Source organism: Streptomyces sp. NPDC060049 (assembly GCF_042736715.1).
Taxonomy (GTDB): Bacteria; Actinomycetota; Actinomycetes; order Streptomycetales; family Streptomycetaceae; genus Streptomyces.
In genome coordinates this window covers 1-55,304 of the sequence record NZ_JBHWVV010000005.1, presented here as the reverse complement: position 1 = coordinate 55,304, position 55,304 = coordinate 1, and the positions used below count along the sequence as shown (strand labels likewise).

51 protein-coding genes and 8 pseudogenes are annotated in these 55,304 nt (G+C 68.7%); 31 read left to right on the top strand and 28 right to left on the bottom strand.

Features of this window, described 5'->3' with window-relative positions; genetic code table 11:
* Positions 1-225: 225 nt before the first annotated feature.
* Positions 226-2,091, bottom strand: a complete 1,866-nt coding sequence (locus ACFWBY_RS10415; RefSeq protein ID WP_385332014.1) for a hypothetical protein — start codon at positions 2,089-2,091, stop codon at positions 226-228.
* A gap of 339 nt (positions 2,092-2,430) precedes the next feature.
* Between ACFWBY_RS10415 and ACFWBY_RS10410 the strand changes: the two genes are divergently transcribed.
* From ACFWBY_RS10410 to ACFWBY_RS10390, 5 genes and pseudogenes are all read left to right on the top strand, one after another.
* Positions 2,431-3,138, top strand: a complete 708-nt coding sequence (locus ACFWBY_RS10410; RefSeq protein WP_385332017.1) for a hypothetical protein — start codon at positions 2,431-2,433, stop codon at positions 3,136-3,138.
* A gap of 241 nt (positions 3,139-3,379) precedes the next feature.
* On the top strand, positions 3,380-5,389 hold the full coding sequence (locus ACFWBY_RS10405; RefSeq protein ID WP_385332020.1) for a hypothetical protein: 2,010 nt from the start codon (positions 3,380-3,382) through the stop codon (positions 5,387-5,389).
* A gap of 371 nt (positions 5,390-5,760) precedes the next feature.
* Positions 5,761-5,916 (top strand): hypothetical protein, encoded by a 156-nt coding sequence (locus tag ACFWBY_RS10400; RefSeq protein WP_385332023.1) that lies wholly within the window; start codon positions 5,761-5,763, stop codon positions 5,914-5,916.
* Between the two features lie 120 nt (positions 5,917-6,036).
* A complete protein-coding gene (locus tag ACFWBY_RS10395) occupies positions 6,037-6,681 on the top strand; it encodes a TSUP family transporter (RefSeq protein ID WP_385332026.1) in 645 nt (214 codons plus the stop codon).
* A gap of 74 nt (positions 6,682-6,755) precedes the next feature.
* Positions 6,756-7,876: pseudogene (locus ACFWBY_RS10390) on the top strand (IS630 family transposase).
* Positions 7,877-7,882: 6 nt separating this feature from the next.
* On the opposite strand, the pseudogene ACFWBY_RS10385 reads toward ACFWBY_RS10390, so the two are convergent.
* A pseudogene (locus ACFWBY_RS10385) lies at positions 7,883-8,353 on the bottom strand (GNAT family N-acetyltransferase).
* A gap of 192 nt (positions 8,354-8,545) precedes the next feature.
* Here ACFWBY_RS10385 and ACFWBY_RS10380 point away from each other — a divergent pair.
* A protein-coding gene (locus ACFWBY_RS10380; protein WP_385332029.1) for an IS5 family transposase occupies positions 8,546-9,363 on the top strand; the annotation gives its coding sequence in 2 pieces (ribosomal slippage) (positions 8,546-8,897 and positions 8,897-9,363; 819 coding nt in all).
* Here ACFWBY_RS10380 and ACFWBY_RS10375 read toward each other — a convergent pair.
* Together ACFWBY_RS10375 and ACFWBY_RS10370 are read right to left on the bottom strand one after the other, a co-directional pair.
* Positions 9,360-9,560 (bottom strand): hypothetical protein, encoded by a 201-nt coding sequence (locus tag ACFWBY_RS10375; RefSeq protein WP_385332171.1) that lies wholly within the window; start codon positions 9,558-9,560, stop codon positions 9,360-9,362. The genes ACFWBY_RS10380 and ACFWBY_RS10375 overlap by 4 nt on opposite strands.
* Positions 9,561-9,633: 73 nt before the next feature.
* Positions 9,634-9,987 (bottom strand): annotated as a pseudogene (locus ACFWBY_RS10370) (nitrilase-related carbon-nitrogen hydrolase); the annotation flags it as partial.
* On the opposite strand from ACFWBY_RS10370, the gene ACFWBY_RS10365 reads away from it, so the two are divergent.
* Positions 9,971-10,096, top strand: coding sequence for a hypothetical protein (locus ACFWBY_RS10365; RefSeq protein WP_385332173.1), 126 nt, complete (start codon positions 9,971-9,973; stop codon positions 10,094-10,096). The pseudogene ACFWBY_RS10370 and the gene ACFWBY_RS10365 sit on opposite strands and share 17 nt — an antisense overlap.
* Positions 10,097-10,314: 218 nt before the next feature.
* Positions 10,315-14,022 (top strand): hypothetical protein, encoded by a 3,708-nt coding sequence (locus ACFWBY_RS10360; RefSeq protein ID WP_385332032.1) that lies wholly within the window; start codon positions 10,315-10,317, stop codon positions 14,020-14,022.
* Between the two features lie 83 nt (positions 14,023-14,105).
* Here ACFWBY_RS10360 and ACFWBY_RS10355 read toward each other — a convergent pair whose 3' ends face one another.
* From ACFWBY_RS10355 to ACFWBY_RS10335, 5 genes are all read right to left on the bottom strand, one after another.
* Positions 14,106-14,549: an NUDIX domain-containing protein gene (locus ACFWBY_RS10355; RefSeq protein ID WP_385332034.1), complete on the bottom strand. Its 444-nt coding sequence runs from the start codon at positions 14,547-14,549 to the stop codon at positions 14,106-14,108.
* An 83-nt stretch (positions 14,550-14,632) separates the two neighbouring features.
* Positions 14,633-15,049: an ATP-binding protein gene (locus tag ACFWBY_RS10350; protein ID WP_385332037.1), complete on the bottom strand. Its 417-nt coding sequence runs from the start codon at positions 15,047-15,049 to the stop codon at positions 14,633-14,635.
* Positions 15,050-15,324: 275 nt separating this feature from the next.
* Positions 15,325-15,714, bottom strand: a complete 390-nt coding sequence (locus ACFWBY_RS10345; RefSeq protein WP_385332040.1) for a hypothetical protein — start codon at positions 15,712-15,714, stop codon at positions 15,325-15,327.
* A gap of 121 nt (positions 15,715-15,835) precedes the next feature.
* Positions 15,836-16,795, bottom strand: coding sequence for a hydroxymethylbilane synthase (hemC, locus tag ACFWBY_RS10340; protein ID WP_385332042.1), 960 nt, complete (start codon positions 16,793-16,795; stop codon positions 15,836-15,838).
* Positions 16,792-17,001: a hypothetical protein gene (locus ACFWBY_RS10335; RefSeq protein WP_385332045.1), complete on the bottom strand. Its 210-nt coding sequence runs from the start codon at positions 16,999-17,001 to the stop codon at positions 16,792-16,794. The genes hemC and ACFWBY_RS10335 overlap by 4 nt, the downstream gene beginning before the upstream one ends.
* Before the next feature lie 140 nt (positions 17,002-17,141).
* Here ACFWBY_RS10335 and ACFWBY_RS10330 point away from each other — a divergent pair, with 140 nt between their 5' ends.
* Both ACFWBY_RS10330 and ACFWBY_RS10325 read left to right on the top strand, forming a co-directional pair.
* Positions 17,142-17,453 (top strand): DUF6087 family protein, encoded by a 312-nt coding sequence (locus tag ACFWBY_RS10330; RefSeq protein ID WP_385332048.1) that lies wholly within the window; start codon positions 17,142-17,144, stop codon positions 17,451-17,453.
* A 15-nt stretch (positions 17,454-17,468) separates the two neighbouring features.
* Positions 17,469-18,158, top strand: coding sequence for a hypothetical protein (locus ACFWBY_RS10325; protein WP_385332051.1), 690 nt, complete (start codon positions 17,469-17,471; stop codon positions 18,156-18,158).
* A 255-nt stretch (positions 18,159-18,413) separates the two neighbouring features.
* On the opposite strand, the gene ACFWBY_RS10320 is transcribed toward ACFWBY_RS10325, so the two are convergent.
* Positions 18,414-18,545: a hypothetical protein gene (locus ACFWBY_RS10320; protein ID WP_385332176.1), complete on the bottom strand. Its 132-nt coding sequence runs from the start codon at positions 18,543-18,545 to the stop codon at positions 18,414-18,416.
* Positions 18,546-18,990: 445 nt separating this feature from the next.
* On the opposite strand from ACFWBY_RS10320, the pseudogene ACFWBY_RS10315 reads away from it, so the two are divergent.
* The 3 pseudogenes from ACFWBY_RS10315 to ACFWBY_RS10305 form a co-directional block, all read left to right on the top strand.
* Positions 18,991-19,474 (top strand): annotated as a pseudogene (locus ACFWBY_RS10315) (dihydrofolate reductase family protein); the annotation flags it as partial.
* A gap of 3 nt (positions 19,475-19,477) precedes the next feature.
* Positions 19,478-19,660: pseudogene (locus tag ACFWBY_RS10310) on the top strand (DUF998 domain-containing protein); the annotation flags it as partial.
* Between the two features lie 21 nt (positions 19,661-19,681).
* Positions 19,682-19,966 (top strand): annotated as a pseudogene (locus tag ACFWBY_RS10305) (hypothetical protein); the annotation flags it as partial.
* A gap of 188 nt (positions 19,967-20,154) precedes the next feature.
* On the opposite strand, the gene ACFWBY_RS10300 reads toward ACFWBY_RS10305, so the two are convergent.
* Complete coding sequence (locus tag ACFWBY_RS10300) at positions 20,155-20,595, bottom strand: hypothetical protein (RefSeq protein ID WP_267003006.1); 441 nt, start codon at positions 20,593-20,595, stop codon at positions 20,155-20,157.
* 482 nt (positions 20,596-21,077) lie between these two features.
* Positions 21,078-21,884, bottom strand: a complete 807-nt coding sequence (locus ACFWBY_RS10295; RefSeq protein ID WP_385332054.1) for a hypothetical protein — start codon at positions 21,882-21,884, stop codon at positions 21,078-21,080.
* A 597-nt stretch (positions 21,885-22,481) separates the two neighbouring features.
* On the opposite strand from ACFWBY_RS10295, the gene ACFWBY_RS10290 reads away from it, so the two are divergent.
* The 4 genes from ACFWBY_RS10290 (at position 22,482) to ACFWBY_RS10275 (ending at position 24,442) form a co-directional block, all read left to right on the top strand.
* Complete coding sequence (locus tag ACFWBY_RS10290) at positions 22,482-22,643, top strand: hypothetical protein (RefSeq protein ID WP_385332057.1); 162 nt, start codon at positions 22,482-22,484, stop codon at positions 22,641-22,643.
* Positions 22,644-22,848: 205 nt separating this feature from the next.
* Complete coding sequence (locus ACFWBY_RS10285; RefSeq protein ID WP_385332060.1) at positions 22,849-23,022, top strand: hypothetical protein; 174 nt, start codon at positions 22,849-22,851, stop codon at positions 23,020-23,022.
* Positions 23,023-23,498: 476 nt separating this feature from the next.
* Positions 23,499-23,744, top strand: coding sequence for a hypothetical protein (locus ACFWBY_RS10280; RefSeq protein ID WP_385332063.1), 246 nt, complete (start codon positions 23,499-23,501; stop codon positions 23,742-23,744).
* Between the two features lie 200 nt (positions 23,745-23,944).
* Positions 23,945-24,442: a hypothetical protein gene (locus tag ACFWBY_RS10275; RefSeq protein WP_385332065.1), complete on the top strand. Its 498-nt coding sequence runs from the start codon at positions 23,945-23,947 to the stop codon at positions 24,440-24,442.
* A 131-nt stretch (positions 24,443-24,573) separates the two neighbouring features.
* Here ACFWBY_RS10275 and ACFWBY_RS10270 read toward each other — a convergent pair whose 3' ends face one another.
* From ACFWBY_RS10270 to ACFWBY_RS10255, 4 genes are all read right to left on the bottom strand, one after another.
* Entirely contained in the window at positions 24,574-24,993 is a 420-nt protein-coding gene (locus ACFWBY_RS10270) for a hypothetical protein (protein ID WP_385332068.1), read from the bottom strand.
* Between the two features lie 333 nt (positions 24,994-25,326).
* Complete coding sequence (locus ACFWBY_RS10265; protein WP_385332071.1) at positions 25,327-25,584, bottom strand: DUF4158 domain-containing protein; 258 nt, start codon at positions 25,582-25,584, stop codon at positions 25,327-25,329.
* A gap of 101 nt (positions 25,585-25,685) precedes the next feature.
* Positions 25,686-25,991 carry a LexA family protein gene (locus tag ACFWBY_RS10260; RefSeq protein WP_385332074.1) on the bottom strand — a complete coding sequence of 102 codons (306 nt, stop codon included), beginning with the start codon at positions 25,989-25,991 and terminating at the stop codon, positions 25,686-25,688.
* A complete protein-coding gene (locus ACFWBY_RS10255; RefSeq protein WP_385332076.1) occupies positions 25,988-26,224 on the bottom strand; it encodes a hypothetical protein in 237 nt (78 codons plus the stop codon). The genes ACFWBY_RS10260 and ACFWBY_RS10255 overlap by 4 nt, the downstream gene beginning before the upstream one ends.
* Positions 26,225-26,579: 355 nt before the next feature.
* Here ACFWBY_RS10255 and ACFWBY_RS10250 point away from each other — a divergent pair, with 355 nt between their 5' ends.
* Both ACFWBY_RS10250 and ACFWBY_RS10245 read left to right on the top strand, forming a co-directional pair.
* Positions 26,580-27,170, top strand: coding sequence for a hypothetical protein (locus ACFWBY_RS10250; RefSeq protein WP_385332079.1), 591 nt, complete (start codon positions 26,580-26,582; stop codon positions 27,168-27,170).
* Between the two features lie 10 nt (positions 27,171-27,180).
* Positions 27,181-28,365 carry a hypothetical protein gene (locus ACFWBY_RS10245; RefSeq protein ID WP_385332082.1) on the top strand — a complete coding sequence of 395 codons (1,185 nt, stop codon included), beginning with the start codon at positions 27,181-27,183 and terminating at the stop codon, positions 28,363-28,365.
* 139 nt (positions 28,366-28,504) lie between these two features.
* Here ACFWBY_RS10245 and ACFWBY_RS10240 read toward each other — a convergent pair whose 3' ends face one another.
* Both ACFWBY_RS10240 and ACFWBY_RS10235 read right to left on the bottom strand, forming a co-directional pair.
* Positions 28,505-28,708 (bottom strand): hypothetical protein, encoded by a 204-nt coding sequence (locus ACFWBY_RS10240; protein WP_385332085.1) that lies wholly within the window; start codon positions 28,706-28,708, stop codon positions 28,505-28,507.
* 1,234 nt (positions 28,709-29,942) lie between these two features.
* Positions 29,943-30,599: a hypothetical protein gene (locus ACFWBY_RS10235; protein WP_385332088.1), complete on the bottom strand. Its 657-nt coding sequence runs from the start codon at positions 30,597-30,599 to the stop codon at positions 29,943-29,945.
* Positions 30,600-31,729: 1,130 nt separating this feature from the next.
* Between ACFWBY_RS10235 and ACFWBY_RS10230 the strand changes: the two genes are divergently transcribed.
* The gene (locus tag ACFWBY_RS10230; RefSeq protein WP_385332091.1) at positions 31,730-32,089 is read left to right on the top strand and encodes a hypothetical protein; all 360 of its coding nucleotides are present in this window, start codon (positions 31,730-31,732) and stop codon (positions 32,087-32,089) included.
* Between the two features lie 388 nt (positions 32,090-32,477).
* Here ACFWBY_RS10230 and ACFWBY_RS10225 read toward each other — a convergent pair whose 3' ends face one another.
* The 3 genes and pseudogenes from ACFWBY_RS10225 to ACFWBY_RS10215 all read right to left on the bottom strand — a co-directional run.
* Complete coding sequence (locus ACFWBY_RS10225) at positions 32,478-34,559, bottom strand: hypothetical protein (RefSeq protein ID WP_385332094.1); 2,082 nt, start codon at positions 34,557-34,559, stop codon at positions 32,478-32,480.
* 3 nt (positions 34,560-34,562) lie between these two features.
* A complete protein-coding gene (locus ACFWBY_RS10220) occupies positions 34,563-35,312 on the bottom strand; it encodes an AAA family ATPase (protein ID WP_385332096.1) in 750 nt (249 codons plus the stop codon).
* Positions 35,313-35,584: 272 nt separating this feature from the next.
* A pseudogene (locus tag ACFWBY_RS10215) lies at positions 35,585-35,991 on the bottom strand (helicase); the annotation flags it as partial.
* 1,367 nt (positions 35,992-37,358) lie between these two features.
* Here ACFWBY_RS10215 and ACFWBY_RS10210 point away from each other — a divergent pair.
* The 4 genes and pseudogenes from ACFWBY_RS10210 to ACFWBY_RS10195 all read left to right on the top strand — a co-directional run.
* Positions 37,359-38,384, top strand: a complete 1,026-nt coding sequence (locus ACFWBY_RS10210) for an ATP-dependent DNA ligase (protein WP_385332099.1) — start codon at positions 37,359-37,361, stop codon at positions 38,382-38,384.
* A 374-nt stretch (positions 38,385-38,758) separates the two neighbouring features.
* Positions 38,759-39,715, top strand: a complete 957-nt coding sequence (locus ACFWBY_RS10205) for an SDR family oxidoreductase (protein ID WP_385332102.1) — start codon at positions 38,759-38,761, stop codon at positions 39,713-39,715.
* Complete coding sequence (locus ACFWBY_RS10200; protein ID WP_385332105.1) at positions 39,712-40,725, top strand: 3-oxoacyl-ACP synthase III family protein; 1,014 nt, start codon at positions 39,712-39,714, stop codon at positions 40,723-40,725. The genes ACFWBY_RS10205 and ACFWBY_RS10200 overlap by 4 nt, the downstream gene beginning before the upstream one ends.
* Before the next feature lie 362 nt (positions 40,726-41,087).
* Positions 41,088-41,186, top strand: a pseudogene (locus ACFWBY_RS10195) (IS5/IS1182 family transposase); the annotation flags it as partial.
* A gap of 101 nt (positions 41,187-41,287) precedes the next feature.
* Here the strand turns inward: ACFWBY_RS10195 and ACFWBY_RS10190 are convergent.
* Together ACFWBY_RS10190 and ACFWBY_RS10185 are read right to left on the bottom strand one after the other, a co-directional pair.
* Positions 41,288-42,514, bottom strand: a complete 1,227-nt coding sequence (locus ACFWBY_RS10190; protein WP_385332108.1) for a beta-ketoacyl-[acyl-carrier-protein] synthase family protein — start codon at positions 42,512-42,514, stop codon at positions 41,288-41,290.
* Positions 42,515-42,527: 13 nt separating this feature from the next.
* On the bottom strand, positions 42,528-42,809 hold the full coding sequence (locus ACFWBY_RS10185; RefSeq protein ID WP_385332111.1) for a phosphopantetheine-binding protein: 282 nt from the start codon (positions 42,807-42,809) through the stop codon (positions 42,528-42,530).
* Between the two features lie 297 nt (positions 42,810-43,106).
* Between ACFWBY_RS10185 and ACFWBY_RS10180 the strand changes: the two genes are divergently transcribed.
* The gene (locus ACFWBY_RS10180) at positions 43,107-44,042 is read left to right on the top strand and encodes an acyl-ACP desaturase (RefSeq protein WP_385332113.1); all 936 of its coding nucleotides are present in this window, start codon (positions 43,107-43,109) and stop codon (positions 44,040-44,042) included.
* 163 nt (positions 44,043-44,205) lie between these two features.
* On the opposite strand, the gene ACFWBY_RS10175 is transcribed toward ACFWBY_RS10180, so the two are convergent.
* Together ACFWBY_RS10175 and ACFWBY_RS10170 are read right to left on the bottom strand one after the other, a co-directional pair.
* A complete protein-coding gene (locus ACFWBY_RS10175; RefSeq protein WP_385409642.1) occupies positions 44,206-44,679 on the bottom strand; it encodes a DUF6233 domain-containing protein in 474 nt (157 codons plus the stop codon).
* Between the two features lie 83 nt (positions 44,680-44,762).
* Entirely contained in the window at positions 44,763-45,158 is a 396-nt protein-coding gene (locus ACFWBY_RS10170) for a hypothetical protein (RefSeq protein ID WP_385332119.1), read from the bottom strand.
* A gap of 790 nt (positions 45,159-45,948) precedes the next feature.
* Between ACFWBY_RS10170 and ACFWBY_RS10165 the strand changes: the two genes are divergently transcribed.
* Both ACFWBY_RS10165 and ACFWBY_RS10160 read left to right on the top strand, forming a co-directional pair.
* On the top strand, positions 45,949-46,914 hold the full coding sequence (locus ACFWBY_RS10165; protein ID WP_385332122.1) for a terpene cyclase: 966 nt from the start codon (positions 45,949-45,951) through the stop codon (positions 46,912-46,914).
* A 177-nt stretch (positions 46,915-47,091) separates the two neighbouring features.
* On the top strand, positions 47,092-48,444 hold the full coding sequence (locus ACFWBY_RS10160; protein ID WP_385332125.1) for a cytochrome P450: 1,353 nt from the start codon (positions 47,092-47,094) through the stop codon (positions 48,442-48,444).
* Between the two features lie 1,152 nt (positions 48,445-49,596).
* Here ACFWBY_RS10160 and ACFWBY_RS10155 read toward each other — a convergent pair.
* The 3 genes from ACFWBY_RS10155 to ACFWBY_RS10145 all read right to left on the bottom strand — a co-directional run bounded on the left by ACFWBY_RS10155 (position 49,597) and on the right by ACFWBY_RS10145 (position 51,314).
* On the bottom strand, positions 49,597-49,944 hold the full coding sequence (locus tag ACFWBY_RS10155; protein ID WP_385332128.1) for a hypothetical protein: 348 nt from the start codon (positions 49,942-49,944) through the stop codon (positions 49,597-49,599).
* Between the two features lie 295 nt (positions 49,945-50,239).
* Entirely contained in the window at positions 50,240-50,581 is a 342-nt protein-coding gene (locus tag ACFWBY_RS10150) for a hypothetical protein (protein WP_385332130.1), read from the bottom strand.
* A gap of 202 nt (positions 50,582-50,783) precedes the next feature.
* Positions 50,784-51,314: a helicase associated domain-containing protein gene (locus tag ACFWBY_RS10145; RefSeq protein WP_385332133.1), complete on the bottom strand. Its 531-nt coding sequence runs from the start codon at positions 51,312-51,314 to the stop codon at positions 50,784-50,786.
* A gap of 190 nt (positions 51,315-51,504) precedes the next feature.
* On the opposite strand from ACFWBY_RS10145, the gene ACFWBY_RS10140 reads away from it, so the two are divergent.
* The 4 genes from ACFWBY_RS10140 (at position 51,505) to ACFWBY_RS10125 (ending at position 54,038) form a co-directional block, all read left to right on the top strand.
* A complete protein-coding gene (locus ACFWBY_RS10140) occupies positions 51,505-51,930 on the top strand; it encodes a hypothetical protein (RefSeq protein WP_385332136.1) in 426 nt (141 codons plus the stop codon).
* Positions 51,931-52,241: 311 nt separating this feature from the next.
* Positions 52,242-52,649, top strand: coding sequence for a M36 family metallopeptidase (locus ACFWBY_RS10135; RefSeq protein WP_385332138.1), 408 nt, complete (start codon positions 52,242-52,244; stop codon positions 52,647-52,649).
* A gap of 470 nt (positions 52,650-53,119) precedes the next feature.
* Entirely contained in the window at positions 53,120-53,248 is a 129-nt protein-coding gene (locus ACFWBY_RS10130; protein ID WP_385332141.1) for a hypothetical protein, read from the top strand.
* A 388-nt stretch (positions 53,249-53,636) separates the two neighbouring features.
* A complete protein-coding gene (locus ACFWBY_RS10125) occupies positions 53,637-54,038 on the top strand; it encodes a hypothetical protein (protein WP_385332143.1) in 402 nt (133 codons plus the stop codon).
* Positions 54,039-55,304: the final 1,266 nt, after the last annotated feature.

Sequence of the window (55,304 nt, the reverse complement as noted above, 5' to 3'; positions counted from 1 at the left end):
GACTCTTGCAGGTGTCTCATCTGAGTATCGGCATGAGTCGCCCTACGAGGGGTTCGGGGTGGTCGCTTCTGCGGATACGAGGAAGGCCTGGCGAGTCGGCGAGGAGCCGCGTTGAGGGTGGGCGGTTACTGCCGGACGGCGGCGGGGTCCTCGGGCTTCGCGCCGAAGGACTGGGCAGCGTTCCGCGGCGCCGCCGGAGTGGCGCCGCCACGGAACGGCTGGTGGTCAGAGTCCGGGTGTGGCGGTGGCGTAGGCGACGTACAGGGTTCCGCCGTGGGTGGCGAGGCCGGCTGCGGTGACGCTGTTGGCGGTGCCGGGGAGTTGTGCGAAGGCGTCCCAGCCGCCGCCGTTCTGGCGGTTGATCCACAGGTTTTCGTCGGAGCCCAGGACGACGCAGTGCAGGAGGTTCGCGCAAACCACCAGTGCCGGGGCGGCCATGGAGTACTGGCCCACGAGGGTCTCGCCGGACCATGCGTAGTTGTTGTGGGACTTGAGGTAGACCTGCCCGTTGAGGGCGGTGCGGGTCATGTGCATTCCGTTCCCGTTGGACAGCATGCTCGTCGCGAAGTACGAGCCACCTGCACCGTGCTGATCGAATGCCCTCCAGGTGTTGTTGCTCTCCATGAGGGCGAAGTACGACTTGTGGTCCTGGGCGCCGCGGACCACGCAGTACAGGTTCCCGTCCGACGTGGCCAGGGCCGGGCCGTTGGTGGTCGTCCCGGGCAGCACGACGGCGAAGGTCCAGGTGACGCCGTTGGCGGTGGAGGTGACGATCACCCGGTTGTCGAGGTCGCGGTGGGCGAGGTAGAGGCGGCCGGCGTGGACGGCCAGCGCGGGGGCGGAGAGGATGCCGGTGGTGGGCACCACCGCGTGGCCGCTCCATGAGGTGCCGTCGAAGCGGGTGATGTACACCTTCTTGTCGATGCCGGCGTGGGCGCTGTAAAGGTGATTGCCGAAGCTCGCGAGGGCGGGCGCGTGGTGGCTGACGCCACCGGGCTGGACGGGGCTGTGCCAGCCGCCCCCGTTGTGGGCGCGCAGGCCGATGACGGGGAGCTTGCTGACGCGCGTACGGATGGCCATGTAGATCGTGCCGTTGCCCAGGAACCCGCCGCCGTCGAAGCGGTGGTCCTCCTCGTGGAAGGGCTTGGCGGCGATGGCGTTGAGCGCGGCGCGGTCGAAGGCGAAGACCCGCTGCTGGATCAGGTCGTCGGCGAAGAACGACACGAACAGCTTGATGAGGTTGGCGATCCCCGAGGCGAAGGCGAGGAGCTCGCTCGAGCCGGCGCTGAATTTGCCCTCGGGCAGGGCGTCGGCGAGCTCCCACGCCGTCTTCGAGATCGACTCCAGCGTTTCCAGCAGTTTCGTCGCCTGGCCGTGGTCCTCCTCCCAGCACTGGACATTGAAGATCACGCCCCGGTCGACGCTCCCGTGATAGATCACCGTGTTCGGGCCGAACGGATGGCTCTCGCCGGTATTGACGCCCTCGATGACGTGGCTGCGCATCCACTGGCGGGTGCCGCCGTCCGCCGCGGCGGAGGTGGCGGCGTAGATCTCCTCGGAGCCGAACTCGTCGGACCCCACGTACATGTAGAGGCGGTCCAGCCACACCTTGGTCATCACCGGGGCCGCAGTCAGCTCGACCTGATCCCAGGCGGTGGCCGAGGTCATCACCGTGGCACCGTAGCCGTAGGCGCCCACCGCCCGCCCGTACTCCTCGGCCTCGGGCCCCCGCGGGTCTGCGGCCGGGGCGTCCACGTCGATCACGTTCGCGTTCGGCTGCGCGCCGATCTCCTCGCCGGCCGCCGTTAGGTCCGCGGCCAGGTCCAGGGCGGTGTAGCCGGTGTCGGTGGAGCGGGTGGCGAGACTGTCGGGGAACACCCCGGCACGGCCGGACGCCTCCTCGAGGTAGACGCGCCCGAAGTCGCCCAGCTCCTCCTCGTCGAGCAGCCCCGTGACCGACTGGAGCAGGCGGGCCTCCAGGTCCGTTGGCTCCAGACCGGCCTGCACGCGGGCCGCGCCGTGCAGCAGGATCCCCAGGAGCAGGTTCGCCGCCCGTGGCGGCGGCGTCAGCGCCTCGAATTTCTTCGCCACCGGCTCCCCGCGCAAATGGGCACGCAACCGGTCCAGACGATCAACACGTGAAACCACGATCTCGGACGACACAGGCAAATCCCAACGGGAGAGGGGCAGGGCGCGCGGCACACGTCCGCGTGTTGAATCCTTCCTCTTTGGTAACAGTGAGCGACAGATCATTTGCAGACAGTCGTTTCGGATTGGGCTCGAACCAGTCGGCACCCCGTCAGGGTGCGGGAAAACGCCGGTCCGGGCGGGGTGCTGCGCGGCCGCGGCCGCTTCCGGCACGCCCCGGCCCGTTTCCGACGCATCCGCCACGACCTGCGTATCGCCTGGCCGGCTCTCACCTTGTGGACGGTGACTGGGCTGGACTTGCGGCAGGTCACCGCCGAGCACATCACGAGCGAACTCGCCCGCCATCCGGGCAACGTGGCCCGCGGCTTGCTCAGCGTGCTGCGCAGCATTTTCGGGGCCCTGAAGCAGGAACGGCTAATTTTCCTCAACCCCACGGCCGGGCTACAGCTGCCCGCTGGAGTACACCTGCCGCGGCCGTTGCCCAGCGAGCGACTGGCCGGAGCCCTGGACCGGCTGGACGGCCCCGCCGCACGGCTCATCGTCGCTCTGATCGCGATCCACGCCGTGCGCGCCATGGAGGTCGCCCGCCTCGACCTGGCCGACCCCGACCTCGCCCGCCGGACACTGGCGGTACGCCGGGGTGAGCGGACGCACCTCGTCTACCTCGACGACCTGAGCACCGATCTGATGGTCGACTGGCTGCGCGAACGCCGCCGTCGCTGGCCCATGGCCACCAACCCGCACCTGCTCATCACCTCCCAGACCTACCGGCACCCCGCCTCGCCGCAGATCAGCTACCTCGCGATACGGGCCGCGTTCAACCAGATCGGACTGCTGCCACGGCAGGTGTGGGCCGACCGCGTCCTGGACGAAGCCCGCGAGACCGCCGATCCGGTCCACCTCGTCCGCCTCTTCGGCATCCATCCCAGCATCGCCGTGAAGTACGTACACGCCGCGCACCCGGACAAGGCCCTGCCCCGGATCCGCTGATGCCCGACGCCGCCGAGCTCGCCGCTGGCCAGAGCGGCGGCGGGTGCGGCCGCGTACGAATGTGTCAGTAGAAGGTGACGGCGGTTCATGACCTCGGGCCTGTCCGCGCCAGTGGTGGTCTGTTTAGGCGGGGAACGGCGAAAACTGGCCGTTTTGCCCTGTTCTGCTGAAGGTCCCTGTCTGTCTCATTAGGTTCGCTCCGGGGGCTGACCTGCGGCCCTCCATGACCGGAGGAGCATGCATGGCCCAGCTCGGCACCAACTTCGATGAACGCCTTGCCCGGCTGAAGGCCGGCCTGAGCGACGATCCGAAGGTCTCCCGGTCGGTGGATCGGCTGCGGCTGCGCCGACCGGCCAACGTCCTGGCCGGTGTCACGCTGCACGCCGCGGCCCGCCAGGAGCAGGGCCTGGAGCTGACGGAACTGGAGGAGAGCCTGCTGCGGATGCTGCGGGGAGCCATCTCCGACGAGGAGATCGCCGCGGCCGGCAAGGCGTACCAGGAAGCCGCCCCCGCAGCATTGGACCAGGTCTTCCCCGACGTGGTGGGACGCCTCGCGGTCCAGGACCCGTACACGCTCGCCGACCTCGGCCGAGACCTGACCACCCTGCTGCCCGGCATCCTCGCGCAGCCGAACGTGAACATCGTTGACGTCACCACGCTGGCCGAGGGGCAGCCGGTGGACGACGAGTCGTTCCTGGAGGCGATGGCCGCGACCGGGTCCGGTGCGACGGTGCTGACCGCGCCCCTGTCCCAGGAGGTGCCCGACTCGCTGGTCCTGCCCACCACGCTGGCGCTGAAGAGGTTCACGTGCGTGCGCTCCACCGGCGACCAGTGGAACAGCTCGGACGAGATCTACTGGATGTGCGCCGCCGGCGCCGACAGCAACGCCCGCAGCACCTACGCCTCACCCCAGTACGGTGACGTGGACAGCGGCGAGAGCAGGGACTTCCCCGCCGGGGCACACCTGTTCCATGGGGAAGTCGGCCATCACCTGATGACCAACATCCAGTGCTGGGAGAGGGACCAGGGCGACGTCTTCGGTGAACTGCGCGCCCGGCTGCGGGATGTGGCCGACGCCTGCGCAACGGCTGCGGTCAGCATCATCAAGGACGGAGAGAAGCAGGAAGCAGCCCTCGCGGCCGTCATCGCGGTCGTCGCGGCGCTCCTGGACTGGCTGCTGGGGTGGCTCTCCAACGACGACGACCTGGTGGGCGAGCGCAGTGTGGCCTACACCCGTGCCGGTCTGCAGGCGCTGAATGGCAAGGACACCGTCCTGGACTTCACCGGCAACGGCCACTACAAGCTGACCTTCGGCTGCCAGACCCAGCCCCTTCGCCAGCCGACCGCCAGCACGCAGGTCGTGTACAGGAAGATCGGGATCTGGGACAACGGCGAGTGGAGCGCCACCCAATCCATCGGCCTGAACAGTCCCTTCGGGCCCGCCCAGGCCCCGTCGTTCAACCTCTACTTCCTGGCCGTGACGGACAGCAGCAAGCAATGGCTCCACGGGCGCCAGCACGACAACTCGTCAATCGGCACCTGGTGGAGTCTTAAGGCCGATTGCGGTGCCAGCCCCGCATTGGCGCGGCACTCTAAGGACACCATCTACGCGTTCAGGGGCAAGGGCACGGACCGCGCGGTCTACTGGGGGGTCGTCAACTACAGCGGCGCTGACCCGAACAAGTTCCCCGACATCACCAGCGGCTACAGTCCGACCCTGTACCCCTACAAGGGCGCCCTGCACTGCGTCGTGGCCGAAGGCAGCAACGGCCGGCTGATGCACGCCAGCGCCACCGACGGCACCAACTGGAGCCCCTTCACCCCGATCGGTGCCCCCTTCAAGGCCGTCGGCAGCCCGGCCCTCGTGGAGTTCAACGGGACGCTCTACTGCGTCTACCCGGCCAATCACGGGGAGCAGTTCCCGCAGCTCGACGGAGCGCTCACGTCGATGACCTTCGACGGCACCAGGTGGAGCAACATGTCCTCCCAGCTCCCCGGGCCCCGTAAGACCGCTCCCGGCGCTGGCGTGGGCCTGGCCGTCAAGGACAGGAAGCTCTGGTGCGCCGTCCGCGGCCCCGAAGGCGACCAGGGCCTGTACTGGGCCACCTACGACGGCACCACCTGGAGCGCCTTCACCAAGATCGCCGGTGCGTGGAGCGCGGACACACCCAGCCTCGCCTACTGGGACGGCAACCCCGCGGCCAACACTCACGGTATCTACCTCACCTACCGGGGCCCGGGAACCAAGTAACCGGCGCGAAGGCAACCCCGACCCTGCGCCACCCCAGACATCACCGCGGGGCAGGACACGGACAAGCGCGCTGCCAGGCCGATCCGGCCGGGCAGCGCGCTCGCGTACGGGGACGGCCCCTCACTGCCAACGCCCTCGCGGCGGCCTTGTGCGGGACCCGTACGTCCCACCTGAGACGTACACCGCCAGCCCGTGCCTCGACGTCCCCCGGTCCGATCAGGCCGACTCCGTCACCGGCCGGAAGAAGCACACGGCGCAGTACCCGGACCGATCCAGCCCGCCGAGGCCGAGGTGCTCATCCAAAACCCGGAACTTGCACGTCCAACCCCTTCAGCTGGTAGGTCACGTGTGGGTTCCGGGCGTTCGCGCTCATGGATTCTGCGAACCCGCGCGCTTCCGCGTTCGACCTGATCGCCCACCCCGAACTCGGGGGCGTACGTGGCCGTCCCTACGTCGAGCGGCGCCGACTCATGCTCGAACTCCTCGAAGACGCTGTCACCAGCGAGGATGCCCGTCATGACCACTGATCAGAACCTCGCTCCGCTCCGTCCAACACACTCGGCGCCCGCCGCCTTCGGCGCCGGAGCCGCGATCGGTGTTCTGGGCGGGATGATCGGTCTGGGGGCGCGGAGTTTCGTCTGCCGCTGTTGATCAGCCTGTTCGGGTTCGCCGCGCTCTCGGCGGTCATCTTGAACAAGGCGATGAGTCTGGTCGTGGTCTTGGTCGCGCTGCTTGCCTGTCTGGCGGCGGTCCCGGCTGCCGAGGTGGCCGCTCGCTGGCCGGTCGCGGTCAACCTGCTGGCCGGCAGCCTGTTGGGTGCCTGGGCCGGAGCGTCTTGGGCGGTACGTATGCGCTCCGCCACCCTCTACAAGGTGCTGGCCGCCCTGATGGTGCTCATGGCCGCCGCTCTGATGGTCACGCACACCACGGCGGTGGGCACGCTCGATCTGCCGTTGTGGGCGCAGGTGCCGTGCGGGGTCGTGGCTGGCTTCGGTATCGGGGTGGTCGCGGCGATCATGGGCGTGGCCGGCGGTGAGCTCCTGATCCCGACGATCGTGCTGCTGTTCGGGGAGGGCATCAAGACAGCGGGAAGCCTCTCCCTGCTGGTCTCGCTGCCGACCATGCTGGTGGCCTTCGCCCGATACAGCCGTGACGGCAGCTTCGCCGTCCCCGGCGCGAACCTCCGCTTTACCACGGTCATGGCCGCAGGCTCCATCGTCGGCGCCGTACTGGGCGGGCTGATGCTCGGTGTGTTCCCGGACCTGGTGCTCATCCCCGCGCTAGTGCTGTGACCTCATAGGTTCGCCGGGTTGGTGGTCGTGGCGGTTGGATGCGGATGACGTCCGATCCGAGCGGTGGAGGTGCGGTGGCCGAGCCTGTCCGTGTGCGCAGACTGACCGACCAAGAGGGACAGCGGCTGCAGCAGATCGTGCGCCGAGGCAGCACGAGTTCGGTGCGCTATCGGCGCGCGATGATGCTGCTGGCTTCGGCCGGCGGGAACCGCGTCCCAGTGATCGCTCAGCTGGTCCAGGCCGACGACGACACCGTCCGCGACGTGATCCACCGGTTCAACGAGATCGGCCTGGCCTGCCTGGACCCTCAGTGGGCGGGAGGCCGTCCCCGCCTGCTCAGCACTGACGACGAGGACTTCGTCATCCAGACGGCCACCACCCGCCCGGCCAAGCTCGGCCAGCCTTTCACCCGCTGGTCACTACGCAAACTCGCCGCCTACCTGCGCAAAGTCCACGGCCGGACCATACGCGTCGGCCGCGAGGCATTACGCCGCCTCCTTGCCCGCCGCGGCGTCACCTTCCAACGCACCAAGACGTGGAAGGAGTCTCCCGATCCCGCTCGCGAGGCGAAACTGGACCGGATCGAGGAAGTCTTGGACCGCTTCCCTGACCGGGTCTTCGCGTTCGACGAGTTCGGCCCCCTCGGGATCCGGCCCACCGCAGGCTCGGGCTGGGCCGGCCAGAGGCACCCCGACCGGCTGCCCGCCACCTACCACCGCACCCACGGAGTGCGCTACTTCCACGGCTGCTACTCAGTCGGGAGCGATACCTTGTGGGGTATCAACCGCCGCAAGAAAGGTGCCGTGAACACTCTGGCCGCGCTGAAGTCGATCCGCGCCGCCCGGCCCGACGGAGCACCGATCTACGTGATCATGGACAACCTGTCCGCTCACAAGGGCAGCGACATCCGCCGCTGGGCGGAGAAGAACAAGGTCGAACTGTGCTTCACCCCGACCTACGCCTCCTGGGCCAACCCCATCGAAGCCCACTTCGGACCGCTGAGACAGTTCACCATCGCCAATTCGAATCACCCGAACCACACCGTCCAGACTCGGGCCCTGCACCCTACCTGCGGTGGCGCAACGCCAACGCCCGCCACCGAGACGTCCTGGCCGCCGAACGCAAGGAACGCGCCCGCATCCGAAGCGAGAAGGGCATCCGCTGGGGCGGACGACTACTCGGCCAGGTGGCTTGAGCCTCCTCAGGGCTCTTGCTTCCCAAGTCGCCACACGTACCGGATGTCCGGCTCGCGTTCCTCGTTGCGGTAACCGTCGGTGCACTCAGCAGCGGCGAAGCTGTGCCGCTCATAGAAGCGACGCGCCGACTCGTTGACCTGGAACGTCCACAGCGCCAACCCGGCCGGACGACGTTGCTTCGCCTGGTGCACCAGGCGGCCGCCGATCCCCCGGCCCTGCCAGGCGGGATCGAGATAGAGCTGGTCCAGGTCTTCGCCCTCCAGCACCATCATCCCGACCACCGAGCCTTCGACTGTCGCCACCCACGTCTCGAGGTCGGGCACCACCACTTCCCCGAATTAGGACCGGACCTGGTCGTCCGTATGCGCTCGGCGCACGCTCGGAAGCGCCGCCGTGAAGGAACGCAGCCAGACCTCGGCCACCGCGGCAGCGTCGGAGTCGATCGCACGGCGTACGACAAAGTTGTTGATCTCCACAGCGCCGCATGATCGCAGACACACGATGCGGCCGCATCCGACTTCTCCACGACGCTCGGAGCGCAACCCGGTGCACCTATGCGGCCAGAGCACTAGCAACCGGTCTCACGCCAAGTGAAACGGCGGGGCTTAGAGGTCCTAACAGAAGCTGTTGATCATGTGCCTTTCGGTTCGGATGGTCGTTGTCTGGCCGTGGGGAAACGTCAGTCGCGGCCGTGGATCGTGTCGGATGAACTGTGGTCGCTCATCGAGCCGTTGTTGCCTGAGCCGTCGCCGAAGCAGGTGGAGGGACGCCCTCGGGTGCCGGACCGGCAGGCACTCTGCGGGATCCTGTTCGTGCTGCATACCGGGATCCAGTGGGAGTACCTGCCGCAGGAGCTGGGCTTCGGCTCCGGGATGACCTGCTGGCGGCGTCTGGCCGCGTGGAACGCTGCCGGAGTGTGGGACCAACTGCACTTGGTGCTGTTGAAGAAGCTGCGGGTCGCGAAGAAGCTGGACTGGTCGCGGGCGGTGATCGACTCATCCCACGTCAGGGCTGCTCGGCGGGGCCCAAAAGCGGTCCCAGCCCGGTCGACCGTGCACGTCCGGGCAGCAAGCACCACCTCATCGTCGACGGCCAGGGCATCCCACTCGCCGTCTCGCTGACCGGTGGAAACCGCAACGATGTCGCCCAGCTGATACCCCTGCCGAAGAAGATCCCATCGGTCGCCGGACTGGTCGGACGGCCCCGCAACCGACCCGACAGCCTGCTCGGCGACCGCGGCTACGACCACGACAAATGCCGCCGCCTGGTCTGGGCCCTGGGCATCAAACCCGTGATCGCCCGCCGCGGCGTCCCGCACGGTTCCGGCCTCGGCGTTCACCGGTGGGTCGTGGAGCGGACCATCGCATGGCTCCACGGCTTCCGCCGGCTACGTGTCCGATGGGAACGACGCGACGACATCCACGAAGCCTTCCTCGGACTCGCCACCTGTCTCATCACCCACCGACACGTCCAACGCCTTTGTTAGCTGAACTGAGCCGGGACGGAGTAGCCCAGCCAGTAGTTGTAGAGCGTTCCGTACGCCTGGGCGACGCGGGCCCTGGGCGCGTCGTCGACCATCACCGACAGCAGAACGCAGTCGACGTCCAGGCGCTCGTACTCGGCGAACACCTCCGGAAAGTTGGCCTCGATGCACAGCGCGAAGCCGAACCGGATGCCGTCCACCTCGAAGACGAGCGGCTGCTGTCCGGGGGAGTACAGGTATGAGACCTCGGTGTCCGACAGGAAACCGCTTGTCGTACCGTGCGACCAAACGGCCGCGATCGGAGACGATGTAGAGGCTGTTGTGCGGCCGGTTCGGCGGCGGCAGCGGGTGAATCGACCCGAACACCGTCCACAGGCCGAGCTGCCCCGCCAGCGCGGCGATCGACTTCGCTTCCTCGCGCAGGACATCCCAGGCAGCCCGGCTCCAATCGGCCGAGACCAGCTCTCCAGCCGCCCCGGCCGCCATCACGTGCTTGCTCGGATAGACGATGGCACCCTCGGGGAGCTGCACCAGCCGTGCACCCGCCCCGGCGGCCTCGACCATCAGAGCCCGGATCTCCTCCCCGGCCGCCCGCAGCGCTCCTCGATCCGTGGGGTCTTCCGGCACCGTGCTCTGCGCGACCGCCAACCGCAATGTCCTCGCCACGGCGTGGACGGTACGGCACGCCCAGTTCGACGACCAGACCCCCTCGCGGGCCAGCCCTGGCCGGATGTAAGCAGCCATCTGTCCGCCGGCGCGACCTCTCGGCGACGGCGAGCCGGAACCCGGCCCGCTGGAGAGTGCCGCGACGCCCTCCCGACCGCCGAACTGTTGATCGTCTCCACGCCGGACCCCGGAGCGAAGACGCCTTGGCGGACTACGAAACACCTGACATTACGGGCCGCCGTCCTGCCAGGCTGTCTCCAACAGACCGGCACGGGAGACGGACCAACGATGGCAACGGCGCAGCGATCCACCTCCGCGCAGCACCGGAGGGTGCAGTGGAAGCTCATCGACTGGGCCTTGGGCCGGTACTCGACTGAGTCCCTGATGGTGCTTCTCCACGCCGCGCTTGCTTCCCCGGGCTGTTCCCGATTCCACGACCACCTGCTGCTTCTGTGGACCCGCGTCCTGCGTACACCGCCCCGGTCGGGCGAGAAGGCGGGGGCCGGTGACTTGCCTGGTCTGGTCGAGGCCGTCGTCCGGGCTGCTCCGGGGCGGGGCACGGTGACCGAGGCGGAGCCGAATGATCCCCGGGTGCTGGTGAAGGCGGAGGTGGCGGGGGAGCGGTTGCTGGTCCATCCCGGGCAGCTCGACCATCCGCTGCTGTTCCTGAGCGGGGCGCAGATGACGGCCCAGGCTGTCGACGAGGTGCTGCTCGCGGTACGCGGTTTCACCCTCACCGACGTCCTGGAGCTCGTCCTGCGCTACACAGACCGCGTGGTGAACGTGCTCGCGCCGGCCTGGCCGGAGGAGTACGAGGACCGGGATCCGGGGGAGTTCACGTGCGGAATCAGCCCTGAGGAAGTGGAGGCAGCGCGACCCCTGGGGGAGCTGGACCCGGCTGTGCTGGTCGGGTTGTGCCGGGAGTCGGGACGGGCGGCTCGGGCGCTGGAGTGGCTGACCGCGGATCTGGCCGATCTGCCGCTGCGCTACCACCCGGCGGCGCCGCTGCTGGGGCCGGTGCTCGCTGTCGTCGCGCATGGCCGGCGTCGGCTGGTGCCGGTGTCGGCCGCGCTGGACACCTTCGCCACGGCGCTGCGGGAACTGATCGCCGACGTCCCGGACCGAGGGGTCGTCGAGCAGCGGCTGCAGGAGCTGGCGGTGGACCGCGTTGCGCTCCTGCTGGGTCTGCGGGATGCCCCGGTGCGGCCGGGGCCGATGTGTGTGATCTCCTCGCCCACCCACCGGTATGACATCGCGGTCGTCAGCGCACTCGCCGAAGGCTTGTCGGGGAGGGTTGAGGACGGGCGCTCGGCCCTCGCTGCCGGGGAGCAGGGCCGGGGACGGCTTGTGGTCTATGCCGGGCCGGCGGTGCTGGGGCCGGAGCTGATCCGTGACACCGCCTACGTGCACGTCGAGGAGCTCGCCGAGATCCTCGCCGGCGCTGAGGGGGACCCGGCGCTGCTGGCCCTGTTCGTGCTGGAGCTGACCGAGCACCCCGGGGTCGACGCGGTCTTCTACCGGAACCCGCTCGACGCCTGGGCCGGCTGGCTGCGGGAAGGCACGATGCTGGTTCCGGGCCCGCACCGCGAGGAGGTGGCCGTCGTCCCGCCTGCCGGGTTCGACCTGACGTGGCGGCGGGCCGCCGCCTGGGCGCGCGTGGATGACGTCCTTGCTGCAGCCGGGTTGCCGACGGCGCTCCATTGGCGCTTCGCCCACCTCGCCGAGCCCGAGCCGGGCGTGCCCGGCGAGTACGCCGACCTTCAGGAGGCGGGCGAAGGCGGCGTTGGGCTGGTGGTGCGGGTCAGTACCCTTCCGCCGCTCGCGATTGTGGCCAGCCCCTCTGCTGAACCGGGTGCGGTCCTAGACCTGGGCGCGATGGCCGGGCTTGCGGACAGCATCCGCATCACCATCACCGCATGCCCGCCGGTCGCCGCGCACTTCACCCTGCCCGACCGGGTCCCGGTGGTGGTGCAGCTCACCGAGAGCACCCAGCCCCACCCGGCCCCGGCCGAAGACCGAGAGCGGGGCGGTGAGGATCAGGACGCGGGGGAGCGGCTGCTGCTCCATGCCGGGGCCGACCCCGGCCGTGCCCGGATCGGCATCGACCTCGACCCACCCCTGTTGGAGTCGTTCACCGGCGACGGCAGCGCCGGCCACCGCATCCTCGGCCTGCTCCTGCACCACCTGACCGACAAGATCCGCCACGGCCGCGACGCCGAACCCGGCTGCACCCCGGAGGCCTTCACCGAAGCCTGGGACACCGCCCACCCCGTGCTGCGCCTCACCGGCGCCACCACCTACTGGCCCGCCACCGCCCTCCACTACACGCTGCCGCGCTCCCGGCACCTCCACGCCCGCTCCCTACGCACCGCGGCCACAGCCGTCCGCCGCGCCGGCGCACCGTCCGGCACCTGGCACGGCCCCGAGGCCTACAGCGGCGGCGGCCCCGGTGAACAGCTGCTGCACGCGCTCGAAGGCGAACTCGACCGGCAGATCCGCTCTCACCAGCCGGGCCTGGTCGAGGAGCTGGCGCGGCACCTGAACGCGGCCTGGAGCAGCCGTACCCGCGGCCGCCACGAGGTGACGGTGAACCTCGCCGCCCCCTGGGGAGGGAACTGGGCAGCGGAAGCCGGTGACTGCCAGATCGACGCGGCCACGGCCACCTCCGCCCTGCAGCTCCTGCTCCAGCAGGCGATCGCCTACCCGCCCGCCGGACGCCGGCCCGTCGACACCCTGGCCGTCGCCGAGCTGGTCGCCCTGGCCGAGCTCGTCCAGCGCTGCGGCACCACCGCGGTCGCCGCCGCCCGGCGCCTGCACGACCTCCACCTGGAGATCCACCCCACCGGCGTGTTCACCATCACCAGCACGGACGACGAATCCGCCGACGGCCCCAGCGAACTGCTGCACCTGGGGTTCGACGCGTACTCCTACCAGCACGCCCGCCAAGAGCACTTCATCACCCAGGCCAGCAGCGCAGACCCCGAACACCTCAACCCGGCCACCGGTCTCGGGACAGGAGGCGTACGAACCCCCGTCGCATTCACCGCGCCGCGACTGCCAGCCGGAAGCCACCTCGCTCGGGCCGATCTGCTCCTGCACCAGCACTGGGGCTTCGGCCTCGCCGCTCTCACCGCAGTGCTGGCCACCGCCGCCGACTGGCCGACCGGACCGAACGGCATCACCGCCGTGGCCGCCGAGGACCTGGTACGCGAGGCCGCCGCATGGTCCCGACTGCCCGAACCCGACCTGGCCGCCGCCGTCGACCGACTACGCCTGCATCCGGACAACGCCGCACCCACCGGCCCGCACGCCTACACCGAGGTAGAACGCCGCACCCGGACCGCCACCCACCCCCTGATCGACCACGGCGGGCGACTACTTGTCCTGCCGTGGGTCATCCACGCCGCCCAGGAGCTGTACGCCGCCTACCTAGACGAGGGCCGCCTGCCACACGCCGACCTGCCCAAGCCCGTCGGCGAGGCACTGCGCCGCCACCGCCAGCACCTCGACGAGCGCCTGGAGGCAGACCTGAAGGCAATCGCCCTCGACGCCGGACTGCCCCACCGCTTCCGTCTACTGGAGAAGGAAGCCGCGCAGCTCGGCATCCCGGGACTGAGCGGAGAGATCGACCTCTTGATCGCCGACCCGGCCAGCCGGCGCCTGTGGGTGATCGAGGCGAAGAACCCCGAAGGCGCCGTCGCGCCGCACAACCTCGTCCAGCACATCCGGCGCTTCACCGAGCGCTACCGCGACAAGCTCCTCGCCAAGGCCGCCACCATCACCACCCACGCCGCCGCCGCGGCCCGCGCCTGCCAGGCCCCCGCCGGCCTGGAGTGGACCGTGGTCCCGCTGATCGTCACCCGCAGCATCGAGCCGGCCGCGTTCATCTCCGACCCCAGGGTCGCGTACGCGATCGCCGATCACCTGGCCCACACCCTGGCCGTACCGCAGCCACCCCAGCCGGGATGGAACAGCCCGTACAAGCAGACGATCTGATGGCTTCGGTCACCGACGTGTCGTACACCCTGGTCACCGACCGCTGGCGGGGAATCGGCGGCGTGTGCTGGAGAGTTCGGGTCTCAACTCTCGATGGATACGGAGGCAGCCAGGCGGCCGTCGTTGAGGGCCTTGCGGAGCTCGACGGCGATCACCTCAGGTTTGAGGTCGATCGCGTCGAGAGCCTCGGCGCTGAGCTGTACTTCCTCGAGCCAGTACTCGCCGCGGTCGTCTCGGCTGAACTCGGGGCCGCTGCGCTCGTCGAAGTTCCATTCCATGATCCGTGCGAGGTAGACGAACTGCTGCTCGCCGTTGGACTCCACGGTGTACAGGAGGCCGGTGATTTCGGCGCGGCCGGCGATCTCCTCCCACACCTCGCGGTGCAGCGCGGCCTCAAGGCTCTCGTCGTCGGCCTCGACTCCGCCGCCGGGCAGGACCCAGTAATCCGGGATGCCTGGGCGGATCCTCCTCATTGCGAGCATGGTGTTCTTCGGGGTGATCAGTACGGCGCGGACGCGCTGCTTCATCGGGCGACCTCTCTACACTCTGCAACTTCGGTGCCGCGGGTCGGCCTGCGAAACTGCCACTCTGGCACATGATGACGCGACGGTCACCGAAGGCCGGGTGACCTTCGCGGTGCGCGCAGGAACGCCTGGATCTCTGGTGTTCCAGGCAAGTAGCCATCGGACGTGTCCACGATCAAGGTGGGCGCGTCGATGCTGATGGGCTCGAACCTTCCCGGGTCGTAGGTGCCGGCCTCCATGTCCGCGAGGAGGGCCGTGTCGCCGTGGTCCGCCCGGTGGCCGTCGACCCCGGCCCGATCCGTGATGCGCTCGACAATCGTCGAAGTGTCCGTGGTGCAACGGATGATCCGCAGGTCTGCAAAGCCCATGAGGGACTCCAGGCCAGGGCGCCAGAGCCGGTCCTGGAAGGCCGCCTCAATGACGAGGGTGACCCCTGCCCGAACGAGCAGCGTGATCACGTTGAAGAAGGCCTCCAACGTCGCGATGTTGAGGGGATCGTTCACGTCGACCTGGTGATTCGGCACATTTCATCACCATGCCCTGCTTGATCTCGTCGCGAATGATGGCCGGGCAGCCAAGCTCCTGGGCGAGTGCCCGGGCGAGCGTCTTCGTCCCCGTCCCAGGTGGACTAGTGACGACGGCGACAAGGGCGATGCGGCTTTGCACGGGCAGCACTCCGAGTAACGGGAATGGCGACGAGTCAGGATGGAGGCCAGGGGGACGCTCCGCTGAATGCGGAGCCGGAAGGCGTTGCATCCGGCTCTTCGTTCAGCATCTCCTACTCGCTGTGGTCGTCCTCGACGCTCATGTCGTCGGGCCACGTGGCGTGCTCGATGAAGTACGCCACGGCCCGGCCGGCAGCTTCGAACGTGACGGTGTCCCGGTCGGCGTAGACGTCTACCTGCCCATTTGCCAGCTGATAGCCGCCAGAGCTGCCGCTTTCCCGCGGATCGATGAGGTGCTCCGCTCGGCCGGCTTCACCATCCCGAAGGCTGACCATCGCGCGCTCGCCGTTGGTGACCACGGTCAGGTTGGCGGCTCGGCCATCCTCGAACCACGTCTCCTGGGTTGCCCAATCCAGACGGTGGCGGAGCAACTGGCGTGCCTCCGCGCCGGAGTACTCGAATCCGGGAGAGCCTTGCAGATGCCAGCGCCATGAAGCAGCCACCGAGAATCCTCCAATCCGTGACCCGACGGCGGTGAGCGGGGCATGCAGGCACAGGCCGAACCCGTGCCTGACAGGCCTAAAAACCAGTCTCACATCCGCTGTACTCGGTGGGGCGGCGGGGTCATGGTCGATGCCCGAGGAGCGTCTGGGCGCCCGCGTCGAGCAACTGCAGGCCGGCGCGCTGGCCGACGGGTGCCGGCTCAGTGGCGGGCCCGGTCGTGGAAGTGCGAAGCGGGGCCTGGCCCGTCGGGTCGAGAACGACCGCGTGGACGGTGAGCTGGCCAGTTGACGCGTCGACGACCGCGTGGGCGGAGGCCGCGGTCATGCAGCCGCCGTGCAAGGCAGCGAGGGCCGCGCGTTCGGCGTCGAAGAGTGTGCGGGTGGGGGCGTGGGTGAGGGGGGCGAGGAGAGCCCGGGTGGTGTGGTCATCGGCGCGATGCTCGATGACGACGATCCCGGCGCCCGCTGCCGGCAGCCACACCGCGGGATCCAGGATCTGCGCGGCCCGGTCAGCGAGGTTCAGGCGGCGCAGTCCGGCCAGCGCGGCGATCATCGCGTCCGCTCCCATCGTCCGGTTGTCCAGAGCGCGCAGGCGGGTGTCCGCATTCCCCCGGATTGGCACGGGGACAAGCCGGGGGTAGAGGGCCTTAAGGAGAGCGGCCCGGCGGGGTGCGCTGGTGCCGACGCGGGTGCCGGGCGGTAGGTCGGCCAGGGTGGTGGGTGGCTGGCCGGCGGGGAGGACGAGGACGTCGGCCACGTCCTCGCGGGGCAAGACCGCTCCGGCAACGATCCCGGGGGCCCGGTCATGGGGACCGGGGATGTCCTTGGCGCAGGCGATCGTCGCCTCGATACGGCCGTCAAGGAGGTACTGGTCGGCCCGGCGGGTGAAAGCACCCTTCCCGCCGATCTCCGCGAGCGGGCCGCGGTGCTGGTCGCCTTCGGAGGTGATCTCCAGGACCTCGAGGTCGAGGTCGGGGTACTGGAGGCGCAGGGCCCGGGCGAAGCGGCCGGTCTGTTCCATGGCCATGGGGCTGGGCCGGGTGCCCAACCGGAATGACTTGGTGGTCGTGCTGAAAGTCATCGCGCATCGCTTTCCGGTACGAGGGTCGGGCCTCCGTGGGCCCAGAGGCGGTGGGGGAGGGCCCGCTGGAGGGTCTCATCAGGGGTGAGGGCGGTGGTGTCGATGGCGTTCCCGACGTGGTGGAGCCAGGTGACGGCGGCCACCCTGTAGGCGGCGGTGTACGGGCGCTTCCCGCCGCCGAACGGCCCGCTGAGCCAGATGATCACCGCCAGCTTTCTCTCTCAGGTCCTTCGCTCTGCCCAACGCCGGGGAAACCGGCATCGTCACGCCGCAGCCAGCCCTGAAGGCCCCTCTCACTGCTTTCCGTTACGCCCGCGGCGAGACGATTTCTGGAAGGCTGCTGACCGTGACCGAAGAGCCATTTGAAGAGTGGGCCGTGAATTTCCTGGCCCGGCGGGCCGCCCGCGTCGGCACGCTGCGAGCCTTGCCGATAGACGGATCCGCTTGCCGGGGCGCGCACGTCAATCCGACCGCGCCCCGGCTGATGGCCCGCTGGGACGGATACCGGTGGGTGCCCGAGACGGTGGCCGCCGACTATGCCGCTGCCCAGTGGATGCTCCATGGGTTCAGCGCGGCGCAGGCTGAGCCGGCCTCCGCCCCGCCTGCGCAAGTCCTGCCGAGGCCAACCGGCCGTCACCGCAAGCCGCCAGCCCCGTAGCCGGCCCTGACGGGTGTGGAGCCTCAGCCCTATGAACGCTCGCTCTTCTGGGATCCGAGCACGACTCCGGACCTGGTCGCGGCTGCGACTCCCGGTTACGAGGTCGCCGTCATGCAGATGCTCATGCCCGCGAAGTACTCGATCTTCGTGTCGTTCGGAAATCACCGCCCTGACGACGTCCCCTCCTGGGCGAAGTGGGATTCGGACACCTACCAGGCATGGATCGCGGAGTCCACGAACTATGAGATCTACCCGTCCGCACAGGCGATGCAGACGGACATCTGGGACAACGGCGTGCAGCAGGCGGACTTCTTCCGGTGCTTGGCCGGCTGGGGTTTCACCGTCGTCGTCACCGACTACGCCAGCGAGTACAGCTGTCTCACCTTCACCAACCTGACGCAGAACATGCTCTGGCTGAACTGCTACGACGGAACAAGTGATGACGTGCACTACCTCCAGAATCAGTACCTTCCCCCGTACCAAAGCAGTTGGGTGCTCATGCCTTCGGGTTCCTACACATTCTCGACGCAGGACCTCAACGACATAGAGGATGCCGAGTTCACCGTGCAACTCGATCCCCTGCTCCGTTACATCCAGATCTCGGGGACGTCGGCTGCCACGGGATACCAGTTCACGGCCCCCGTCGCCAACGGCAACGGCGCCCTGCAGCTGGGCTACGTCCAGACTCCGAACGCGCAGTCCTGACACCCTGCGACGGGGCTCACCGCCCTCACCCCGCCGTTCGCGGGAACCGTTTCTCCCAGGTGCGGTGGAAGAGCACCTCCCGGCCCTCCGTGCAGCTCACCTCGTCCGTCGCGGTAAACGTATGCGCGTCGCAGGTGACGGTTCGAGCTCGTGGTGCTGCGGACGTCCCAGGCGGTGTCCGGGTGGTCGAGGCGGACGGTCCAGTCGGAGCGGGTGCGGGCGGAGAGGGGGCGTCGGCGGTGATCGTGCCGGTCTTCAGCGTCTCCTCGGTGGCCTCCAGGCTGTCCGGGTGCCGTGGACGAGTCGGCCGCGCTTGTGGTGGCGGATGTGGGTGGTGGGCGCGGAGCGCAGATGACGCCAGCCGAAGCGCCGGGTGATGTCGGCCATGACGAACCCCCTTCATTTCGTCAATGCGACGATAACGAGATGCGTTCATATCGTCAAGAGGACGAAAAGGGGGTACTGAGGCGCTACCCCGGCAGCAACGGAAGCCGCTCGAACGGACCCTCGCCCTGCCGGACGGGCTGCCCCGAGCGGCCTCATGGTCCGCACGTCCGCGCCGGCCCTGCTCGCAGAGGGAGCCCGCCGCCGTTCCGCTGGTCGGCGGCCTACGGCCACCGGGGTGCAGACGCCCCCTCGCCGTAGGCACACCAGAAATGAATGGCCTCGTAGGCGATCGGACTTCAGTAAGGGACACGGCAGGGCGCCGACAGGGCTCTGTCCGGCGCGCCGCCCCGGCGCCGACGGTGCGACTGAAGGTCCTTCAGCCTGCGCTGGTATCGGTCGTGGACTCGGTCCGAGAAGCGGCCGCAGTCCGGACATTCAGAACCGGCAGCCCGAAGCCACCTACCTGATGGGAGCAAACACCTACCGCCTTATGTCGGGCTTCGCCGCAGGCCAGGCCCCCAATGGCCAAGACGAGTTCAGGCCCGAAGAGGCGTCCGTCGACGAGCTCACGCAAGCGTCCAAGGTGGTGTTCTCCTCCTCACTCGAGGAACCACTGACGTGGGCCAACTCCACGCTCGTCCGCGGCGACGCCGTCGAGGCGGTCCGCGCCATGAAGTCGAGTGGCTCGGGGCTCCTCAGCGCGATCGGCAGCCTCAGCCTGTGCCGGTCCCTGCTACGAGCTGGGCTCGTTGACCGCTTCCGGGTCGTTCCCGTGATCACCGGGGCCCACGGGCGAGGAACGCATCTACGACGGCTATCCGGACGTTGCCCTCGAGATGATCGAGCACCGCACCTTCGACGGCCGGATCCAGCTGGTCGAGTACAAGCCCCGCGTGCTCGAGCACCCGCCGCTCAGCGTCCCTGCGTGACGTCGCCCCCTCCGCCGGTCTGGACGGCTATGGGCCGTAGCCTCGCGTCTCGTCCCGGTCGCCGTCCTCGCCGGTTTCGCAGCCTCCGCCGCCTCCGTCCTGGCCTTCACAGCCGGAGCGGGCCTTGGCCTGCTGGGCCTGACAGCCGTGATGGTCCGCCTGGCTTCCGCCCCGGCGAACCGCTGACCCCCAGTCGACGGCCAGCGGGCGGACTGCACGCAGTTCAAACCTGTGCTGGAGAAGATCCGCGTCCCAAGGTCCGGGCCGGGCAGGCCCCGCAAGAAGCCGGACAACGTCGCCGCCGACAAGACATACAGCAATGGGCCGTGCCGCGAGTACCTGCGACATCGGGGCATCCGGCACACGATCCCGGAGAAGACCGACAGCCAGGCCGCCCGCCTACGCAAAGGCTCACACGGCGGGAGGCCGCCTGGCTTCGATGTGAGCGGTCCAAGAAACGAAACACCGTCGAACGGGCTATCAACCGGTTGAAGCAGCACCGGGCGGTAGCCACCCGCTACGACAAGCGCCATTACGTCTACCTCGGCACCGCCACTGCGGCAGCTCTCACGATCTGGCTCCGCACATGATCGACGGGAATGCTCCGTGTCACTGATCCGGCAACGTTCCGCGCTGCCGTAGTCGAGGGTCTGCACCTCACAACAGCGATCGAACCGCCGCTATGCGGGGCGGAGAACGGGATCGATCTCCGCCAGGCTCTCGTGCAGCCGACGGGCCCCCTGGGCAACACGATCGTCGGTGTCGCCCGACATCTCGTCGCAGATCCGTAGCGCCTCGTCCAGATCGTCCGAGAAGATGCTGAAGACATCGACGATCGCGGTGTGGATGTAATCGGCGTGGTTGTCGTTAGCGACTGCCAGTGCGGACGCGACTATCGTCAGTCCGACCCTGTCCTTTCGCCGAAGCAAGCCCTCCGCGGTCCGCCGGGTGACGAAGGTGTCACCACGGTCGAGCACAAGGCCCAGCAGTAGCTCTACGGCCTCCGGCATCTCGGCGAACCCTGCCAGGCTGTGACCGGCATCCGCCCGGTCACGCCAGTCATCGCTTCGCCCGAGTTCGCCAAGCGTCACGACCACCGCACGCCGCAGGTCACTGTCCACGGATTCACCCGCCCCTTCCCACGATTCCGGTCAAAATACCACCGAGGCGCCTTACCGGATGATCGCCAGGACAGGTCCTAACCGACGGGGGGTGCCGGACGGCACCTACGCGGCGGAGCGGGTGGCGGTGTACCGAAGGGCGTAGACGGTGCTCGACCCACAAGGGCCAACTGAACCCGGAGACGGGGAGCTTATCCGGAGTCCATGGCAACCCCACGCCGCGGCTGCCGGGAGATCGCTCGACAGATCATCCGGCGGACAGGGGGCGGTACGGCGTAGCCCAGAGCCCATCAAGGTGAAACCGGATCGGCGTGGTACGTCGACCCGGCTTCGGGTTTCGACACCCCGGACCGTCCTCAACCTTCTTACCGAGGACGATGTCGAGGAAGTGGGCTCCATCAGGCAGTGTCGATGGGGTGTGACCGAGATACGCGTCAAAGGGGCAATGGGATGATCTTGAAGTCCTGAGAGCTCCGCGGCCGCTACTCTGCCACCCGTGGCCGGAGGACCCGGTTGCGGCCGAGCCGTCCCGGCGGCTCAACGTGCCCAAGTGGCGGCAGGCTGCCCCGCACCGCCTGCGGCCGGCTGCATCGACGGGCGCTCCCCGGCCGGGGAGCGCCGCGGGCGGCCCCGGGGTCAGCCGCCACCCGAGTTAGCCGAGGCCGAACCGCCGCAGGTCCAGCCGGAGTTGGGCTGCGGCCGATCGCGCGTGCTGCGCTCGGTGCGCAGCTGCACCACGACCGCAGCCGGGCCGAGTAGGGCCTCCAGTGCGTCGGCGAGCCGTTGCGGGTCGCCGCCGAACGGGAGCGGGGCGAGCCGCTCCCGCCGCCCCGCAGGACGAGTTCCAGCGCGAGCGTGGAGACGGCCGGCTTGCGGTCCCCCTGGTACGGCTCCACCACCTCGTGCGTCAGCCGCACCTCGCGCAGGGTGTCGACGGGCAGCCAGTCGTCCGGCCCGGCGGCCCGGACCAACCGCAGGGACGCGGGCACCCCTGTCGGCGCGAACTCCACCCGCAGGATGTCCCGGGCCTGGGAAAAGGCCAGCGCCAGCCACCCGAGCAGGTACTCCAGCCCGGCAATCACCCCCACCACCACGAACACGGTCGACGCCCGCGCCCCAGCCAGCGCCATCCAGAAGGCGACGAGCAGGGTCGGCACGCCCAGGACGAGCGGAATGAACAGCGCCGACCCCGCCGAGGTCAGCGCGTTCCACGCCGGCCCGGCCGGGCCGGCGCTCAGAACCAGATCCGTCGAGTCGGGGCCTTGTCTCAGCAAGGGATCGGTGGCCATGCCTCCAGCGTAGGACCGGTCCGCAAGAGCGCCTCGACCCCATTCGGCCGATGGGGCACGACTTCTGACGGCCCGTAGCCTCACGGTCGCGCCGGCGGCGGCCGATGGAGCACGGGTGACGATGCTCGCGAACCCGACCGACCAGCCCCCTGCGGGCAAGGAAGACGCGGGGGCGGCAGTCCTCGCCTACGCCTGGAGGCGCTACCTCGGCGGCTCCGGGGTTGGGGTGGGACCCGCAGTCTGGTCGATCTTGCGGAGTTTCCATCCGTCCGGGGACCAGCTCAGCTTTAGCGCCATGGTCATCCAGTTGGATGTCGCGGGGATTGGGGTGTCTCCGGTTCGGCTGAGCAGTCCGGAACACCAGACTGTGACGGTGGCAGCGGTGTTGGTGTATGCCTGGACGGTCGTACCCGCGACCCTGGTCTTGGACACGAACGTCTGCCCTGGGCCAGGGCGGCCTTCGCGGTCGAGCCCGAGCTGGCCGTTGAAGGCCTCCGTGGAGCCCTCGTCCAGGTCCTGCTGGAGATGGTCCACCACGGAGGGGTCTGCGATCGACTGGATGCCGCCAATCCCCAAGTACCGCAGCTCCAAGCATCCTTGCTCAAGTGGCTAACGGCCGTCACCGCCCTGGCAGCCATCGTCGCCACGGTGGTGCTGTTCGCCGTCGGCGACACAGAGGCCGCCACAGCCGTGGCCGTCATCGGAGCAGCCGCGCTTGGCTTCGGCGGTATCCAGGTCACGATCCACATCCGGCGCTGATCGGCCGCCTGAGAGAGGCCCCATGTGTCGGGAGACCGGAACATGGAGCCGCACCCTCTAGAGCAACCGCGAACGTGGACTAGATCTCGGCCATCCGGCCGACTGTTCTCCTTCTGCTCGACGCTCCAGCCGGGGATTCCCGGGACGGCCGGACGGCCAGGGTGCAGGGGCCGCCGACCGAGCGCGGCACATAGGGGAGGACAGCATGCCAAGGGGCACGTACTACAGCGACTACGCGGAATCCCGCGCCGATCTCGCAATCGAGCACCGCAGTGAGGAAGAACTTCCGCAGGCGGTGGGAGAGGGCCTGTCGGCCATCGCCTACGCACTGCTGGAAGTCGCCGCCGCGATCCGGGAGAACACCGAAGCCCGATCGTGAGCCCACCCCCGCGCCTTGCAGGAGCGGGGGTGCCCGGGGCACCGACCCCGTCTGCGATTCGACCGGCCCGCCGTTCGACCGGTGGCGTGGTGGGCGGTATCAGCCATCACCGCGCCTACTCGGCGCTACAACCCCGGCTACGACCTGGCGGGCGCTCTCAAACCGATCGGTGACTCGGTGCGGACTCAGGGTCGCAGCTCGGGCTCTGCGACGGCCTCACCCTCCTTGGCCCACTTCCGTAGAACGCGCCGGGCTCCTTCGGTCTCTTCGATGAGCACTGGCGCAGAGGCGGTATTCCATACATGCGCTATTCCCTTCACAGCGGTTGGCTACGTGGGTGGAATCCGGCTCTGGTCCACTTGTTGTGGAGCCTCACGGACAGTGATGTCGGTGGTGTGTGGTGGGATGGCCGGACTCTGCCGTTGATCCGCTGGGAGGCTCTCGTGTCGTCTTCGTACCCGTCCCTGGCTCGTGCTTTGGCCGAGGCTTTGGTCGACGTCCTGTGGTTCATCGACGGTAGCGAGGACGACCAGATGGATCAGGACGACGCGGTCAAGCTCATGGAGGGTGTGGCCCACGTGGTCAGCATGCTGCCGAGTGATCAGCGACAGGAGCTGATCGAGCTGGTCGGGGAGATGGCAGCCGCCGAGAACAATCCGGCTCGCCGCGAGTTCCTGGAAGCGTTCCCGGAGGGCTTCGGGGCGATCGACGATGTGTCCTGAGCAGCCTTTTCAGAAGTAGAGCAGGACGCGCTTCCGGAGAGGTTCGAATCCGGCGCGGCCGAACATCTGGCGCTTCAGCATCTTGATTCGGTTGACGTGATCGGTTCTAGTCCAACTTCTGTGGAGCTCTCACGCGCTGTAACCTGCTGGGACTGATGGCCCTGTGACTCGTTGACAGGTCCATTTGGGATCATGCCCACATGGACTTCGACCTCGCCCCGCCAACCGGCGTTGGCCCGTTGCGGATCGGTATGACTCGGCACGCGGCCAACACAGCGCTGGACTCGCTCCGAGATCTCTCTGCGATCTCGGAGTCTGACCGGTCGGGGCAGCACGTCTTCCGTCCCAGCGGGCTGATGATCAGCATCCACTGCATGCGAGACATGCTTGAAGCCATCGAGCTGGGAAGGCCGTCGTCCCAGACGGACCGAGTGTTGTTTCAGGGGGTGGACGTATTCACGCTCCCGGCCCGCGAGGTTGTCCAGCGCATGGGCGAGTTCACCTCGATCGAAGAAGATCCTGACGACGACGCTTCCTTCATCGCCCCCGCCTTGCTGCTGAGCTTCTGGCGTCCGTTCGCAGCCGACGATGAGCCCGAGGAAGAACAGGGTTACCACTTCAGCTCGGTCCTGCTGGCACGGCCTGGCTACTACGACACCCCTGCTCAGGCTGCGGAGCGACTCCAACAGAGCTCGTGACGGGCCCGTCAGGATGCCAGCCAGGACTCGTTTCCCATCGAGCGCAGGGCCGGTGTCAGGCCCTGGGTTGAGGCTTTCCATCGGGGGCGTGTCGGGCGGCCGCCGCGTGCCTGGTCGTCGCCGACCACGGGTCAGATCGTGCGCGTGCAGACCGAGCGGGTGCAGGACTCGCTTGCCACGATGTTGCCGTTCTCGTCGATCATCTCGATGACGACCCGCTGGACCCCGCCGGGGAGGGGGATGGAGAACGACTCGTTGAGGACCTGGTTCGGGCCGCCGGCGTATGCCCAGGGGCTGCAATAGCCTTGATCCTTCGCGCTGCCGTTGTAGGCGTCGGCGCAGATCGCGCGCTGGCCGCTGGCCGCGTGCACGACGCCGCTGAGGGACGCCGTGTAGCCGCTCGTAAAGTGGATCGAGCCCGACGTCTGGCTGTTGCCGTACGTCATGGCGAAGGGCCTGTTCACGTCGCCGGTGGCCGCCTGCGCCGGTGCGGCGGCGAAACCGAGCGCCGCGGCAGCCGCGATGGTGGTTGTCAGGAGAGTCTTGCGCATGTTCGGCACCTTCTTCATCGGACGAGATTCGGTGGACGAGCGTGAGCGACCGACATCATCGTGCCTCCCGGCGACCGCGGGCAAGGGCGCCACACCGGCCGCCGGTCAGGGTGAGCCCCTCCCGCGCGTAGCCCCGTGGCACAACCCCCGCAGGAGTCTCCCCCTGGCTGTACGTGGGCTACCGACGAAATGGGCCGCCCCAGGACGAAACGCGAGCCGGTTCGGCGGACCCATCGGTGCTGAGTGCGTTCACGTCGGCGCCGACGCTCAGGGGCGGGAACGTGGGCGCCTTTGCGCGGGAACCCAGCGCGACGGAAGCCACGTACTGGCTAGTCAACGAGTTCTCCGGCGGCGCCAGTCGTACCCGGCCCACTCCTCGGCTGGCACCTTCACCTGCTGGGCCACGTACGACACCGCAGGCGCCGGGATCTCACCGGGATCCTCCGGGAACCGGGCCTCCGCCTCGAAGAACTTCAGCAACAGCGCGAACCCCAGCCGGTTCGCCCCCCACTTGTTCCGTAGCCGCTCCTGGTCTTCCTCCAGCAGCGTCCAAACCTCGATCAGGTCCTCCGGCTCCCAGTCCTGCCGCACCCCGCGCTCCCTCCGGTCGTCGTGACCGGACCAACCTCGCGGAACCGTCCGCTCGGAGACCCCAGAAGATCGAAAACCCAGACAAGTGCACCCCCGCCTTGCTACAGAGAGCTACTTGTCACTTCGCGGTAGCTTCGGGAGGACAGGGCCGCCACGGCCGTGATGCTCTGCGCGGCGGCGAGCCGTCGCTGCCCGGTGCCGGTGAGTTCCACGCTGCTCCACGACCTCGTTCCTCGCGCCAGCAGTCCGTCCTTCTCCAGCTGGGCCAGCTGATGCGCAACGGACGAGCTGCTTGAAAGCCCGACCATCCCCCCGATCTCCCGGACCGTGGGGCCCCTGCCGTGCACCGCGAGGTAGTTAGAGATCGATTCAAAGATCAGGATCCTGCGCGCCTTCAGCCGGATCACGCCACCGCCTCCCAGCCGTACGCACGGGCCCGGCGCACCAGCTCGGTATGCCGGGCTGGCGAGCATCCGGCGGTGCCCCAGTACGGGTGCGAGGCCAGCGCCCTGGAGAGTTCGATGAGCCGGCGGCGCAGGTCGGTGGAGCTCTGGACAGGAGTGAGGCGGGTGAGCGCCTCGTAGGTGCGGATCCACTCGTACTGGAGGCGGATCAGGTTGTGGGGGAAAAGCGAAGCCATTCCCTCAGTAGCTCACATGTTTGATTTAAGGGGCAAGGCGACACCTTGGGCCGGACCGCTGCTGCGGCCGTAGCCGGACCAGTGCCGATCTCCACGCCCGCGCTGCGGGGTGCTGTACGGCGCAGTCGGCCGCGCGCGCGGCTGCCGGGCGGCGGACGCTGGCGGGGTAGAGTTCCCCGTGTCCGTCGCCCTGGCTGAAGCGGTCGCGGTGCTGCCCTCGGGGCCGGGGTGGTGGTACGAATCGAAGTTATGGACAGGGTTCTGCGGTGTCCGGTGTCCGGCCGGAGCTGAGTAAACCCTCCGCTTTTGAGACCGTGCACCATCTGGGGTCAGCGGCGGCTGTTACGGTCCGGCCATGACACGCCCCGACCACGTACTTGCTGTCCTGCGCCGGAATCCTGATCTGGTAAGGCTGGCTGCGGGATCCTTCGATTTTGATCTTGACCGGGCCGAGCACGTGGAAGAGGTCCGTCTGGCGAGCGGAGCGCCGCTGAGGGCCGTGGCGGGCGACGACACCGGCGGAACCTATTTCATATGTGCTGATGGGGCTGTGCTGTACGCGAGCTCCGAGGGCGAAGCGGGCCTCATCGGCGCCAGCATGGACGAGGCTCTGGAGATTCTCTTCGGCCTGCCGGGCTGGCACGACTACACCGAAACCGATGTCGCGGCCGATGACGAAGCGCTCGAGGCGGTGTTCAACCGGACCGAAGACGAGATTTGGGACTCTTACGGCCCCGAGCTGGACGCCGATCGCAGCACGCTGCTCAGCGTTGGGTCTGCGCCGGCTCCCCAGGAGGGAGCTGCTGCACAGGCTCCAGGAGTCCCTTCTGCGGACCGAGCCGGAGTTCCTGCTGCTGAACGCGGACGAAGGCTGCGCGTATGCGTTGCTGGACCGTCTTCGGCGCCCGCCGCTCTGGCAGGCGATTCTCGCTCCCGGCCGAACTGATCTGGCCCGGATGCGGGCGGACCGCACCTGCTGGGACGCGATTGCGGGCGATCCGGTACGGCGAGCCACCGTTCTGCGCGCAGCCCAGTACGACCGGCAGCCGGCCGACCTGCGGCTTCTGCGCACACTCCTGCGACAGGAAGTCCGCCGCGGCCCCACCGAAGAACTCCGCCTCGCCGCGGTCCTGGTCGCCCTGCACGGTGAGACGCAGGACCACGCTCTGCTGCGGTCTCTGCGGGAGTCCGACCCCGATTTCCACTTCCTGCTCGGCGGTTTCCCCGATTCCGCACGAGCCCTCACCCAGTGGGCGGTCGACTGGGATGAGTCGAACTACGGCCAGGATCCCCACGACGAATACGACCTCACCTGGACGGCGCTGGCCCGCCGCCAGGGGCAGACCGAACTGGCCCGCGCCGCGCTCATACGCATCCTCGACGACACAGGCCCGCGTGATGCGGCCCTGCTCGGTTCTCTCGCCAACGAGCTCAAGATCCTCGGGGCCCTCAGGCAGGCGATCCGGGCACGCCGCCTGCACGCGTCCCTACAGGACGACGCCGACAAGCGAGGCGCGGCCCTGGTCAACCTCGCCTCTTTGCAACGCCGCCACGGCGAGGTAGAGGCAGCCTGGCAGTCCCTTCAACGGGCGGTCACGCTACTTGACGGCCCGCCGCCACCGCCGCCTACCAATCAGCTGGCGCTCGATCTTGATCTACCGAAACCGTCCTGTCAGACCCTCGCTTGGCGCGAGCTCGGCATGGGGGTAAGGGTCACCGAGGAACACTTCCTCATCACACAGGCTGCCGTGCCGCTCGGTCTACAAGAGGTGACCCAGGCAGCACTCCGGGCGGGGATAACCATGCTCGACGGCCTTGCTCACCCCACCGAGAATCTGCGCAGGCCGCAGAGGCTGCGCAGACGCTTGCAGCACCCCGGCCCGCTTTGGAATCACCCTCTTCTACGGGTGTCGGCCGGTGGGCAGCGCGATGAGCGTGCCCTGCCGCCTGAGGGCGTCGTTTTCGAGGGTGAGCTGGCGGATGGCTTCCTTGTACAGGACCAGGGTGCGGCGCAGGTCGGTGTTCTCCCTCCGCAGCCGGCTCAGGTTGTCCTCCACGCGCCCGCTGGCCCTTTCCCCTGGGGTCGGCTGTGCGGGGCCGGGATGCGGGGCAGGAAGTGCTCTTCGACCAGGTCGCGGTAGTGGCGGTGGAAGGTCGCGTGCGGGATGGCGAGATGCCGCTCGACGGCGGTAACGGTAGGGCGGCGGCCCGTGGCGAGGGCTTCTTCGAGGACGGTGTCGAGGGCGGCCTTGACGGCGTCGGCGTCGGGCAGCGGGCGTTTCATCGGTCGGTCTCCGGGGTGTGGCGGGTGAGGAAGGCTTCGGTGACGGTGCGCTGTTCGGTGAGCCGGTGGCGCAGGTAGGGGGCGAGGCGGTCGCTGTCGGCCAGGGCGTTCGTCAGCTGGGTTAGGTGCTCGGTGAGGGCCTGGTGGTTGGCGGGTGTGAGCGCCGTATTGCGGCAGGCCAGCGGCTGGCAGTCGCCCATGGCCGGGGTGTCCGCTGAGCTGGCCGGGGGGCGGCACAGGGCTCGGTCGGGGTCGTAGACGCAGGTGAGGAAGCGGCCCGGGTAGAGGTGTGGGTCGTGGCGGGCGATGATGCGGCGCAGACGGGCTTCGTCGGTGACGACCTGGCCGTCGAAGACGCGTACTGGGCCAGGGCGGTGAGGCGGGCCTCTGCTTCGGCGCCCGCCGGCCCCGTCAGCCGGGGCCGGTCGGGGTCGGCGGCCATGTCGGCGAGTACCTGGCCGCGGGTGAGGGCTTCCTCGGCTTCGACCTCGTCGCGGAAGCCGGAGGTACTGGTGCCTAACGAGCTCGTGCATGGTTGGCGTGACGGCGTTTGGGCTGGGTCGTTGGGCAGTTCGTGGTGGGGGCTGAAGCGCGCAAGCTGATCATGTCTGAGCGTCGGATCACGGGACTCTCGACGTCCGTGATCGCCGACTTGGTAGCGGAGTTGGGGCCGGTCTGGCAGTCCCGCAGAGATGCCGAGCTGCTCGACCGGCCTCGCCGGCGGGCGGTCGGTGCGGGCGCGAAGTACAAGTTGGTCTTCGTCAACCGGCTCCTGACCACGCTGGTCCACCTGCGGCACGGCATTACTCGATCAAACGGACAGGTCACTGACTCAAAGGCCTCACCAGGTCCCCGCAGGCGCGTCGCAGTAGCGGTCTCGTCGTCGGCGGCGAGGAAGAACACGATGTCGTGGGCCATCCGAGCATGATGGCAGCCCGCCGAACTGACGCGAGTCGGCATTTCAGTCCCACCGGAACGTCCCGTGGGCGTTACCCACCAGGCAGGTCACGGCGACGATCACCCACCACGGCCTGAGTTGGTTCGCGTTGCAGGCGGTGCGGACGCCAGAGCGATGACGACCGGTCGTCGACTGGAGCCGACGGCCGAGGCCCCCTTCCGCCCTTCGGGTATCAGGGGAGAGCTGGCCGGGCTAGGGTCGTGATCAGTCCGCGCCGACATGGGTGCGCGGGTCGGGACCGGTGCCCAGCGCGCTCTGGGGCAGTACGACCGGGCCGCCCCTCGGGCCCGGCAACCCGATGACGGAGCGCCGGGCCCGCGCTCATGCGTACGGGCGGAGTGCCGCTTGCGCCCGTACGGAGCCCGCGAGCTCGCCTAGCACCTCACTCCAGTGGACCCCGGCTATCCATGGAGTGACGAGACCCAAGCCTTCCCCATCGCCGAGCCGGCAGCGGAAGCCAGCGCCGCCTGACCGGATCAGCCGCTGAATAGCGTGAGGCAGGTGTCCAGCGCCCTGCGCTCCGCGTCGGGTAGGTGATCACTCAGTGGCTCCTTGCGCGGGCTGTGTTCGCCTGCGCAGATCCAGGCACGCTCGTCCTCGTCGTACGACCACGGTGCGGCTCCCCACATCGGGTGCCCCTGGAGAAGGCGGCGGGCCAGTGCCTCGCCGTCGTCCGGGGTGCCCTGAGCGGTCAGTGCCTTCTGCACCAGGGCGACGGCTTCAGCCGGGATGTTCGTGTCGCCCAGGACAGGGAGCAGGAGAAGCAGCCGGGCGTGCGGGTCGGTGACTCCGTCCCCGCCCTCCGGAGCTGGCAGGAGCGCGGCGAGTTCGGCCCAGCACAGGCCCGGGCCGATCCGGTCCTCATCAGTGCTGGCCAGGACCAAGTCGTTCGTCCACCAGTCCGGGTGGACGATGAAGTAGTCGATGGAGGTGTACTCCTCACCGTTGTTGTAGTGCACAACGATGCTGTGCCCGCCCGCGAGCGGGATCCGGAACATGGGCCAAGCGGCCTTGTCGCTCAGGCGCTCCAGCATGCCCTCGACGTCTGCCGGATCAACGCCGAACGACTCAACCTGCGAGCCTTCATACATCTCGACCAAGTGCGCGGCCCAGAACTCTGGCTCTGCCAGCAACGGCAGACCGTCCACCACGGGAGAAGAGGCATACAAGCGCCTTGCCATGACCATGGCCTGATTCTCGCGCTGGATGATCCCGTCCGTTCGACCACCCCCGCGCCAACCCAAGATCAGCTTGACGCGTTGGCATCGTGAGGTGTCTATGTCGTTGCTCAAGGTCGTGGGTCAGGATGGCGGCATGACGACCTGGTTCCACCTACCACGAGGACGAAGAATGGTGGCTCTATTCCAGGCTGCTGACGAAGGCTGGGCAGCGCGACAGGTTGAGGTCCGAGGGCAGGACTCGCGACGGGCGACGGCACCCTCGTTGGAGGAGGTGCTGCACTTGCGTGATCATGCCGATCTCGCTGCGATGTTCCGTTATGAACGGCAGTACGGAGTTCTCGCCGAGGGTCCCATGGACGGCTGGCAGGACCAGCCAGGGGCAGCGTGGGCATCACCCGGGCGGGCGCGACGTTTCACGGGAGAAACGGAACTCCAGGCAGCCGAGTGCTGCGGCGTGCGGGAACTGGAGCGGCTCCGCGGTGGCGGCCGGGGCGCGGGGTCAGGGCTGGAGGTAGCTCCTGAGGTAGCTGCTGGCCGCGGCCTCGCTTGTTCCGAGCGCGGCTGCCACCTGCTCGATCGATACGTCCCCTGCGGCGAGCTCATCCGCCGCGCACTGAGCCATCCAAACAACAACCGCCTACCATCCATCCGAGCCAGAGCAAGCCTGCCGGGCCCTCATCCCCGGACAAGTGAGCTCTCTGACAACCGGGACACCCACTTCCCATGGCCGTTCATGCAGTCCGGTGCGCAAGTTCTCAAGGAGCGGGCGCCGTCGACGTGTTTGGCGGGGGGCGGAGCACGAACCGAGCCGGAGTGCGGGCTCCGGCTCGGGAACGAGCGAGACCGAGCGAACACCGGGCTACTCATTCTCGGTGGCGTACCGGTACTGCATCCCGCGATCGTGCCACGCCCCCACCGCCGGACCCCGCCGCCGATACCAGGGCCTACGGGTGACACCGGAGGCAATGTTGAACGCGTTCAATGCCTCTGACAGTATGGCTTCCGGTGAACCTGCCGGAGCAGCGGAGTCGGATCCGCCTGCCCTCGCGACGGGTCGCCACGAGACCGGAGGTGGGCACGACATGGGCCTGATCCTGCTACTCCTCGCCCTGATAGTCGCCCTCGCCGTCGCCCTTGTGGCCCTGGCCGTGATCCTCACGGCGAGCACGGGCCTGGGCCTCGCGACCGCCGCGGTGAGCCGCAGGCTGCCGCTCTGGGCCAGGATCACGCTGCTGCTGACCCTTGCCGCCGCTCCGGCGGCGGCGCTGGTGAGCACCCTGGACGTCGCGGCCGTCTGGCAGCTGGCCGCTTGGGCGCTGCCGTTCCTCACGACGGTCGCCTCAGGAGCCGCCTGGCTCGCCTTCGAAGCCCACAGGCGCCGCGCGCCCAGGATCCCGAAGCCGGCATGGCCGGTCCGCCACGCACCGGCCGCCGGTCGCTGAGCACGCACCACTCACCCGCGGTCGTACACGGCCACTTCCGCATCGCGCGCACGACGCCCCAGTGACCGGCGGCTCGATCCGCGACCACGTACCGCCCGCGAGCCCGCAATCGATGCGCGGCACCCAGCCCGAAGCCGTTCCCGCCGCACCCCCGGCGCCAGGCCCGGCACGCGGCCTCGGGCTCGCCCCACCGCCGAACACCATTCGCGAGGACCGCCTTGACTCGGTGAACTCCCGCAGCCCCTCCGCCGGCGCGATCAGCTCCTCGGTGCCGTCCAGCCGCACCCCGAGAAGGACCAGCACGCACGAGTGCGCCTGCCCGAGCCGGACCTGCTCCAGGGCCGGGCACAAAGTCCCCGGACGACAAGCCGTGCAGACAGCGGGAAGCTCAGCGGTGGGCGGTCCGCAGGCGGGCCGTCGCCGGGCGCCCTACGTTCTCGGGCGCACTGTCGAGCAGGCGGTTGCGCTGGGCGGCGAGGGCGAGGAGGGCAAGGCTGGACAGTGTGCAGACGAACAGGGCGGCCACGGAGCACGCCAGCGTCACCGCCGGCTCGTTCAAGGTGGCGATCGATGCCGCGACAGCGGCTGCGAACACGTTCGCCCCCAGGATCACGTGAAGGGGCCTGGTCGTGAAGGCGCTGAGTTCGCCGTTCGAGCCGTCGGAGCCGGGGCGGCGGTTCTGGAGATAGGCGTCCAGCATCACGAGGGCCGATACCACCACGGAGATCATGCTCGCCCACCTGACACGGTCCAGGAAGAGGGGCAGGAAGGTCGTCGCAAGGCAGATCCCCAGGCAGAGCAGATTGACGCGGCGCACCTGCAGGATGTGCCTCCTGTGCAGCACGTAGTGCAGGTGCAGCGTGGCCCGGGCCAGGCGGTGGGGCGGCCCGGCGCCATCGTCGTCCTGGTCGGGGAGCGGGAAGCGAACGGTGAACTTCTCCGACAGTCCGTGCCGTCCCCACTGCTGGTCGGCGCCGGCGGCGTCCGGCTCCATCACGGCGTCGCCGTCGCTGTCGAGTTCGACGCCGGCGAGTTCGACCCCGTCCGGGGTGGGCAGCGTGAGGCGGTTCTTGATCTCGGTCGGCAGGACGAGCGGAAGCTCCACCGAGATCCCGATAAGTCCTTGGCGTCGGATCGTGCAGGGGCCGTCGTAGCCGTACTCCACCGTTTGCGACGTGCCCGATCTCGTGTCGAGCTGCGCCACCAGCGGCAGGTATCGGGTGGCGGCCTCGATGCGTTCGCGCAGGGGTCCACGCGTCTGCTCGGCCGCTGTCAGCAGCAGCTCGCCGACGGCCTCGTGCTGCATCCCGTGCAGGGCGGAGGACAGGGACTGCGAGATCTCGCTGTGCGCCGGCACGACCACCCCTTCGCCCCGGCTGGCCCCGTCGTCCTCCGTGAGCCAGTAGGAGACGGCGTTGGCGACCGCCGACCGCGCGTCAAAGGAGGTGAAGGAGGTGATCACGGTGCCATTGGCGTCCCTGATCCGCAGATCGTCCACGATCGACCCGGCGTCCAGCGGAAACAGGTCGACAACGGGCCGGGTGTTCTGGGAACCGGTTGCCCGGGACAGGACCGTCGACTTCACCAAGTGGTGCACCTTGCTCATTCCGAGCAGCACCGTCGTGTGCTCGCGTCGGGGGACGCTGCGCGGGAAGTGGGCCAAGGCCTCCGCGACGGCCAGGGCCGCGGAGGTCTCCGGCATCCCGAGCCGGTCCACGCCCCTCACCGCCTCCGGTGCCAGTACCGCGCTCATCGTCGCGGCGACGGCCTGACGTTCGCTGTGGTACGTGACCAGATCGCGGGCGAGCCGGGTGATGCGCGAGGCAGCCAGGTCGGGTGCGGGGCGCGAGCGCATCAAGAGGCCGTCCAGCCGTACGACTGCCTGGTCGTCGACCCGGGCCGGGGACGCGAGGATCGCCGAGACGGCTCGGATGATCTCCGCGAGGGTGGCCAGGTCAACGGTCGACTCGGCCGGTTTGAGAGCCTCGGCCGCGGCGCGGCTGGCCGCTTCGGGATAGCCGCGGAGCAGGGCGGTGTGCGAGAAGGCGGAGAGACGGGCGAACGCCCGACCGGGAGCCGAGAACGCCAGGTGGTGCACCTCCTCCACGTACCAGGCGATCCGGTCGGCGTCGAAGGGGTCGAGCGGCTGGTGGAAGTAGGCGGCGGCCAGCCGGTGGGCACGCTGGTGCGTGCCGGTCCGCTCGCGCCGCAGCTGGTCGAGCAGATGCCGTCTCAACAGCGGCCGCAGGCGGAACTCCTCACGCTCCGACGAGACGCCGTACGGTTCGACCATGGGTAACCGGACCAGGAGGCCGCTGTCGACCCGGAGGTGGAGCGCATCGGTGGTGTATTCCACGATGCCGGGGTCGAACCACCGGTAGACACAGAGGTGTTCGACGAGGGAGCGCTCGCTCTCGGAAAGCCTGTCGAAGGAGGCCAGGACGCTGCGAAGGACGATGTCCGTGTCCATGTATCACCCCTCCAGAGGAAGGAAGTTGGAAAGGAACTCCTTGATCACGGACGGCAGGCCGGCCGTTCCGGTGCGCACCAGGTCGGCGTGCCCCTTCAGGGCGTCGATGCCGGCCAGTTCGATCCATTCCTCGACGGTCCGGGTGTCGAAGAGCGGCAGAACCAGCGTCCGGGTGACGCCCGCGTGCGGATGGCGGAGGGTGGGGACCACCTGACCCGCGAGGAAAACGGCTATCCGGCGGCCGGCCAGGAGGTCGGGCAGGAAGCTTCCGCTGATCCAGTCGCGCATCGGCGGCTCGCAACGCTCGAAACCGTCCATCAGGAGCACCGGGCGGACCTCGGGTGCCAACTCGTTCAGGGTCGCGACCAGTTCATCGCTGAGCGCGGACTTCTGGGCGTCGCGGTTCGCATTGACGCTGAGCGCGATATCCACGTGGGACCTGTTCACCGACGCGTTGGTGAAGCTCACGGTCGGCAGGTCGCCGTAGCGCTGCTTGAGCGCCCTGAAGGCGTCCATGCGGATTCCCTGTCCGGACGCCTGGCGGGCTATCTCGTTCAGGACGTCGAACTCGGCGTACGAGGAGCCCAGATCGACGTAGAACACGTTGTTCTCACCGTGTCGGCGGTGCATCTCGCGCAGCAGCGCGGTCTTGCCGATCCCTTCCTGCCCCTCGAAGAACAGCGCCCGGTGCGCGGCAGCGCCGCTGATCATGTGGGCGGCGTCGGCCAATTGCTCGGCGCGGTCTACGTGCACGCTGTGAACTCCCCCCCCTCAGCCTTGTGTGCAGCCGACCGCCCGTCAGTTCCGGCCGGGACCGGCGGGCGGGGTGGGGTCGTTCGGGGGCTCGGTATCCGGACGGACGATGACGGTGCTCTTCTTCACCTTCGAATCGACGAACCGGACCCTGGACGACTTGACCAGGTCGATCAGGGACTTGAAGACCGTGGTCCTCGTGGCGTGGAGGGTCTCGTCCTCGGCGGCGGGGTCCTGGGAGGTCTCCAGCCCGACGCCCCCCAGGGGCGAGGGGTGGCTGCGGGCGCGAGAGTCGGTGCCTGGTCGGGCTGGATGCCCAGCAGAGTCAGCCGCTCCTGCTGCTCGGGCAGAAGCCGTGCCCAGGTGGCCGGCTGCTTCTGCTGTTGGAGCCCGCCGTCCATCAGGACGCCGGGGGCGATGTCGGGCAGTTGGCCGTCGGCGTCGACCAGGTCCGCGAGGACGCGGTAGTGGCGCTGCCAGTCCAGCGGCCACGGGCAGTCCCAGTCGGGGTCGATCGCGGTCAGTTGCGCCGCGCGCTCGGCGGCCCGCTTGGGGTCTTTGCCCAGGCCGTTCTTGGTGCCCTTGCGTCGGAGGTTGGCCATGTTCTGGGCGCCATCTCGTCGTCCTCGCCCCACGCGGCGTCCTGCCGGGGTGCGAGGTGCCCGGTGGCCCGGTGGTAACACGTGTTCGAGTTTCCTTTGAGCTTCTCGTGCCCGCCACCGTGGCTACTCTCCGTCACGCTCGTTGGTGAGGCGTGATGGATATGCGCCGCAAGGCGCGGTGTTCCTCGGATTCAGGAGAGTTGATGACGGTTTCACGACGAACCGCTGTGATCGCTGGAACGGCGCTGACGCTCGCGCTGGCCTGTGTTTCTCCGTTGGCCCACGCCGAGGCTGCGGTGGCGACCGTGGTCTTCGACAAGCGCGGTGATCACACGTGGATCGCGCCTGTGTCGCAGTGGGTGACCTTCGATGTGTGGGGCGGTGGAGGCGGAGGCGCCGGCAGCGGTGCGGGGGCTGGCGGCGGTGGAGGCGGTGGTCGCCAGTACGGCATGGGCGGGGTCGGCGGCAGCGGGGGCAAGGGGGGGGGGGGCGGCGGCGGTGCCGGCGGCGGATACGTGAAGTGCAAGGTGTATGTGTCCGAGGGCCTGCCCGTCACGATTCGGGTGGGCGGCGGCGGCCGCAGCGGGGCGGCGGGAACCACTCCTGGCAAGGGCGGCGACGGTGGCGACGGCGGCTTCTACTTCCCGGGCAACGGGACTGCCGGGACGGGTCCGGGAACCCCGTACGCGCGCAACGGGGGCGGCGGGCAGAACACACTGGTCTGGGACACCGACAGTCTGGGAAATCCGAGCATCCTCGCCAGGGCCTCTGGCGCCGACGGGGGCAAGGCCGCCCTCGGCCTGGCAACCGCGGGCTGTACGGCAAGGAGGCGGTCACCCCCAAGGGAGCTGACGGCAGCACTCCCGCCGGCGGCAAGGGCGGGACCGGCGGGAACATGCAGAGCGGCGGGCTCCACTGTGAAGACGTCTGGCCCCTCGTCAAGTCCCGGGGCAGCACGGGAGCAACCGCCGAGGGCGATCGCGGCGGTACCGGAGGTGCGGCCGGGAAGGACACGGACTCGACCGACACCCCCCTCTACGGACAAGGTGGCGCCGGAGGGCACGGTGGTGCCGGAGGGAAAGGCGGCGCTGGAGGGAACGGCATGACCAGCCCGCCTACGTCCAAAGACGGAGAAGACGGCGCCCCCGGTGCCCCGGGTGTGAATGGCGCGCCCGGACACGATGGTGCCGTGAGGATCACCTGGACCCCCGACAACCCCTGACCAAACCGCGGCAGACCTCTCGCTCGGGATGATCACGCGTCGGCGCCCGCCGCGCCTGCTTGCGGCGGGCGTGGGCGTTGGCGCGCGGTGACGCATGCCGCCATCGTGCCGTACAAGTCCTGCGGCGCCTCTGACGGCCCCGCTGCGTCCTGCAGGGCCGTCGCGGGCTGGCATGGCGGACCCTGGAAGCGGGGCGGGCACGCCGTGAGGGAGGCTCCTGTGATGCTCAGACCGCCGGTGGATCCGATGCTGGCGCAGGCCGCGGAGTCGGTGCCGGGCCCGGCCGCTTTGTGGGCGGGGGTGGCGTACGAGCAGAAGCTGGACGGTCACCGGGCGCTGCTGTTCACCGCGGCCGGGCCGGGCGGCACGGTGCTGGTGCAGACCCGCCGCGGGGCGCTGGTCCAGGACCGGTGGCCGGACCTGGTGGCGGCCGCCGAGGCACAGTTGCCGCACGGCCTGGTCCTCGATGGCGAACTGGTCGTCTGGGACACCGAGGCAGGCCGGTTGTCGTTCGAGGCGTTGCAGCGCCGGGCCGCCACCCGCGCCCGCGGCGCCCTGGCTCTGGCCGCCCGGTGGCCGGCCTACCTGGTCGTTTTCGACGTCTTGCAGTTGGACGGCCAGGAGCTTTTGACGCGCCCGTACGCCGAGCGCCGCGCCCTGCTGGAGAACCTGTTCTCCGAGCACGCCCTGACCGCGCCGTGGACGCTCTGCCCGCAGACGACGGACCTGTCCAAGGCGAGGGAATGGCTGGAGTCCTGGACAGACGTGTCGGGCGTGGAGGTGATCCTGATTAAGTCTCTGACCAGCCGGTATCTGCCCGGATACCGCGGCTGGACCAAGATCAGAAGGCGGGACACCACGGAGACGATCGTCGGTGCGATCACCGGCACCCTGACCCGCCCGCAGCTCCTCGTCCTCGGCCGCCACGACACCGACGGCCGGCTACGCGCTGTGGGCCGCACCGTACCGCTGCGCCCGGACGCCGCCCGGCAGGTCGCCGAACATCTCACCGCGGCCGCGCCCGGACACCCGTGGACAGGGGCGAAGTTCTCGGCGACGTGGGGGAGCCGCGACGTCCTCGACATCACCCTCGTCCACCCCGCCTTGGTCGCCGAGGTCAGCGCGGATCGCGCTATCGACCGCGGCGGCGTCTTCCGGCACCCGCTCCGGTTCCAGCGGCTGCGCCTGGACGTGACCGCGGAGGACGTTGCGCGGTTCGGGGCGGGACCGTCCTCCGCGGACGGTTGACCGCCCGAACATCCTTCGCCCACCACAGGATTCCGACGACTTTTCGGGGTTGGTGCTGTCCTTCCGCGGGGGTCATCGGCTCCGGCCCGGTTGATGCGGGCGGCAGTGGTGATGGCGTCGGTGATCCAGGCTCGGGCGGGGAGGGTGGTGCCGAGGTGGCCGGCGAGGGCAGCGGTGATTTCCTCGCCATCCACGACATGTCCGGCACCCACCTGGGCTGGATGCTCGCTTCCGGCCGCTACCAGTAGTCGGCCGCCGGAGCCTCCGGCAATCCTCCGACGGTGCCAGGTCCGACCGTGATCGCAGCCTTGAGAGTCCTCGTGCCCGTCGTATCCACGCCGCTGTCTGGTTCGTTGATTACGGGAGGCGGGGGCGTGCAGGTCGCACGGCCGACAGGGATTTCGAAGGCAGGCGTGATGGCTTTGACGGGCACTTCGGCCGACTGCTGCGCGGGACGCAGTGTGATGGTCACGGGGGCGACCGGCGGGATCGGTGCGGCGACGGCGTTGCGGTTGGCGGGCTTGGGCTGGGATGTGATCGGCACGGCTCGCAGTCAGGAGAAGGCGGACGCCCTGGTCGCGGCCGCGGCAGGGCTGGGGCTGGGGTTGCGGACGGTGGTGCTGGATGTGGCAGACCCTCTCTCCTGCCAGGAAGCGATGGCCCGGGTGGAGGAGATGACGGGCGGTGGTGTGTGGGCGGTGGTGAATAACGCCGGTGTGCCACAGGCCGGCTCGGTGGAGGACGTCAGCGACGGGCAGGCGCGTCACCTGCTGGAAGTGAATCTCCTGGGTGCTATGCGGATCTGCCGGCTCGCGCTGCCGGGGATGCGCCGGAGGGGCAGCGGCCGGATCGTGAACGTGTCCTCAGGGCTCGGGCGGGTGCCGTGGCCCATGGGCGGCTGGTACAGCGCGAGCAAGCACGCCCTGAGCGCGATCACGCACTGCCTGCGGGTGGAGACGGCACACGCCGGGGTGCGGGTGTCGTTGGTGGAGCCCGGCGCCTTCGCGACGGCCATGCTGGACCGGGCGGTCGCCGACCTCGACAACACCGACCCCGCCGGCGGCAGGCCGGGGTACGGCCGATCGCGCACCCTGTTCACCGCCGTCAACCAACGCGTTTCCGGACCCGAGCCGGTCGCCAAGGTCATCGCCAACGCGCTGGGCGCGCGGCGCCCCAGGGCCCGCTACACCGTCGGTCTCGACGCCCGCTTCCTCATCCCCCTCCACACGATGACACCGCTGTGGCTCTCCGACCGGATCAAGCACGCCGTCACCGGCCTGCCCCGCACCGCACCAGGCACGCCTCCCGCACCTGCAGAGGTGGCGGCATGAACGCCCACAGCCAGATCACGCAGGTCGCAATCCACCTGCCCCACGGGCGGCAGACCTCGACGGCCATCGAGGACCGCCTGCGCGAACACAGCCCCGCCCTGCGCATTCCCCCCGGGCTACTGCGGCGGACGTACGGGCTCCAGGAGCGCATCGTCGCCGACGACGGCGTCCTGCCGTCCGACCTCGCCTCCCATGCCGCCTGCAAAGCGCTGACTCAGGCGGGGCTGGAGCCCGGCGATGTCGACCTGCTGCTGTTCGCCTCCGTCAGCGCCGACGTCCAAGAACCCGCCAACGCCCACATCGTGGCCGCCAAGACGGGCCTGTCCTGCCCGGTCTTCGACGTCTCCAACGCCTGCAACAGCGTCCTGAACGCCCTCGAAGTCGCCGATTCCCTCATCCGCTGCGGCCGCTACCGGCGCGTCCTGATCGCCTGTGGCGAGACTCTGAGCCGGCTCAGCCGCTGGACGATGACCAGCCGCGACGAGATGCGCACCGCGCTCGCCTCCATGACCGGCGGCGACATGGGCGCAGCCCTGATCGTCGAAGCCAGTCCCGTACCCGGGATCATCGCCAGCATGTTCATGGCCAACTCCGCCGGCTGGCCCGCCGCCACCCTGTTCAACCCCTACCAGGCCCCCGGCCTGCCCCACGCACTGGACATCGACTCCGAGCAGCTCCTGGCTTCCTTCCTCGGTCTGGACACCCGTGCGCTGCAGTGGCTCAAGGAGCACGACACCGATCCCGGCGAGCTTGGCCTGGTCTGCCTCCACCAGCCGTCCGCCCCCTTCGTGCGCGCCATCTCCCAACGCCTCGGCGTCCGACCCGACACGGTCGTGCCCACCTTCTCCCGCACAGGCAACGTGGCCGCCGCCACCCTGCCTCTGCAACTCGCCCTCGCCGGCGAACAAGGCCGCCTGCACCCCGGAATGAAGATCGCACTGTTCGGTCTGGCCAGCGGTGCCAGCGGCGGCGTGATGCTGATCGACTGGACAGCCTCAGAACAGAGGTGAGCCCGGCACATAGCTGGCTCGCCAGGCGGGAATCATGACAGCTGCTCCGCACCCCGACGGTCAGCCACCGGGCCGACCGTGGGGCTCCGGGAGATGCAGTGCTGTTCCAGGACTGGCACGGGGACGGCCCGCTTACCAGCGCCACGGGCACACCCGTCGCCCCACCGTCTGGCCACAGCACGCCGGCGGCGGCTGTCGAGTTCGCCACGTGTCGTGCACAGAGCAGTTGTCAGTGCGCGCGGGGCTGTGTCAGTCGCCGAGAGGCACCTGCCTCGCGGTGACCGGCCTGAGTATGGTCCGCGACGGCCTCCGCTGGCCTCGGGGGAGGAGTACATGTGTGAGCAGCCGACTGTATGGCGGTGATCGCGGACGGCGGCTCCAGGGGCACGCGCCTTGTCATTCCGCACCGCCGCGAACGCGGCCAGGGCCAACTCCCGGCATGGAACAGTGAAGAGGGCCGTCTCCGGTACCCCCTTCATCGGAGGGCCGGCGAGGGGTACTGCGCGTCCTTGGCATGAATTCTCCCGACGCGAACAGCGCCTCCCGGCAAAGGGATGGCACATCAGGGCGCGGCAAAGAGCAGGACCGAGTTGTGGCCGTCGAACCCGAAGGACGTGGAGATCGCTACGTCCATAGAGCATGCGCGTGGCCGACCAGTGACGATGTCGATTTCGCGGCCCGGATCCTGGGCGCGGAGATTTGCCGTCGGAGGAACCTGCTGCTTCTCCAGGGCGAGGACGGTGAGGGCTGCTTCGATGGCCGCCGCCGCGCCGAGCGCGTGGCCGATCACACTCTTGGTCGCGGTGACGGGAGGTGTGGCACCGCCGTACAACCGGTGCAGGAGGTGTGCCTCGACCGCGTCGCCCAAGCGTGTCGAGGTGCCGTGGGCGTTGATGTGCCCGATGTCCCGCAGGGTGCATCCGGCATCGGCCAGTGCGGCACGGACGGCCCGCTCCGCGCCGGCGCCTTCGGGGTGCGGAGCGGTGGCGCTGTATGCGTCGGAGGTGGAGGCGAAGCCGCGGAGCATGGCGCGAGGGGTGACGCCGCGGCGCCGTGCGTGGTCGGCGCGCTCCAGAACCAGCAGTGCGGCGCCTTCGCCGAGGACGAATCCGTCACGGTCGGCATCGAAAGGGCGGCTGGCAGATGCGGGGTGGGCGGAACGGCGGGACAGCGCGCGCATCTGCGCGAAGCAGGTCGCGGTCATGCGGGATCGGGCCGATTCACTGCCGCCGGCCAGGACGATGTCACACGAGCCGGCTCGTAAGAGGTCGCGTGCGATGCCCAGGGCGGTCGAGCCGGAAGCGCAGGCGCTCGACACTGTGAAGGCGGGACCGGTCGTGTCGAGATCCCGTGTGATTTCTCCGACGGGGTTGCTCGGGATACTGCGGTGCACCGCAGTCGGGGAGACGGCCTGTGGGCGGCCCTCCGTCAGGCGACTGAACTCTGCCGGGTATGTCTCCAGGCTGTTGCTGCCGACCCCGAGTACGATGCCGACGCGCTCGGATGCCCAGGCACCCGGATCCAACTCGGCGTCCGCCACCGCTCGGTGGGCGGCAGCCAGTGCCAGGTGCGTGAACCGGTCGGTGCGCCTTGCTCGCTGTGGGCCGATCTCCGCGATTACGTCGAGGCCAGGGACGCGGCATGAGAAGTCCACCGGCAGTCCGGCAAGGGCCGGATCCGCCGCGGCGACAGAGCGGCCGGCGCACAGGGTGGACCAGGACGTCTCGGCGTCCAGGCCAGCGGGAGTGATCAGGCCGAGTCCGGTCACGGCGATGCCGTCGGTGAGCACACGTTCTCGCACTCTATGAGATGACGGCAGGGCCACGGCTCGCCGCAAGCCCAGCCTTCAGCGTTTCGGCGGCGTGTTCCAGGGTGTCGCAGGGGCGGATGTTGAGATCGTCTTCCAGACGCACCCCCGCTCGGTTTTCGAGGACGACCACCACTTCGAGTAGCGCGAGGGAGTCCAGCCCCAACTGTTCCAAGGTCGCGTCGTTGCGCAGCCGATCTGCGGGGACAGCGAACTCCTCACGCAGCAGTTCCATCAGCGAGTCACGATCGAACTCGGCGTGGTATTCCTCGGACATACGTACCTCCGCCTTGCTGAAACAGGTGAAATGAAAAGACGTGCTAGATCCTGCGCATGTGCGACGTTGCATTCGTCTATTCGAACGCGGGTAGGCTCCCGACCAGACGAATCGCCCTGGCCCATAGGAATACACGACCCGTCTCGGCGATTTTGTGATGATCGGATTCATCTATTGCGTGGCGTTGCTCCGTGGGGCAACGGTCTATCGTAGATAGCCGGTCCGCGGCGAATCCGCGTCCATCCGAAGAGACGCCGCATCACCCATTGGGACGTATTTAGTGCGCACGGAGAAAAAGTGACCTCGGATTCCCTCCATGATGATTACAGCCTTCTCAACGACCTCGAGCCCATCGCCGCCCGCGCCCTGGACGACCACCTGCGGCATGCGGAGGAGTGGTACCCGCACGCCTACGTGCCATGGAGCGAGGGGGCGAACTTTGACGGTGTTCTGGCTGGAGAGGAGTGGCAGGCCGAACAGTCCAGGCTCAACACGGCCGCTCGCGATGGGCTCATCCACAACCTGCTGAGCGAGGACAACCTGCCCAGCTATCACCGGGTGGTCACGGAGCTGTTCGGCAGAGACGGTGCATGGGGCACATGGGTCAACCGGTGGACGGCCGAGGAGGGGCGCCATGGACTGGCCATCCGCGACTATCTGCTGGTCACCCGCAGCGCTGATCCCGTAGCGCTGGAAGATACGCGCCGTCAGCACGCCGAACGCGGCTACGACATCGACTACCGCGGAGACGTCCTCGCATCGCTCATCTACGTGACGCTGCAAGAACTCGCCACCCGCGTCTCGTACCGCAACATCCGACGTGTATGCGGCGACTATGCCTGCGAGGCGCTCCTGCAGCGGATCGCCCAGGACGAGAACCGCCACATGCTCTTCTACCGCTCCGTGTTGACAGACGCGGTGAAGCTCCGGCCGGACCAGGCCTTGCGGGCCTGTGCCGATGTGGTGGAGTCCTTCCGTTCACCCGGTCACGGTGCCCCCGGATTCACCGCCCTGGCCCTCTCGATGGTGCGCTCCGGCATCTACACGCCCGCATGCCACCACGAGGAAGTGCTTATGCCAGTGATGCGCTTCCTCGGTGTGTTCGACCTCTGCGGGCTCCGCGCGGATGGGGAGCAGGCGCGCGAGAGGTTGTCCGCCGCTCTCGACCGGTCCGAGACACGTGCACGGCGCTTCTCCTCCCTCGACCCTTCCCCAGCATCCGCACTCATCTGACCGTCGCCCCAATGCCGTAATTTGTCCGGGTCCAGGCCGGCCCGCCGCAGGAACTCCAGAAGGTCGGCGGGGCCGAGGGCGCGGCCGAGGATCTGGCCGTCGCAGCGCACTCGGCGCCCGCCCTCGGCGTCCGGTGGATAGACGACCACGCGAAGAGCAGGGCTCATCCCTCCACCCTGCCGGTACCCGCGCACTCCAGCACTCCGAGGGCGACGTCAGGGCGGCATTGGGGGCAGCCGGGTACGCCCTCGGCCAGGGCCCGGTGCGCCTCCTCGGTGCTCAGGGGCGAGCAGCGGTTCGTTGTGTCCCAGCAGTCCCCGGCGTGGACGCGGACCGGCAGCCGGCTCGCGCCGATGCCGTGTTCGATCAGCCACGCGGGCGGCTTGCGCGGCGGGCGGCGCGGGCTTCGCGCTGCTCGGGCGGCGCTCAGCGCCTGCTCGGCTGAGCGCCGCCCGCAGGTATGTGACCGCGGTTCGCAGGCGCGGCAGTTCAGCAAAAGGGCGGCGAGGGAAGCGCCGCCCTTTGTGTGTCTATCGTGCGTCTGGTGGAGGGCCCTGGGGGCTGGTCCGCTCTTTGAGTGCCTTCGGGCAGGGGCGGGTAAAGGTTCTCTGCCCTGCGGGCAGGCGCCGGGGCCCATCCCTACGGGGTGAAGGAGCATGACCGGTGGGCCGTTTAGGGGGTTGGGGCAGGTCTTCTGGAGTCTGACCGGTTCTGTCGGGGCTACTGCCCGGTGTTCCTCGCATCCTGTTCCTTCTCGACGATCGAGAGGTAAAAGGCGCCCGCATCGATCGCGAGGTGTGCGTCCGACAGCGAAATAACATTCTTGATTACTGCTTGGGTGTGGGCTCGGGGTGTTGCGACGTAGCTTGCTACGGGGTTGCCGGCGTTGTTGAGGACTGTCAGGTCTCCGGGCACGGCGGTGCCGCCGTTGACGATGATGACGGGCTTGCCGTCCCGGTATTCGATGGACAGGGTGCCGATGTCCTCGGGCTTGACTTCGGATGCGGGGATGAGTTGTGGCGTTGTGGGTGCCGTAGTCGGTTCGGCCGGGGTCCGGTTCAGCCACGCGGGTGCTTGAACCGGGGCGGGACCCTTTGAATTCGCGGCGTCGGTCATGTTTCTGGCTCCTTATTGGTAGGCGCGGTGCCTGCCTGGTCAGAGCGTCGCATTACGCACCGTGACCACGCAATGACAGATTTCGGTCGGGTGGCTGGGAAGTGCCCCGGGGGAGCGCGGCTGGGGCAGGCCGTGCCGCTGTGGGTTGCGGGGGTGAGGCCCGGTTCCCGGACGTGTTCTTGGGGGGTGCCCCTATGTCTTCGGTCAAGGTGGATGGTGCCGGTTCGGGCGTCTGGAACGATGTGCTTGTGCATGCTGATGATCAGGGTGTCTCTGCGGAGCTCGCGGTGTTTCTCCGGAACGCTGCCGACGGCCGTCCGGTGAAGATCGGTCCTTCCGTCTGCGGCGGGTGTGGCGGGCGCGTGTCGTGAGTGATCTTGCGTGGTAGTAAGGGCCGGGGTGGCGTGGGCGCGCTAGCGCAAGGGCTCGGGCCGGCCGCTGGCAGCTTCGTGCCCGCGTTGCTCTGCCCCCTCAGGGGCTGGCCCGTGACGCCTGGCATCCAGCCGGAGTGTTCCCGCTGAACTCGATCTTGGATCGGTGCAGGGTGTGGCGCGAGTTGAGGTGCTCGGAGGGCAGGCGGCGCCTGGGGAACGGCGCGGCGGTCGGCCCGCTGTCTTGGGGGCTACGGGATGTCGGTCGGCCGTCGTGCCGTCGTGTTTCAGCCCGGTGTCGGTGTCCGCAGGTCACCGCCGGGCTGGCCGCGCTGATACTCCATTCGAACAGCTGGTTGAGTCGTATGGGGGTCCCAATGCCGCAGGACATCGAGTTCGATCTTCCCTTCCCGTTAGCCGTGAGTCAGGATCTGGAGGGCGCCCGCCTGCGCAATCTCGCCTGGGTGCAGGCCGGCGGTTTGGTCACCAGCGGTGATTCGTTGGACTGGTACCGGTTGTGGGACATGCCGCGTCTGGCCGCGTACGGCTACCCCTACGCCCGAGGGGAGGAGTTGGACTTGTGCGCGGATGTGATGGCGTTCTTCTTCGTCTTCGACGACCAGCTCGACGGACCGCTCGGCCGGGCCCCTGATCGTGTCGCCGCCCTGTGCCAGGGCCTGATCGACCTCGTCCACGGCGCCCAGCTGCCGGCGGGCAGTTCCCCGTGTGCGGCGGCGTTCGCCGAAGTGTGGTCCCGCAGCACTGTGGGTGCGCCCGCGGGGTGGGTGGCGCGGGTGGCTCATGAGTGGGAGTACTACTTCGCTGCCCAGGCGCATGAGGCCATCGGTCGGCTGCGGGGGAGACCGGCCGGCATGGAGCAGTACCTGCAGGTCCGCCGCGGCATCGCGGGGACCGCGCTGACGGTGTCGATGGGCGAGCGGGCAGCGGGTATCGAGATACCGGCCTCGGTCTTCCACAGTCCGCAGCTGCGGATCATGCGTGAGATAGCGGTGGATGTCCCGCTGATGTGCAACGACGTGTACTCGCTGGAGAAGGAGGAAGCACGCGGCGACGTCGACAACCTCGTCCTGGTCCTCGAAGACGAACGAAAATGTTCACGACCGGAGGCAGTGGCCGCCGCAGCTGAGGAAGTCCGCCGGCGCTGTACCCGGTTCCAGCAGCTGGCCGCCGAGGTGCCGGCCGTGTGCGACCAGCTCGGCCTCACCCCCCGCGAGCGAGCTGCGGCCGACACGTACATCGAGGTGATGTGCGCGTGGATGAGCGGCTACAGCGCCTGGCAGACCGAAACCCTGCGCTACACCAGCGCCCCCAAAGTGCTGCCCAGTTCGGGGCCCGGCTACTTCGAGAACATCCTCGGAGCCTGAATGCCCCGGATGCTTCCCTACCGTGGTCCGTCTATCAGACCGAATTGGCCACAGTCCCAGGTCAAGTGTGGCCGGATCGCCTCCAGCGCTCGCCCCGTCCCCTTGGAACACTGAGACCGGCCATGTACGCCGGCAGCAAGAATCCCGGCCGTCCACCCTCTTTCTGCAGGAGCGACGATGGGCATTGCCCGCACGGTCCCCCAAGCGCCCGGAGCCCTGCCTCTACTCGGCCACGGCCTGGCCCTGCGGCGGGACCCGCTGGCCTTCATGATGTCCCTGCCCGCTCACGGCGGCCTGGTGCAGATCAAGGTCGGGCCGGTGAGCGCGCTGGTGGTCTGCGATCCCGACCTGGCCCAGCAGGTCCTGGTCGATGACCGCACCTTCGACAAGGGCGGCATGCTCATCGAACGGGTCCGCGAAGGCTTGGGGAACGGCTTGGGTACCTGCCCGCACGGCGACCACCGCCGCCAGCGGCGCCTGACCCAGCCGGCCTTCCACGCCCAGCGCATGCCCGCCTACGCCGAGACGATGACCAGGGAAGTCTCCCAGGCGATCGGCCGCTGGAAGGAGGGGCAGAGCATCGACGTCCTGGCCGACATGCAGGCGATCACCGCCCGCACCACCATGGCCACGATGTTCGCCGACGCCCCCAGCAGCGACCTCGCCAGTCTCCTGGCCAGCTTCAACACCTTCTCCCACGGCATCTACAAGCGGATGCTCCTGCCCCACCCCCTCGATACCCTCCCCATCCCCGCCAACCGCCGCTACCACCAGGCCCGCGCCCACCTGCAGCAGGCCATCGCCGCGATCATCGAAGACCACCGCACCCGCGACACCCGCGGGGCCGGTGGGACCGATCTGCTGTCCATGCTCCTTGCCGCCTCCGACGATGACGGCCGGCACCTGTCCGACAGCGAGATCGCCGATCAGGTCATGTCCTTCTTCTTCGGCGGCATCGAAACCACCGCCGCCTCCCTGGCCTGGGCTCTGCACGAGATCGCCCGCAACCCCGACATCGAAGGCCGGCTGCACGCCGAGGTCGACACCGTCCTGCCGGCCGGCACCGCGGCCACCTTCGACCTGCTGCCCCAGCTCGAATACACCGGCCGGATCATCACAGAAACCCTGCGCCGCTACCCGCCGGGCTGGCTCCTGACCCGTATCACCACCACCGACACCCACCTCGACGGGCACCAGATCGCCAAGGGCACCACGGTGGTTTGCAGCCCCTACCTCATCCACCACCAGCCGGCCCTGCACCCCGAACCGGAACGCTTCGACCCCGACCGGTGGAAGGGCCAGAACACCAAGGGCCGCAACGGTGCGCTGATCCCTTTCGGTGGCGGCGCCCGCAAATGTATCGCCGACACCTTCAGCATGACCGAAGCCACCCTCGCACTCGCGACCATCACCGCCCGCTGGCGACTGACCCACACCACCGACCAGGACGTCACACCCGTCCTCGGCGCCATCCTCAACCCCCACGGACTGACCATGCGCACCGCAGTCCGCAACACCCCACATGTCTAGCCTCCCCCGCCGCTGAGCGTGAGGCCCGCCGTCCCGTCTGCGCCGACTGCGGGGCGAAGTTCACCGAGGAACGGTGGGAGGCGGCCCAGGCGACTGACTGGGGCACCTCGAAGGACAGCCACCCGCGGCTCTGCGATGACTGCAAGTACCGGGCCGTGACCGCCGCACGGCAGGACCGGGTCGACAAGGAGCGCGCCAAGAGCAGGACCAGGCCGTGCCGGAGCAGAAGGCCGGGCATAGATCAGCAACGTGACCGGCACCGTTCCTGTGCTTCAGCACGCATGGTCCGGTGGGCGAGCAAGCTAGTCGAGCAGTGAGGCCGGCAACTTGAGATCTTGTTAGTGCCTGATCCATATCCCTGATTTCGAGGTGTTCGGGGCCGTAGCCTGTAGTGGTGTTTGAGGGTTCCGGGTGGCCCGGAGCGCGGGTGTGTGGCGGCTGTGGTGACCGGTTGAGGCCGGCCGCGCGGCTGGACGCCGTGTTCTGCTCGACGGCATGCCGCGCCAGGTCATGGCGGCGGGCCCGTCGGTTGCGGCGCCGGGTGATGGTGGAGCTGAACGGTCCGGGTCGGGTGACATTCCCCGAGTTCGGGACGCCCTGGGTCGCTGGCGTGGACCGGCGTTCGGACGCCGTCTACTGCTCGCGCCGGTGCGTCATGAGGGCTTGGCGGTCGCGGAACGCACCGGCCCCGGAACCGACGGGCCCGGCCGAGCACGAAGCCCGCCGTCACCCCGGCGACGGACCCGGGTGCGGGGATCCCCTCGCAGGCTCCCGTCAACGCCTGAGTCCTGGGGTTCACCCGAATGGTTCGCGTTGCCGTAGAGGTGTCCCGGGGTTCAGACCGGCATCCGTCATATGGCATGCGTGGCCACCGCCACCGCCGCGGCCGTCTGCCGGCCGTCGGGGTGCTGAATGACGGCGGGCTGCGAGAGATGGGCGGTGGGTGGCTCACGGCCGTCGGGCCGCCGGGCCCCTCGTCGGTGCGGACCGTACCCCCGCCGTCAGTTCCGTCCCAGCGTGGAGGCGAGCGCACTGCCCGGACCTGGCTGGTGGGGGGCGGGCAGCTGCCGCGCTCGGGCTGAGCCCCGTCGCGTCCGGCAGGCTACTCAGCCCGGTTGTCCCCTTCTGTCTGCTCGCCCCGAACGATCTTCTTCACGACAGATTGCAGCGAGCGCAGCAGCTCCCTCTCCGAGGCCTCCGCTCTGGCCTCGGTGTTTCACTGCCGTACGTCGTCCACCAGCCCTCGATCTGCTCTCCGAGCCGTTGGCGGAGTTCTCCCGGCCGGAGGGCTTCGACCTCGACGGCGGTATGCGGGTCGATTCCCTCGCGCAGGCACTCCTCGCGGTAGCGGACGAAGTTGACGTCGCGGGTGTTGACGTCGTGGGTGGTGAGCCGGCTGGATCGGACGTCGTCGGCGGTGATGGCGATCTGTCGGAAGTCCAGGTCGATGTCGCCGTTGCCGTAGCGCTCCATCCGCTGACCACGGAGCGGGGGACGCATCGGCCGGTGGGGTCCCAGTCGCCGCAGAAGGTCACGGTCACTCCCTTGCCCTGGTGCGCGTACTCCTGCGCGCCCTCGTCCAGTTTACCGACCACCGAACGGACCGAGTCGGCTTTGACCTGCTGGAATGCGTCGCGTAGGTGTCCGTCTCGGAGGTGATCTTCCACGAGTCATGGACGTACTGTTGGCGGAAGGTGGCTTCTTCCGAGTGTGCGACGGTCCCGCCAGGCAAGTGCATGGCGGGACCGTCGCCGACGAATCGGGGCCAGCGCTCACTGGAACCCGGGCGCGACTATCACTTGTAGAGGTTGTCGAGGCCGTCGTCGCTCCATGCAATGCCGCTGCCGTTGCCCGAGAAATTGGCGTTTCGGCCGCTTGTGCTGACGATTCCGACGCCAGGAACTGTCGTGGTCCCGGCGGTCACCAAAGCGTAAGCGCGGGCGAGTTCCCCCAACGCCGTGGACGCCTGGCCCGGAAACTGGTCCGCAACAAGCTGGGCTTCGGCACCGATCGCCCGCAGCAGCGCGTCACGGGCGTCCGCAGCAGCAGGCACCTCAGTCACCTCGATGACCGCCGGGATCTGCTGGATCCCTTCGTCGGTGGCAACGGCGGTGGTCTCTGCTTCGTTGCTGGTCACACTTGCTCCTCAAGCTGGTCTGTCGGCGTTCCGAATGGTGGGCCGGGTGTCGCGGCTAAGCGAATCTGATCAACTACGCAGGGCGAAAGAGCGAAATCAGGTCACGAGATCCGGCCACCCTTGGCGCCCGGCTGATCGAGGAGCTCAGCTTCGAGGACGGCGATGCGCTCGTCTGCAAAGCGAAGGTGGTTGATGACGCCCATCACGCCCACCTCATCCCGACCTTGGACAGCTGCTCCACCCGCTCCGGCGTCAGCGACGCTGCCCGGCGGCGCTGGTTGTCGACCCACGTCCCGAGCTTCAGCGGGACGTCCCGCTGCGCCTGGCCGTCGCCGTCGCCGATGGTGATGGTCTCGACGTGCTTGCGGGGGACCGTGAGGTGTCCCTCGCGCTCGAAGTACTGGGCGGCTGCGGTGAGGTGCATCGCCCACTTGTCCGCCTGGCTGGTGCGCGGCTTCGGTTTCTCGTCCTCGCCTGCGGGTTCGATGCCGAGGACTTGCTCGCACATCCACTGCTGCACGCCGGTGAGCTGGTCCCATCCATGCCGGACCGAGGTGACCCACCGTCTGAGGTCCTCGCCCTGGGGCACGACCTCGCCCGCCAGAGTGGGCAGCGCTTCACCGGCGTCGAGGTGTTGCCGGAAGAGGTGGAAGCAGCGCTGCCATGTCACCGGCCACGCCGGGCACCAGGACGGGCCGATCTCCTCCGACTGTTCGCGCCGCTCCCGCGTCATCGCCCCGGCCGACGACTGGACCGGCAGCTGCGATCTCTCGGTTTGGTGACAGCGGTGTGAGAGACAGCGGGCTCTGGTGTGTTGATGCTGGTCGGGGGCTGTTTGGGGGTGTGTAGTCACTGTCTTGGATGTGAGAGATCGGGGTCTATCCACTGTCGTTGAGTGAGAGACGCCCAGGTCGCGTACTGACGTGAAAGCGAGAGATCGCAGGTTCACGGACGGCGACGCCGACGAGTTGGCCGAGCTGGCGGCCGGAGAGTTCGGGGCATCGGTCAGCCGGCTGACCGCGCCGGGCACGGGGCCGTTGGCGGTACTGGGAGAGGTGCGGGTGATCGAGCGGTTCCGGTCGGGGTCGGGTGGCCTGCGGGTGACGCTGGCGTGGCTGGCCGGCCTGCGGGGCACCGCAGAGGGGACGGCGGGCGGGGTGATCCGGCACGGGGTGCCGTACGCCGGCTCGGCGGAGGGGTGCGCGTGCCGCCGGTACGACTGCGGGGGCTTGGTCCCGGTGTCCTGGTATGCGGAGCACGGGGACGTAGCCGGCCCGGTGATGGAGTGGCACCCCGGCGGCGGAATCCGGTGCGCGGAACTGCGCACCCGATCGCTCACCAGTCACTGACCCTCCGGTTTAGCGGCCGGGCCGCCACCTACCTGGTGGCGGCCCGCGGTGAGTCCGTGCTGGCGCCCCGGCGGCTAGGCCGTTTCGTTCGGATCATCGGGCGGCCAATACCTGGATAGCGGCGGGCTGAGTTCGGCCGGTGAGCATCACGGCCTACCCGGCAGCAAACAGTGACGGTGTCGGCGCCGACAGTGACTTTCGCGCCACTGTGTCGATTCCCGGTCGTTCCGCCGAGAAGCGCTGACCGGTGTCGCCGCCTGCTGCAACGCTCTGACCTGGTAGGCAGGGTGCCGACCAGCAGGGAGACAGTCATGTCCGAGACCACACCCGAAGCCAACGACCACGGCCCCGCCCCGGTTCAAATGTCACCGGGTCAAGCCGCAAAGCTCGGCCTGACTCCCACACCCGAAGGTACAACGCCCACCGCACCGACGCCCATCCCGGCCGACCAGGTCAAGCCCGAAGACATCGGCAGGCTTGCGATCGAGTACCGAGACGGTCAGCCCGTCATCGTCGTGAGCGGCGGGAAGTACGTCCCGGCGGGGCTGAGGGTGGTACACGCGACCACTGAGGGGCGCGCGGCTTCGATTGACGTCAACACCAATGCCGCAACTGTTAACGCGTTTTATGTCGTGAACGCAATTCATGACATTGGCTATTTGTATGGCTTCACTGAGTCCGCTTCCAACTTTGATAATTCCGATTTCGGGGCAAACTGATCCACCGTCGATCCTGCGAGTTCTAGCGGCGACGATGCGCACCCGGCCCCGGCACGGACCCCTCAACTCCCGTGCCGGGGCGCTGCGCTGTCTAGAACGGAACGGCCATCACGCCGAAGTCGGCCCGTGTCTTGGCCTTGCGGCAGGACCGGCAGAGCGGTTGCACGCGGGGACGGGGCGCAGCAGGGCTGCAAGGCCGCGTGCGGGCCGGTGGCGGGGGCTTTTCTGGGGCGCGGCCCACGCTGCAACACGGCGTGCCGCGTGCCGCCCTCCGGGCCCTGCGGGCGAATCGCCGGGCGCCCTTCGGGCGCGTTCACCGGCGATTCGGTCCGCTGCGCGGACCGCCCTGTCCCGTTCCGGGGCAGGGTTTTTGGCCCTGCGCCTTCGGCGCGCACCGGGCCAAAAAGCACGCGGCCCACCGCGCGGCCTCCTGGGACACGCCCCAGAAGCCACAACGGGAAGGCACCGATATGCCCCTGATCACCTGCGCGTCGTGCGACGGGCTGCGCCCGTACCGGGTCCAGCCGGACCGGCTGTTCGTCTGTACCGGGTGCGGGAAGCGTCTGCACGTTTCGGACATCGACCTGGAGAGCGGTTGATCCTTCACTCCGTAGGGGTGGGCCCCGGCGCGAAGCGCCTTCAAGGGGGCCCAGCGCGAAGCGCCTGCCGCGGTGCTGTTCCAGATGTCTGGAACTGGCCCGCTGTTCCACAGGGCCCAGCCCACGCCAAGGTCGGCGAGCTGTACTTGGTGGAGCCGGTTGCGGCGCTGTTTCTGGTTGGGGATCCATACCCCGGTCCGGGGCTCGCTGGCGTCCTCAGGCGGTATCTGCTGGACCGAACTGGCAGAGCAAGGTCAGCTTGTATCCATGGGTGGGGCGGGAGGGAGTTGTTATCAGCCGTGATGCCGAAAAGTGTGGTTGTTTAGTAACTCTGTGTCATGAGAGGCTTTGGCCTGGTTGGTAGTGTGCCGGCCGGTGAGGAGATGTCATGTCCGAGAGCATGCCCAATGCCAAGGGTCCGGCCCCGGTCCGGCTCGCGCCCGAGGCGACCAAGCCCGTGCTCGCCCGCGGCACAGTGGTGACGCCGCTGCCTGAAGAATGCTTTGTTGGGGTGTCCTACCCGGTGGTGTTCTCCTTCACCAACAACGGGAGGTCCGCGGTGGGAGGCGTCACCATCACTAAGAACTTCCCGCCTGAGTTCACGCAGACCATGGATGCCTGTGGCGGTCCTCTGATTCCGGGGGCAACGTGCACTGTTGAAGGGGACCTGGTGCCGGCTCAGGAGGCTGCCTACACGGTCGGACTTACTTTCAGCTACACGGGAGGGGCAGCCGTCACGCTGTCGACTTCTACAAGGGCGGTTCGTGCATCCGGAGGGTCGGCCTTCTGACGACAGCTGTCGTTGGTCAGTGAACTGAGCAGTCGTCATGCTTCTGACCTGGGGTTGTGCAGTTTAGTGAGCGGGTTTGGTGATGGGTCGGCTTACTGAATCTGCGCAGCGTCGGGGGCGTTGGTCGGCTGACCTGCGGTGTTCGTTGGCCTGGGCGGGGGTGCGCAGGTTGGTTGAGCGTTGCGCGGTTCCGACGGTCCGTGACGACCGGTCTGGGCGGGTTGGTGTCGGTACGAAGCGGTATTTCCTGAATCTATCTGAGGCACATTTTGAATCAGGGCGATGTGCCCTAACTGACGGGACCGGGAGCGGAGCGATCCCGCCGGACGGGCTGTGGGCCTGGAAACCTGGTGAGACGGGGGCAGCTCCCGAGCGGAGCGTGGGAGTTTCCTGGGCCTGCTTCGCAGGCCCAGTTCGGATGGAGCGCAGCGGAACCCGAACCCAGTCCGGAGCGAAGCGTAGACCCCCGGCCCGAAGGCCCGCTGCGTCGGCCGCCATTCTGGTGGCTGGGCGAAGCCGCAGGGAGTGTTGATCGCACACCTGTTGGGGGCGATTCTCGGCCGATCACGGCTTTGACCTGGCAGAAGACCGACTGTCGCCAGTCGTCCTGGGGCGGTCTACTGGGGCCGATGCCCGCGCGGTCAGCTCTGAGATCAGCAAACGCCTCAGCTTGGAGCGGGGTCGGAGAGGCCCGCACGACTGGTGCTTTCGTTGTCCGGTGGGCTCACTGCTTGTTGAATGCATCCCAGCTTAGGAGAGGACAGGTATGACGGAGGAACCTTCACAGGCCGAGCTAGTTCGCAGTGCACTCGACAGGTTGCCCCAGGACGCGGTGGTCGCCCTGAAGCAGCTCGCGGTTTCCCTCGGGTTTCCCGATACTGGGACCGTCAGCGATCTTCCTCCTGACGCTGCCGCGGCGTTCATTGCGCTTGCCGACGCCCTGCCTTCGCTCCCTGACGTGCCGCCGTCTGAGCCGCCTGTTGGTCCTTAAGCCCCAAGGGCGACTGGCTGGTCCCTGGAGGCGGAGCCGGAAGGACCGGGGTGGGAGCGGAGCGGACACCCCAACGGGCTGAAGGCCCGGACCCCGTGAAACGGGGTCACTCAGGCCCGCGCAGCGGGCCGTTCGGGACGGAGCGAAGCGCAGGCCCGAACCGTCCGGAGCGAAGCGCAGGACTCCGGCCCGAAGGGCCGGCACCGGCCCGGCGAAGCCGGGCCCCGCTGAGCGCAGCGAAGCGGATTCCTTCCCCAGCGCGCAGCGCTGGGGAT

Excerpts from the sequence above, each read along its gene's own strand:
- ACFWBY_RS10125 (WP_385332143.1), top strand. The coding sequence starts at position 53,637 with ATGTCCGAGAGCATGCCCAATGCCAAGGGTCCGGCCCCGGTCCGGCTC.
- ACFWBY_RS10320 (WP_385332176.1), bottom strand. The coding sequence starts at position 18,545 with ATGGCCGACATCACCCGGCGCTTCGGCTGGCGTCATCTGCGCTCCGCG.
- ACFWBY_RS10355 (WP_385332034.1), bottom strand. The coding sequence starts at position 14,549 with ATGAAGCAGCGCGTCCGCGCCGTACTGATCACCCCGAAGAACACCATG.
- ACFWBY_RS10240 (WP_385332085.1), bottom strand. The coding sequence starts at position 28,708 with ATGGGCGACTGCCAGCCGCTGGCCTGCCGCAATACGGCGCTCACACCC.
- ACFWBY_RS10285 (WP_385332060.1), top strand. The coding sequence starts at position 22,849 with ATGCCAAGGGGCACGTACTACAGCGACTACGCGGAATCCCGCGCCGAT.
- ACFWBY_RS10130 (WP_385332141.1), top strand. The coding sequence starts at position 53,120 with ATGCCCCTGATCACCTGCGCGTCGTGCGACGGGCTGCGCCCGTACCGG.
- ACFWBY_RS10200 (WP_385332105.1), top strand. The coding sequence starts at position 39,712 with ATGAACGCCCACAGCCAGATCACGCAGGTCGCAATCCACCTGCCCCAC.
- hemC (WP_385332042.1), bottom strand. The coding sequence starts at position 16,795 with ATGACTTTCAGCACGACCACCAAGTCATTCCGGTTGGGCACCCGGCCC.
- ACFWBY_RS10160 (WP_385332125.1), top strand. The coding sequence starts at position 47,092 with ATGGGCATTGCCCGCACGGTCCCCCAAGCGCCCGGAGCCCTGCCTCTA.
- ACFWBY_RS10170 (WP_385332119.1), bottom strand. The coding sequence starts at position 45,158 with ATGACCGACGCCGCGAATTCAAAGGGTCCCGCCCCGGTTCAAGCACCC.
- ACFWBY_RS10400 (WP_385332023.1), top strand. The coding sequence starts at position 5,761 with ATGGATTCTGCGAACCCGCGCGCTTCCGCGTTCGACCTGATCGCCCAC.
- ACFWBY_RS10225 (WP_385332094.1), bottom strand. The coding sequence starts at position 34,559 with ATGGACACGGACATCGTCCTTCGCAGCGTCCTGGCCTCCTTCGACAGG.
- ACFWBY_RS10360 (WP_385332032.1), top strand. The coding sequence starts at position 10,315 with ATGGCAACGGCGCAGCGATCCACCTCCGCGCAGCACCGGAGGGTGCAG.
- ACFWBY_RS10230 (WP_385332091.1), top strand. The coding sequence starts at position 31,730 with ATGGGCCTGATCCTGCTACTCCTCGCCCTGATAGTCGCCCTCGCCGTC.
- ACFWBY_RS10155 (WP_385332128.1), bottom strand. The coding sequence starts at position 49,944 with ATGCGTCCCCCGCTCCGTGGTCAGCGGATGGAGCGCTACGGCAACGGC.
- ACFWBY_RS10245 (WP_385332082.1), top strand. The coding sequence starts at position 27,181 with ATGCGGGCGGACCGCACCTGCTGGGACGCGATTGCGGGCGATCCGGTA.
- ACFWBY_RS10295 (WP_385332054.1), bottom strand. The coding sequence starts at position 21,884 with ATGGCCACCGATCCCTTGCTGAGACAAGGCCCCGACTCGACGGATCTG.
- ACFWBY_RS10405 (WP_385332020.1), top strand. The coding sequence starts at position 3,380 with ATGGCCCAGCTCGGCACCAACTTCGATGAACGCCTTGCCCGGCTGAAG.
- ACFWBY_RS10135 (WP_385332138.1), top strand. The coding sequence starts at position 52,242 with ATGTCCGAGACCACACCCGAAGCCAACGACCACGGCCCCGCCCCGGTT.
- ACFWBY_RS10210 (WP_385332099.1), top strand. The coding sequence starts at position 37,359 with ATGCTCAGACCGCCGGTGGATCCGATGCTGGCGCAGGCCGCGGAGTCG.
- ACFWBY_RS10255 (WP_385332076.1), bottom strand. The coding sequence starts at position 26,224 with ATGGCTTCGCTTTTCCCCCACAACCTGATCCGCCTCCAGTACGAGTGG.
- ACFWBY_RS10275 (WP_385332065.1), top strand. The coding sequence starts at position 23,945 with ATGGACTTCGACCTCGCCCCGCCAACCGGCGTTGGCCCGTTGCGGATC.
- ACFWBY_RS10185 (WP_385332111.1), bottom strand. The coding sequence starts at position 42,809 with ATGTCCGAGGAATACCACGCCGAGTTCGATCGTGACTCGCTGATGGAA.
- ACFWBY_RS10250 (WP_385332079.1), top strand. The coding sequence starts at position 26,580 with ATGACACGCCCCGACCACGTACTTGCTGTCCTGCGCCGGAATCCTGAT.
- ACFWBY_RS10175 (WP_385409642.1), bottom strand. The coding sequence starts at position 44,679 with ATGGGCCCCGGCGCCTGCCCGCAGGGCAGAGAACCTTTACCCGCCCCT.
- ACFWBY_RS10145 (WP_385332133.1), bottom strand. The coding sequence starts at position 51,314 with ATGACGCGGGAGCGGCGCGAACAGTCGGAGGAGATCGGCCCGTCCTGG.
- ACFWBY_RS10270 (WP_385332068.1), bottom strand. The coding sequence starts at position 24,993 with ATGCGCAAGACTCTCCTGACAACCACCATCGCGGCTGCCGCGGCGCTC.